The sequence below is a fragment of the Enterococcus durans NBRC 100479 = LMG 10746 genome, assembly GCF_001544215.1.
Lineage (GTDB): Bacteria > Bacillota > Bacilli > Lactobacillales > Enterococcaceae > Enterococcus_B > Enterococcus_B durans.
The window spans coordinates 1-56605 of sequence record NZ_BCQB01000017.1 but is presented as its reverse complement, the minus strand read 5'-3'; the positions used below and the strand labels follow the sequence as shown (position 1 = coordinate 56605).

The 56605-nt window shown below is 39.7% G+C and carries 68 protein-coding genes; 60 read left to right on the top strand and 8 right to left on the bottom strand.

The window, feature by feature from the left end; all coding sequences use genetic code 11:
- Positions 1 to 117 precede the first annotated feature (117 nt).
- On the bottom strand, positions 118 to 1683 hold the full coding sequence (guaA, locus tag ED2_RS06745; RefSeq protein ID WP_005880856.1) for a glutamine-hydrolyzing GMP synthase: 1566 nt from the start codon (positions 1681 to 1683) through the stop codon (positions 118 to 120).
- A 59-nt stretch (positions 1684 to 1742) separates the two neighbouring features.
- The gene (gene coaA / locus ED2_RS06740) at positions 1743 to 2666 is read right to left on the bottom strand and encodes a type I pantothenate kinase (protein ID WP_016177173.1); all 924 of its coding nucleotides are present in this window, start codon (positions 2664 to 2666) and stop codon (positions 1743 to 1745) included.
- A gap of 216 nt (positions 2667 to 2882) precedes the next feature.
- Here coaA and ED2_RS06735 point away from each other — a divergent pair, with 216 nt between their 5' ends.
- The 12 genes from ED2_RS06735 (at position 2883) to deoD (ending at position 15658) form a co-directional block, all read left to right on the top strand.
- A complete protein-coding gene (locus ED2_RS06735) occupies positions 2883 to 3488 on the top strand; it encodes a class I SAM-dependent methyltransferase (RefSeq protein ID WP_016177174.1) in 606 nt (201 codons plus the stop codon).
- Positions 3489 to 3766: 278 nt separating this feature from the next.
- Complete coding sequence (locus ED2_RS06730) at positions 3767 to 4783, top strand: LacI family DNA-binding transcriptional regulator (protein WP_005880851.1); 1017 nt, start codon at positions 3767 to 3769, stop codon at positions 4781 to 4783.
- A gap of 140 nt (positions 4784 to 4923) precedes the next feature.
- Entirely contained in the window at positions 4924 to 6225 is a 1302-nt protein-coding gene (locus tag ED2_RS06725; RefSeq protein WP_016177175.1) for a pyrimidine-nucleoside phosphorylase, read from the top strand.
- Between the two features lie 15 nt (positions 6226 to 6240).
- Positions 6241 to 6903: a deoxyribose-phosphate aldolase gene (gene deoC / locus ED2_RS06720; protein WP_016177176.1), complete on the top strand. Its 663-nt coding sequence runs from the start codon at positions 6241 to 6243 to the stop codon at positions 6901 to 6903.
- A gap of 16 nt (positions 6904 to 6919) precedes the next feature.
- On the top strand, positions 6920 to 7318 hold the full coding sequence (locus tag ED2_RS06715; protein ID WP_005880844.1) for a cytidine deaminase: 399 nt from the start codon (positions 6920 to 6922) through the stop codon (positions 7316 to 7318).
- Positions 7319 to 7383: 65 nt separating this feature from the next.
- On the top strand, positions 7384 to 8472 hold the full coding sequence (locus tag ED2_RS06710) for a BMP family lipoprotein (protein WP_005880842.1): 1089 nt from the start codon (positions 7384 to 7386) through the stop codon (positions 8470 to 8472).
- Between the two features lie 522 nt (positions 8473 to 8994).
- Positions 8995 to 10557: an ABC transporter ATP-binding protein gene (locus ED2_RS06705; RefSeq protein WP_005880840.1), complete on the top strand. Its 1563-nt coding sequence runs from the start codon at positions 8995 to 8997 to the stop codon at positions 10555 to 10557.
- Positions 10550 to 11683, top strand: coding sequence for an ABC transporter permease (locus ED2_RS06700; protein WP_005880838.1), 1134 nt, complete (start codon positions 10550 to 10552; stop codon positions 11681 to 11683). Before ED2_RS06705 ends, ED2_RS06700 begins: the two co-directional genes overlap by 8 nt.
- Positions 11683 to 12639 (top strand): ABC transporter permease, encoded by a 957-nt coding sequence (locus ED2_RS06695; protein WP_005880836.1) that lies wholly within the window; start codon positions 11683 to 11685, stop codon positions 12637 to 12639. The genes ED2_RS06700 and ED2_RS06695 overlap by 1 nt, the downstream gene beginning before the upstream one ends.
- A gap of 98 nt (positions 12640 to 12737) precedes the next feature.
- The gene (gene deoB / locus ED2_RS06690) at positions 12738 to 13904 is read left to right on the top strand and encodes a phosphopentomutase (RefSeq protein WP_016177177.1); all 1167 of its coding nucleotides are present in this window, start codon (positions 12738 to 12740) and stop codon (positions 13902 to 13904) included.
- A gap of 208 nt (positions 13905 to 14112) precedes the next feature.
- On the top strand, positions 14113 to 14931 hold the full coding sequence (locus tag ED2_RS06685; RefSeq protein ID WP_016177178.1) for a purine-nucleoside phosphorylase: 819 nt from the start codon (positions 14113 to 14115) through the stop codon (positions 14929 to 14931).
- 19 nt (positions 14932 to 14950) lie between these two features.
- Positions 14951 to 15658, top strand: a complete 708-nt coding sequence (deoD, locus tag ED2_RS06680) for a purine-nucleoside phosphorylase (protein WP_016177179.1) — start codon at positions 14951 to 14953, stop codon at positions 15656 to 15658.
- Positions 15659 to 15726: 68 nt separating this feature from the next.
- On the opposite strand, the gene gpmA is transcribed toward deoD, so the two are convergent.
- From gpmA to rpiA, 3 genes are all read right to left on the bottom strand, one after another.
- On the bottom strand, positions 15727 to 16413 hold the full coding sequence (gene gpmA, locus ED2_RS06675) for a 2,3-diphosphoglycerate-dependent phosphoglycerate mutase (protein WP_016177180.1): 687 nt from the start codon (positions 16411 to 16413) through the stop codon (positions 15727 to 15729).
- 504 nt (positions 16414 to 16917) lie between these two features.
- Positions 16918 to 17499: a recombinase family protein gene (locus ED2_RS06670; RefSeq protein ID WP_005880827.1), complete on the bottom strand. Its 582-nt coding sequence runs from the start codon at positions 17497 to 17499 to the stop codon at positions 16918 to 16920.
- Between the two features lie 131 nt (positions 17500 to 17630).
- Entirely contained in the window at positions 17631 to 18314 is a 684-nt protein-coding gene (gene rpiA, locus ED2_RS06665; protein WP_016177181.1) for a ribose-5-phosphate isomerase RpiA, read from the bottom strand.
- A gap of 312 nt (positions 18315 to 18626) precedes the next feature.
- Here rpiA and rpsL point away from each other — a divergent pair, with 312 nt between their 5' ends.
- The 43 genes from rpsL to truA all read left to right on the top strand — a co-directional run bounded on the left by rpsL (position 18627) and on the right by truA (position 46636).
- A complete protein-coding gene (gene rpsL / locus ED2_RS06660; protein WP_002294318.1) occupies positions 18627 to 19040 on the top strand; it encodes a 30S ribosomal protein S12 in 414 nt (137 codons plus the stop codon).
- Positions 19041 to 19129: 89 nt separating this feature from the next.
- On the top strand, positions 19130 to 19600 hold the full coding sequence (rpsG, locus tag ED2_RS06655) for a 30S ribosomal protein S7 (RefSeq protein WP_005880823.1): 471 nt from the start codon (positions 19130 to 19132) through the stop codon (positions 19598 to 19600).
- A gap of 91 nt (positions 19601 to 19691) precedes the next feature.
- Positions 19692 to 21779 carry an elongation factor G gene (fusA, locus tag ED2_RS06650; protein ID WP_005880821.1) on the top strand — a complete coding sequence of 696 codons (2088 nt, stop codon included), beginning with the start codon at positions 19692 to 19694 and terminating at the stop codon, positions 21777 to 21779.
- A gap of 174 nt (positions 21780 to 21953) precedes the next feature.
- A complete protein-coding gene (gene tuf, locus ED2_RS06645; protein ID WP_005880819.1) occupies positions 21954 to 23141 on the top strand; it encodes an elongation factor Tu in 1188 nt (395 codons plus the stop codon).
- 190 nt (positions 23142 to 23331) lie between these two features.
- Positions 23332 to 24819 (top strand): BglG family transcription antiterminator, encoded by a 1488-nt coding sequence (locus ED2_RS06640; protein ID WP_060789729.1) that lies wholly within the window; start codon positions 23332 to 23334, stop codon positions 24817 to 24819.
- Positions 24803 to 25288, top strand: coding sequence for a PTS sugar transporter subunit IIA (locus tag ED2_RS06635; RefSeq protein WP_016177183.1), 486 nt, complete (start codon positions 24803 to 24805; stop codon positions 25286 to 25288). Before ED2_RS06640 ends, ED2_RS06635 begins: the two co-directional genes overlap by 17 nt.
- A 21-nt stretch (positions 25289 to 25309) precedes the next feature.
- Complete coding sequence (locus ED2_RS06630; RefSeq protein WP_005880814.1) at positions 25310 to 25624, top strand: PTS fructose transporter subunit IIB; 315 nt, start codon at positions 25310 to 25312, stop codon at positions 25622 to 25624.
- A 14-nt stretch (positions 25625 to 25638) separates the two neighbouring features.
- Positions 25639 to 26718 carry a PTS fructose transporter subunit IIC gene (locus ED2_RS06625; protein ID WP_016177184.1) on the top strand — a complete coding sequence of 360 codons (1080 nt, stop codon included), beginning with the start codon at positions 25639 to 25641 and terminating at the stop codon, positions 26716 to 26718.
- A gap of 18 nt (positions 26719 to 26736) precedes the next feature.
- The gene (locus ED2_RS06620; RefSeq protein ID WP_016177185.1) at positions 26737 to 27588 is read left to right on the top strand and encodes a class II fructose-bisphosphate aldolase; all 852 of its coding nucleotides are present in this window, start codon (positions 26737 to 26739) and stop codon (positions 27586 to 27588) included.
- A 16-nt stretch (positions 27589 to 27604) separates the two neighbouring features.
- Positions 27605 to 28504, top strand: a complete 900-nt coding sequence (locus ED2_RS06615) for a ketose-bisphosphate aldolase (protein ID WP_005880810.1) — start codon at positions 27605 to 27607, stop codon at positions 28502 to 28504.
- Between the two features lie 499 nt (positions 28505 to 29003).
- Positions 29004 to 29312, top strand: coding sequence for a 30S ribosomal protein S10 (gene rpsJ, locus ED2_RS06610; RefSeq protein ID WP_005880808.1), 309 nt, complete (start codon positions 29004 to 29006; stop codon positions 29310 to 29312).
- 30 nt (positions 29313 to 29342) lie between these two features.
- Positions 29343 to 29972, top strand: a complete 630-nt coding sequence (rplC, locus tag ED2_RS06605; protein ID WP_005880805.1) for a 50S ribosomal protein L3 — start codon at positions 29343 to 29345, stop codon at positions 29970 to 29972.
- 27 nt (positions 29973 to 29999) lie between these two features.
- The gene (gene rplD, locus ED2_RS06600; protein ID WP_005880803.1) at positions 30000 to 30623 is read left to right on the top strand and encodes a 50S ribosomal protein L4; all 624 of its coding nucleotides are present in this window, start codon (positions 30000 to 30002) and stop codon (positions 30621 to 30623) included.
- A complete protein-coding gene (gene rplW / locus ED2_RS06595; protein WP_002290449.1) occupies positions 30623 to 30913 on the top strand; it encodes a 50S ribosomal protein L23 in 291 nt (96 codons plus the stop codon). The genes rplD and rplW overlap by 1 nt, the downstream gene beginning before the upstream one ends.
- Before the next feature lie 39 nt (positions 30914 to 30952).
- Entirely contained in the window at positions 30953 to 31786 is an 834-nt protein-coding gene (rplB, locus tag ED2_RS06590) for a 50S ribosomal protein L2 (RefSeq protein WP_005880801.1), read from the top strand.
- A gap of 42 nt (positions 31787 to 31828) precedes the next feature.
- On the top strand, positions 31829 to 32107 hold the full coding sequence (gene rpsS / locus ED2_RS06585) for a 30S ribosomal protein S19 (RefSeq protein WP_002288655.1): 279 nt from the start codon (positions 31829 to 31831) through the stop codon (positions 32105 to 32107).
- Between the two features lie 22 nt (positions 32108 to 32129).
- The gene (gene rplV / locus ED2_RS06580) at positions 32130 to 32477 is read left to right on the top strand and encodes a 50S ribosomal protein L22 (RefSeq protein WP_002288657.1); all 348 of its coding nucleotides are present in this window, start codon (positions 32130 to 32132) and stop codon (positions 32475 to 32477) included.
- Positions 32478 to 32490: 13 nt separating this feature from the next.
- Positions 32491 to 33147: a 30S ribosomal protein S3 gene (gene rpsC / locus ED2_RS06575; RefSeq protein WP_005880799.1), complete on the top strand. Its 657-nt coding sequence runs from the start codon at positions 32491 to 32493 to the stop codon at positions 33145 to 33147.
- A 2-nt stretch (positions 33148 to 33149) separates the two neighbouring features.
- Positions 33150 to 33584 (top strand): 50S ribosomal protein L16, encoded by a 435-nt coding sequence (gene rplP / locus ED2_RS06570; protein WP_002288661.1) that lies wholly within the window; start codon positions 33150 to 33152, stop codon positions 33582 to 33584.
- Positions 33574 to 33762 (top strand): 50S ribosomal protein L29, encoded by a 189-nt coding sequence (gene rpmC, locus ED2_RS06565; RefSeq protein ID WP_002288664.1) that lies wholly within the window; start codon positions 33574 to 33576, stop codon positions 33760 to 33762. The genes rplP and rpmC overlap by 11 nt, the downstream gene beginning before the upstream one ends.
- A 24-nt stretch (positions 33763 to 33786) precedes the next feature.
- Positions 33787 to 34053: a 30S ribosomal protein S17 gene (rpsQ, locus tag ED2_RS06560; protein ID WP_005880796.1), complete on the top strand. Its 267-nt coding sequence runs from the start codon at positions 33787 to 33789 to the stop codon at positions 34051 to 34053.
- Positions 34054 to 34110: 57 nt separating this feature from the next.
- Positions 34111 to 34479 carry a 50S ribosomal protein L14 gene (gene rplN, locus ED2_RS06555; RefSeq protein ID WP_005880793.1) on the top strand — a complete coding sequence of 123 codons (369 nt, stop codon included), beginning with the start codon at positions 34111 to 34113 and terminating at the stop codon, positions 34477 to 34479.
- A gap of 36 nt (positions 34480 to 34515) precedes the next feature.
- The gene (gene rplX, locus ED2_RS06550; RefSeq protein ID WP_060789728.1) at positions 34516 to 34824 is read left to right on the top strand and encodes a 50S ribosomal protein L24; all 309 of its coding nucleotides are present in this window, start codon (positions 34516 to 34518) and stop codon (positions 34822 to 34824) included.
- 28 nt (positions 34825 to 34852) lie between these two features.
- A complete protein-coding gene (gene rplE / locus ED2_RS06545) occupies positions 34853 to 35392 on the top strand; it encodes a 50S ribosomal protein L5 (protein WP_005880790.1) in 540 nt (179 codons plus the stop codon).
- A gap of 18 nt (positions 35393 to 35410) precedes the next feature.
- Positions 35411 to 35596: a type Z 30S ribosomal protein S14 gene (locus ED2_RS06540; RefSeq protein WP_002356214.1), complete on the top strand. Its 186-nt coding sequence runs from the start codon at positions 35411 to 35413 to the stop codon at positions 35594 to 35596.
- A 35-nt stretch (positions 35597 to 35631) separates the two neighbouring features.
- Complete coding sequence (rpsH, locus tag ED2_RS06535) at positions 35632 to 36030, top strand: 30S ribosomal protein S8 (protein WP_002288675.1); 399 nt, start codon at positions 35632 to 35634, stop codon at positions 36028 to 36030.
- A 31-nt stretch (positions 36031 to 36061) separates the two neighbouring features.
- Entirely contained in the window at positions 36062 to 36598 is a 537-nt protein-coding gene (gene rplF / locus ED2_RS06530; RefSeq protein ID WP_005880749.1) for a 50S ribosomal protein L6, read from the top strand.
- A 162-nt stretch (positions 36599 to 36760) separates the two neighbouring features.
- Positions 36761 to 37117 (top strand): 50S ribosomal protein L18, encoded by a 357-nt coding sequence (rplR, locus tag ED2_RS06525; protein ID WP_005880747.1) that lies wholly within the window; start codon positions 36761 to 36763, stop codon positions 37115 to 37117.
- Positions 37118 to 37137: 20 nt separating this feature from the next.
- Entirely contained in the window at positions 37138 to 37638 is a 501-nt protein-coding gene (rpsE, locus tag ED2_RS06520; protein ID WP_002288681.1) for a 30S ribosomal protein S5, read from the top strand.
- Positions 37639 to 37652: 14 nt separating this feature from the next.
- Positions 37653 to 37832, top strand: a complete 180-nt coding sequence (rpmD, locus tag ED2_RS06515) for a 50S ribosomal protein L30 (protein WP_005880745.1) — start codon at positions 37653 to 37655, stop codon at positions 37830 to 37832.
- 57 nt (positions 37833 to 37889) lie between these two features.
- Positions 37890 to 38330, top strand: a complete 441-nt coding sequence (gene rplO / locus ED2_RS06510; RefSeq protein ID WP_005880742.1) for a 50S ribosomal protein L15 — start codon at positions 37890 to 37892, stop codon at positions 38328 to 38330.
- Entirely contained in the window at positions 38330 to 39625 is a 1296-nt protein-coding gene (secY, locus tag ED2_RS06505; protein ID WP_016177187.1) for a preprotein translocase subunit SecY, read from the top strand. The genes rplO and secY overlap by 1 nt, the downstream gene beginning before the upstream one ends.
- A gap of 65 nt (positions 39626 to 39690) precedes the next feature.
- Positions 39691 to 40338: an adenylate kinase gene (locus ED2_RS06500; RefSeq protein WP_005880738.1), complete on the top strand. Its 648-nt coding sequence runs from the start codon at positions 39691 to 39693 to the stop codon at positions 40336 to 40338.
- Positions 40339 to 40529: 191 nt separating this feature from the next.
- Positions 40530 to 40748, top strand: coding sequence for a translation initiation factor IF-1 (infA, locus tag ED2_RS06495; RefSeq protein WP_002288695.1), 219 nt, complete (start codon positions 40530 to 40532; stop codon positions 40746 to 40748).
- Between the two features lie 32 nt (positions 40749 to 40780).
- Complete coding sequence (rpmJ, locus tag ED2_RS06490; protein WP_002288710.1) at positions 40781 to 40897, top strand: 50S ribosomal protein L36; 117 nt, start codon at positions 40781 to 40783, stop codon at positions 40895 to 40897.
- A 17-nt stretch (positions 40898 to 40914) separates the two neighbouring features.
- On the top strand, positions 40915 to 41280 hold the full coding sequence (gene rpsM, locus ED2_RS06485) for a 30S ribosomal protein S13 (RefSeq protein ID WP_002288713.1): 366 nt from the start codon (positions 40915 to 40917) through the stop codon (positions 41278 to 41280).
- 27 nt (positions 41281 to 41307) lie between these two features.
- Positions 41308 to 41697, top strand: coding sequence for a 30S ribosomal protein S11 (rpsK, locus tag ED2_RS06480; protein WP_002288714.1), 390 nt, complete (start codon positions 41308 to 41310; stop codon positions 41695 to 41697).
- A gap of 79 nt (positions 41698 to 41776) precedes the next feature.
- Positions 41777 to 42715, top strand: coding sequence for a DNA-directed RNA polymerase subunit alpha (locus ED2_RS06475; RefSeq protein WP_005880735.1), 939 nt, complete (start codon positions 41777 to 41779; stop codon positions 42713 to 42715).
- Between the two features lie 27 nt (positions 42716 to 42742).
- Positions 42743 to 43123: a 50S ribosomal protein L17 gene (rplQ, locus tag ED2_RS06470; RefSeq protein WP_005880733.1), complete on the top strand. Its 381-nt coding sequence runs from the start codon at positions 42743 to 42745 to the stop codon at positions 43121 to 43123.
- Positions 43124 to 43396: 273 nt separating this feature from the next.
- Entirely contained in the window at positions 43397 to 44236 is an 840-nt protein-coding gene (locus tag ED2_RS06465) for an energy-coupling factor ABC transporter ATP-binding protein (RefSeq protein ID WP_016177188.1), read from the top strand.
- A complete protein-coding gene (locus tag ED2_RS06460) occupies positions 44212 to 45081 on the top strand; it encodes an energy-coupling factor ABC transporter ATP-binding protein (RefSeq protein ID WP_016177189.1) in 870 nt (289 codons plus the stop codon). The genes ED2_RS06465 and ED2_RS06460 overlap by 25 nt, the downstream gene beginning before the upstream one ends.
- Positions 45071 to 45868, top strand: a complete 798-nt coding sequence (locus ED2_RS06455) for an energy-coupling factor transporter transmembrane component T family protein (protein WP_005880731.1) — start codon at positions 45071 to 45073, stop codon at positions 45866 to 45868. The genes ED2_RS06460 and ED2_RS06455 overlap by 11 nt, the downstream gene beginning before the upstream one ends.
- A 21-nt stretch (positions 45869 to 45889) precedes the next feature.
- Positions 45890 to 46636: a tRNA pseudouridine(38-40) synthase TruA gene (gene truA, locus ED2_RS06450; RefSeq protein ID WP_016177191.1), complete on the top strand. Its 747-nt coding sequence runs from the start codon at positions 45890 to 45892 to the stop codon at positions 46634 to 46636.
- A 49-nt stretch (positions 46637 to 46685) separates the two neighbouring features.
- Here the strand turns inward: truA and ED2_RS06445 are convergent, their stop codons facing one another.
- Both ED2_RS06445 and rpmB read right to left on the bottom strand, forming a co-directional pair.
- A complete protein-coding gene (locus ED2_RS06445) occupies positions 46686 to 49349 on the bottom strand; it encodes a YfhO family protein (protein WP_016177192.1) in 2664 nt (887 codons plus the stop codon).
- Positions 49350 to 49732: 383 nt separating this feature from the next.
- On the bottom strand, positions 49733 to 49921 hold the full coding sequence (gene rpmB / locus ED2_RS06440; RefSeq protein WP_005880725.1) for a 50S ribosomal protein L28: 189 nt from the start codon (positions 49919 to 49921) through the stop codon (positions 49733 to 49735).
- Between the two features lie 270 nt (positions 49922 to 50191).
- Here rpmB and ED2_RS06435 point away from each other — a divergent pair, with 270 nt between their 5' ends.
- From ED2_RS06435 to acpP, 5 genes are all read left to right on the top strand, one after another.
- Positions 50192 to 50554, top strand: coding sequence for an Asp23/Gls24 family envelope stress response protein (locus tag ED2_RS06435; RefSeq protein WP_005880723.1), 363 nt, complete (start codon positions 50192 to 50194; stop codon positions 50552 to 50554).
- Between the two features lie 52 nt (positions 50555 to 50606).
- Complete coding sequence (locus ED2_RS06430) at positions 50607 to 52289, top strand: DAK2 domain-containing protein (protein WP_060789727.1); 1683 nt, start codon at positions 50607 to 50609, stop codon at positions 52287 to 52289.
- Positions 52290 to 52416: 127 nt separating this feature from the next.
- Entirely contained in the window at positions 52417 to 54453 is a 2037-nt protein-coding gene (gene recG / locus ED2_RS06425; protein ID WP_016177194.1) for an ATP-dependent DNA helicase RecG, read from the top strand.
- A 47-nt stretch (positions 54454 to 54500) separates the two neighbouring features.
- A complete protein-coding gene (plsX, locus tag ED2_RS06420; RefSeq protein ID WP_016177195.1) occupies positions 54501 to 55502 on the top strand; it encodes a phosphate acyltransferase PlsX in 1002 nt (333 codons plus the stop codon).
- Positions 55503 to 55625: 123 nt separating this feature from the next.
- A complete protein-coding gene (acpP, locus tag ED2_RS06415; RefSeq protein ID WP_005880715.1) occupies positions 55626 to 55868 on the top strand; it encodes an acyl carrier protein in 243 nt (80 codons plus the stop codon).
- Positions 55869 to 56007: 139 nt separating this feature from the next.
- Here acpP and ED2_RS06410 read toward each other — a convergent pair.
- Positions 56008 to 56605: transposase (locus ED2_RS06410; RefSeq protein ID WP_082705220.1), on the bottom strand; the 598-nt coding region annotated here is incomplete at its 5' end.

Sequence of the window (56605 nt, the reverse complement as noted above, 5' to 3'; positions counted from 1 at the left end):
CCGATTTTTGGTAGGGAGAATGGTAGGGAACCATATCATTTTTAATGAAAATCAAGCTCTTTAGCAACTGAAGAATGTTGATTTATAGGCGTTCCCCATCCATATTATGTTGGCTCTTTATTCCCACTCCACAGTTGCAGGTGGTTTAGACGTGATATCGTACACGATACGGTTGACGTGTGCCACTTCGTTGACGATACGAACAGAGATTTTTTGCAAGACGTCCCAAGGGATGCGAGCAAAGTCAGCTGTCATGCCATCGATGGAAGTAACAGCGCGGATACCGACAGTGTAATCATACGTACGGCCATCGCCCATAACACCAACAGAACGGATACCTGGTAAGACTGTAAAGTATTGCCAGATGTCACGATCTAATCCAGCCGCAGCGATTTCTTCACGCAAGATTGCATCAGATTCGCGGACGATTTCTAATTTTTCTTCACTGATTTCACCTAGTACACGGATACCTAGACCTGGTCCAGGGAAAGGTTGACGCCATACGATTGAATCGGGCATACCTAATTGTGTTCCTAATTCACGGACTTCATCTTTGAAGAGTGTGTTCAAAGGTTCGATTAATTCAAATTGCATATCTTCTGGAAGACCACCAACGTTGTGGTGAGACTTGATTGTTTGAGCTGTCTCAGTACCACTTTCGATCACGTCAGTATAAAGTGTGCCTTGTGCCAAGAAAGCAACGCCTTCTTCACCAGCTAATTTCGTTGCTTCATCATCAAAAACATACACAAATTCATTTCCGATGATTTTGCGTTTTTGTTCAGGATCAGAAACACCAGCTAGTTTATCTAGGAAACGTTTTTTGGCATCGACTTTGATGATGTTCAAGCCAAATTTACCGCCTAGGCTTTCCATTACTTGGTCAGCTTCGCCTTTACGTAATAGGCCATGGTCAACGAAGATCGATGTTAATTGATCACCGATTGCTTTTTGTAAAAGAACGCCGACAACACTAGAGTCTACGCCGCCTGAAAGACCAAGTAAAACTTTTTTGTCGCCTACTTGTTGACGGATTTTTTCGATTTGCATATCGATGAAGTTATCCATTGTCCAGTTGCCTTCGCAATGGCAGACATCAAATGCAAAGTGACGTAATAATTCGATTCCGTATTCGGAATGACGCACTTCTGCATGGAATTGGATACCATAGAAGTTGCGTGTTGTATCTTGGATTGATGCAATTGGGCAATCTTTGCTTGTTCCGACGATTTCAAAACCTTCAGGAACTTTTGTTACTAAGTCACCATGACTCATCCAAACAGTTTGTTGTTTTGGTGTCTCATTGAACAACACAGCATCGTCAGCAGTTACTTCTAAGAGTGCTTTTCCGTATTCGCGGTTTTTGGCTGGTTCAACTGATCCACCTAATTTATAAGTGATCAATTGCATACCATAACAAATCCCTAATACTGGAATTCCTAAGTTAAAGATCTCTGGATCGATTCCAAAAGCATTTTCATCATACACACTGTTTGGTCCACCAGAAAGAATGATCCCTTTCGGATTCATTGCTTTTACTTCTTCTGCAGTAATGCGGTGGCTCAATAGTTCGGAAAAGACTCCCAAATCACGGATTCGTCGTGTAATCAATTGGTTATACTGGCTACCATAATCTAATACGATAATCTTTTCAACGTTTGTCATATCGGCAACGTTTGTCACATTTATTACCCCTATCCCTTTAAATTTTATCTCAAAATAGATGAAACTATTTTAAAATGCTAATATTTTCGCATGAAAATCGAATCGATGATATGATTTTCAGTTTTATGGAGAATTATATCTGCTCTGCTGCGAGTAGGCAAGATATATTCGTTTAAATTCTTTAAATTCACATTTTTCCATACTTCTTTTGCCATTTTGAACGCATCTTCGCGATCGCCGATAGCAAATCGATAGTAATAGTTTTGTGGATTTTGAAAAGCTGTATCGAGCAAGGCACCGAAACGATCAAGGTACCATTTTTCGATCAGTGATGAATCTGCGTCAACGTAAACGGAAAAGTCAAAAAAGTCGCTGACGTAAATTTGTTGGTTGGCTGGTAGTTGAAGTGTGTTGATTCCTTCAACGATCAAAATATCTGGTTGTTGGATCAACTCATATTCATCAGGAATGATATCATAGACGTCATGTGAGTAGACTGGGACTTTGATTTCTTCCTGACCGGATTTGACTTTATTTAGGAAGTCAATGAGCATTTCCATATTGTAACTTTCTGGGAATCCTTTACGATCCATGATCCCTCGTTCTTTTAAGACCTTGTTAGGATAGAGAAAACCGTCAGTTGTAATCAACTGAACATTTCTCCGCTTAAAGGTACGAGATAAGATTGTTTGCAGTAGGCGAGCAGTGGTGCTTTTACCAACGGCGACACTTCCGGCGATCCCAATGATGAATGGCGATACCTCCACGTATTTATGAAGAAAAAGACCTTTACTCAAAGTAAGAGACTCAAATTCTTTCATATAAAGATAGATCAGATGAGCAAGAGGAACATAAATGTCTCGAACATCTTGCATCGAAATACGGTCATTCAAACTCTTGATTTTATCTAATTCATCTTGGGTCAATGGTGCTTGCCCGTTACGATAAAATTCACGCCATTCTTCTCTTGCGACACGGTAGTAATTCATTGGATCGTTCATAATAGCCTCATAGCCTCCTGCATTCTCCCATCAATGGATTTATTTTAACACAAAACATTCCTAAACCCCACCACTTGGGAGGAAAGCTTTGTCTTTTTTGGGTATTTTTCCATAGTCGGAAGAAAAAATAACTCTCAAGGGTTCTAGTCTGACTTGCACCTCTGTACATAAAACGATAGACTATGGACAACTAACAAAGTAAGAAGGGTGGACATTATGACAAACCACTATTATTCAGAAAACCCCGATACAGCCCATGATTTTGAGGAATGGCCCTTTGAATTAAAAGGAAAAATATTCCGATTTGTGACTGATTCTGGCGTATTTTCACGTGAAACAGTCGATTACGGTTCACGTGTATTGATTGATGCATTTGACTGGGAAGAATTACCAAGTGAAGGGAAGATATTAGATGTTGGTTGTGGCTATGGACCAATCGGATTAGCCATTGCTTTTGAGAGTCAGCGAATGGTGGAGATGGTCGATATCAACTCACGGGCAGTTGAGTTGGCGCAGGGGAATGCCAAACGGAACCAAATTAAAAATGTGGAGATCCACCAATCAAATATCTATGAAGATGTCCAAGAAGAAGGCTATGCTGCTATTGTCAGTAATCCGCCTATCCGTGCAGGGAAAAAAGTGGTCCATGAAATATTGACGGAGGCGTATCCACGATTAAAAACAGGTGGAACATTGACGATCGTGATCCAAAAGAAACAGGGAGCACCGAGCGCACAAAAAAAAATGCTAGAAACTTTTGGGAATGCGGAGATCATTACTAAAGACAAAGGCTACTACATTATCAAAAGTGTGAAAGAATAAATGAAATAATGGGATATCGTGACTATTCATCGTTTTTTGCTCTTTTTAGAAAAGCAGCGATGTGAATGGTTATAAATTTTTTTGCTATGAGTAGAATATTTTGAGAGATGATTTATATAGATCTAGGAGGCTGAGGCATAGAAATGTCTCGGCTTTTTTTTGTTTCGTTGAAGCTTAGATAAAAAAGGGGAAGTAGAGCATTCTGTCTATTTTCTAGCTATTCTTTTTGAAAGGGTTTTGGTAAACTAAAAAAGAATTTATACAAAGGGGGAGAAGAAGTGAAATTAACGATCAGAGATATCGCAGAGATGGCTGGCGTTTCTGTGACGACGGTCTCACAGATATTGAACAATAAAGGAAGTCGCTTTAGTGATAAAACCAGAAAAAAAGTATTGGAGATCGTGAATGAGCATCACTACAAACCTGATTATTTTGCCTCCAATGTGATCAATCGTCATTCTAAGACGATCGGGATGATCGTGCCTGATGTGACCGACTTTTTCTTCTCTAAATTGATTGAAGGGGTCGAAAGTTATTTAAATCCGTTGGGGTATGTGATCATGCTGTGTAATTCTCGGCATAGTCAGGAGAATGAAATCAAATATTTACAAGAACTCTCTCATCGTTCGGTAGATGGCATCTTATTGGCTACCCCGAATGTCTTGCCTGATTCGTATTCTTTAGATAGTGGGTTTTATACGAACATGCCGATCATCTTGATCGATCGGGGACTAAACCGTAGAGATCATGGACGATTGCTTGTGAAAGAATATGAAGGGGCTTACCAAGCGGTATCGTTGTTCATTGAAAATGGACATACTAAGATCGGTATGCTGAAGGAAACAACTGGTTACTATCAATTGGAAGAGCGGTTCAATGGATATCGCCATGCGCTAAAAGATCATGGTATTCCTTTTAACGGCAAACTTGTTGAACAGGGTGAATTGACGGTACAAGGTGGTTATGAATCTTCCAAGAGATTGCTACGCCACAAAGATATTACTGCAATTTTTTGTGGGAATGATGCGATGGCGATTGGTTGTTACCAAGCAATCGATGAGTTAGGGAAAAAAATTCCGGAAGATATTTCAGTCATTGGGTTTGATGGGCTAAAACTTTCTGAATATATGATCCCCAAATTGACAACGGTTAAACAACCAAGTTTTGATATTGGTTTTTATGCTGCTCGCTTTTTGATCGACACGATTGAATTTCCTCAACGCAAAGTTCCGAACAAAGTCTTTGAAACAAAATTAATTATTCGTGAGAGCATAAAAACATTGACAACGGGCTAACTGGGCGGTATATTGCTTATGTAAGTGTTTATAAAGGCTAAGTATAGCCCTTTGCGTTTTTAGTAAACTGGTTTACTAAAGTGGTTTACCTTTTATAAAAATCCTGTATAATACCGAATGAAGACAAGGAGGATCAGGCAATGCGAATGGTGGATCTGATTGAAAAAAAGAGGGACGGAAACGAATTATCAACGAAAGAAATCGACTATATTATTACGAATTATACGAGTGGTAACATTCCTGATTATCAAATCAGCGCATTACTAATGGCGATCTTCTATCAAGATATGACGGATCGAGAAATTACTGACTTGACACTGGCAATTGCACATTCAGGGGATGTGATCGATTTGAGTCCATTAGATGGGATCAAAGTCGACAAACATTCGACTGGTGGTGTGGGAGATACGACAACGTTGATCTTAGCGCCGTTAGTAGCTAGTGTGGGTGTGACAGTGGCAAAAATGTCTGGCAGAGGACTTGGTTATACGGGCGGAACGCTAGATAAATTAGAAGCGATCCCAGGGTTTAAGATCGAACTTCCTGATGAAGAATTTATCCGGATCGTCAATGACAGCAAGGTTGCGGTTATTGGTCAATCGGGAAATCTTGCACCAGCAGATAAAAAGTTATATGCCTTACGGGATGTGACGGCGACAGTTGACTCGATTCCTTTGATCGCAAGTTCGATCATGAGTAAAAAAATCGCCGCGGGAGCGGATGCAATCGTATTAGACGTCACTACTGGTGATGGGGCATTTATGAAGAACATCGAGGATGCCCGACGATTAGCAAAAACAATGACAAGTATTGGTAAACTAGCGAATCGACAAACAGTTGCAGTGATTTCTGATATGTCTGAACCATTGGGTGAGGCAATTGGCAACAGTCTGGAAGTCGTCGAAGCTATTGATACATTAAAAGGCAACGGGCCGGAAGATTTGGTGGAAATGTGTTACGCATTGGGAAGCCAAATGATGGTATTAGCAAAACAAGCGGCTACGATCGATGAAGCAAGAGTTCAACTTAAAGAAGCGTTGGAATCTGGCAAAGCTTTGTTGAAATTCAAAGAAATGATCCAAAATCAAGGGGGCGACCCAAGCGTGGTGGATCAGCCTGAACGATTGTTGACAGCGAAGTATGTAAGCGAGCTTCCTGCGAAGGAAAGTGGCATTGTGTCGAAACTTGTTGCGAATGAGTTGGGGATTGCCGCAATGATGTTGGGAGCTGGCCGTAAAACGAAAGATGATGCTATTGATCATGCGGTAGGGCTTAAATTAAATAAAAAAATCGGCGATCCTGTCCAAGAGGGCGAATCTTTATTAACGATTTATAGTAATGAAGAAGATATCTCTTCTGTGAAAGAATTGCTTTATCAAAATATTGAAATCAGTGATTCGGCAGAGAAGCCTACATTAATACACGACATTATCACAGAATAAAAAGGAGAGAAAAAAATGGAATTGAATCGAATGATCGACCATACAATTTTAAAAGCAGATGCTTCAGAAACGGATGTCATGCGCATCATTGAAGAAGCAAAGAAATATCATTTCTATTCTGTCTGTATCAATCCAACATGGGTTTCTTTAGCAAAAGAAAATCTAAAAGGTGAACCGGTAGCGGTATGCACGGTGATTGGGTTTCCTCTAGGAGCTAACACATCAGAAACAAAGGCTTTTGAAACAACAAATGCCATTGAAAACGGCGCAGATGAAGTAGATATGGTCATCAATATTGGTGCATTGAAATCACAACAATATGGAAAAGTACAACAAGATATCGAAGCAGTAGTTGAAGCAGCCAAAGATCGTGCATTAGTGAAAGTGATCATTGAAACAGCGCTACTAAACCATGAAGAAATCATCAAAGCTTGCGAACTTGCGAAAGCAGCTGGAGCAGATTTCGTCAAAACATCTACTGGTTTTTCAACTGGTGGTGCCAAAGTAGAAGATGTTCGATTGATGCGTCAAACTGTAGGCCCAGAAATGGGTGTGAAAGCATCAGGTGGCATCCATAATGAAGCGGAAGCTTTAGCAATGGTTGAAGCTGGAGCAACACGGATCGGTACTAGCGCAGGCGTTTCGATCATGTCTGGCTCAACAGGTGAAGGATACTAATTTTAAGGAGAAGCTTATGTCAGAAGTGAAACAAGAGTGGATCGATACTGCAATAGAGGCCTTGGATAAAGCCTACGTTCCATATTCTCATTTTCCTGTAGGCGCATGTTTAGTGACTGAATCAGGGCGAACGTATCAAGGAATCAACATCGAAAATGCATCATTTGGCTTAACAAATTGTGCCGAGCGTACAGCATTCTTCAAAGCAATTTCTGAAGGAGAAAGGTCATTTACACACTTGGTTGTGTCTGGGCATACACCAGATCCGATTTCTCCTTGCGGTGCTTGTCGGCAAGTCATGGCTGAATTTTGTTCACCGGATATGCCAGTAACTTTGATTGGCGATGACGGTGTCATGAAATCCACAACTGTGGAGGGATTGTTACCTTACGCATTTACAGAAAAAGATTTATAACTCACGTTCATTCAGTCAGCTGACTGTTGAAAAATAAAACAATTATTTTAGGGGGCTTTACAGAAATGAAAAAAGCAAAATTATTTGGTTTAGGTGCTGTAGCGTTATCTGCTGGATTATTATTGGGCGCATGTGGCAACGGCGGCGATTCAGACTCTACTGATTCCACTGGTGGAGGCAGCTCTTCAAAAACAACAACTGCAGCATTGATCACAGACACAGGTGGTGTCGATGACCGTTCATTCAACCAGTCAGCTTGGGAAGGACTAGAAGCTTGGGGGAAAGACCATGATCTTTCACGCGGAAATGATGGATTCCAATACTTCCAATCATCAAATGAATCAGATTATATTCCAAACATCGACCAAGCCTTGAATGCCGGATTTAAAACAATTTTTGGGATTGGTTATAAATTGAAACCTGCAATCGAAGAACAAGCTGGTTCTAATCCTGAAACAAACTTTGCGATTATCGATGACGTAATCGAAGGAAAAGACAATGTCGTGTCAGCAACATTTAAAGATAACGAAGCTTCTTATCTTGCAGGGATTGCAGCAGCATACACAACTGAAACAAATACTGTTGGATTTATCGGCGGGGTAAAAGGTGAAGTAATCGACCGTTTTGATGCTGGATTTAAAGCCGGTGTTGATGCAGGAGCGAAAGCTTTGAATAAAGATGTAAAAGTCTTGAACCAATATGCAGGTGACTTCTCAGCACCAGATAAAGGTCGTTCAATTGCACAAGGTATGTACGCTCAAAATGCGGATATCATTTTCCATGCTTCAGGTGGTACTGGTAACGGTGTATTCCAAGAAGCTAAATCATTGAATGAATCTGGCGACAAAAAAGTTTGGGTAATCGGTGTTGACCGTGACCAATCTGACGAAGGCGACTACACTTTAAATGGCGAAAAGAAAAACTTCACATTGACATCTACACTTAAAGGTGTGGGAACTGTTGTAGAAGACTTAGCACAAAAATCAGCTGACGGTAAATTCCCTGGTGGCAAACACACAGTTTATGGATTGAAAGAAGACGGTGTGGGTATCACTGAAGGTCAACTTTCAGATGAAGCGAAAAAAGCAATTGATGAAGCAAAAGAAAAAATCATTTCAGGAGATATCAAAGTACCAGAAACTCCTAAAAGCTAATTAAGTTTTATTCGATAGAGGTCGGGACAGAAGTGTTTCACTCCGAAAAATAAGAAGGGATTCACGGGAATTGTTTTTCACATCTTTGTGGATTTTCAGATTATTTTTAGAAGGTGGTGCTTTTGTTCCCGCCATTTATTCATAGAGTGTGAGGCAAAAGTATTACTTACTTTTGTCCCATATTCTATGAATAAATATATTTTGATCTATTGTTTCTTTATCAAGGTGTTGTAAGAAGTGGGTTGTTTTTGACGACTTGTCATTGGAGCAAAGCGGCCTTTTCACAACCTCTATTAAACGGTGTTCAAAGGCCAACTCCTTGAAATAAGCCTGAATTTTTAAAAATATGAAAAGCTATTTTAAAAAATTCTTTCTTATTATCATCGGAGTAAAGCGGCCTTTTCACAACCTCTTGATAAGGGAACAATCCCCTGAAGTATTTTGCTTCATTTTAAGATTTATATAGAAATAGAAATCTTTGTTAATCGTTGCCTAGACAGAAATCGTTAGGATGTGAAAAATGTGGTTCAAGAAAATATTGTCATAGAAATGCGGAATATCACCAAACAATTTGGTACATTCAAAGCAAATGACAACATCAATTTACAAGTGAGAGCTGGTGAGATCCACGCTTTGCTTGGAGAAAATGGTGCCGGGAAATCAACATTGATGAATGTACTATCGGGTCTTTTAGAACCGACTTCAGGTGAGATCCTGATGCATGGGAAAGAAGTGAAGATTACAAGCCCAACAAAAGCTAATCAGCTAGGTATCGGAATGGTCCATCAGCATTTTATGTTAGTGGATGCTTTTACGGTTACAGAAAATATTGTTTTGGGTAGCGAGCCCAGCCGAGCAGGGGTGCTTAATCGCCGCAAAGCTCGTGAAGAAATCAAAAAACTTTCAGAGCAATATGGGTTGTCGGTTAATCCAGATGCCTATGTTCGTGATATCTCTGTAGGGATGGAACAACGGGTCGAAATTTTAAAAACACTTTATCGTGGAGCAGATGTATTGATCTTTGATGAACCAACCGCTGTATTGACTCCTCAAGAAATTGATGAATTGATTCTTATCATGAAAGAGTTAGTGAAGGAAGGCAAATCCATCATTTTGATTACGCACAAATTAGACGAAATCAAAGCTGTAGCTGACCGTTGTACTGTTATCAGACGTGGACAAGGGATCGGTACAGTCAATGTGAAAGATGTCTCTTCTCAACAATTAGCAGATATGATGGTGGGACGTACTGTTTCATTTAAAACAATGAAGAAAGAAGCACGTCCGCAAGAAGTAGTATTGTCCATTGAAAATCTAGTAGTCAAAGAAAATCGAGGACTAGACGCAGTCAAAGATCTTAGCTTAGAAGTACGGGCTGGTGAAGTGCTAGGGATTGCGGGAATCGACGGGAATGGTCAATCTGAGTTGATCCAAGCATTGACAGGCTTGCGAAAAGCAGAAAGTGGCACAATCCGCTTGAAGGGTGACGATATCACCAATAAGAAACCGCGTAAAATCACAGAGTCTGGCGTAGGTCATGTGCCTGAAGATAGACATAAATATGGACTGGTACTAGATATGACTTTAGCTGAAAATATCACTTTACAAACGTATTATCAAAAACCATATAGTAAGAATGGGTTACTGAATTACTCGGTCATCAACGAGCATGCACGCGACTTGATCGAAGAGTACGATGTACGGACAACAAATGAAATCGTACCGGCAAAAGCACTCTCAGGTGGAAATCAGCAAAAAGCGATCATTGCACGTGAAGTAGATCGTGATCCAGATTTGCTGATTGTTGCGAATCCTACTCGAGGGCTAGATGTAGGAGCCATTGAATTTATTCATAAACGTTTGATTGAACAAAGAGATAAATTCAAAGCTGTTTTATTGATTAGTTTTGAGTTGGAAGAAATCTTGAATGTGTCGGATCGAATCGCCGTGATCCATGAAGGGAAAATCGTCGGTATCGTCGATCCAAAAGAAACATCTGAAAATGAACTAGGATTACTTATGGCGGGCTATTCTTTGGAAGAAGCAAGAAGAGAGTTAGAAAAGGTTGGTGGCGCACATGAATGATCGCAGTGAGAAGTTTCGTAATCTGCTAGTACCGGTATTTTCAGTAATTTTAGGATTGATCTTAGGCGCTATTTTGATGGCTGCTTTTGGATTTAAACCAATTCAAGGTTATTCTTCGATGTTGAATGCTTCACTTGGTTCACAACGAAGTATCGGAGAGACATTAAGACAAGCAACGCCATTGATTTTTACAGCGTTAGGTTTCTCGGTAGCTAACTCTGCGGGCTTCTTTAATATCGGGCTTTCAGGACAAGCGCTTTGCGGTTGGATCGTTAGTGTCTGGGTAGCATTGGCATTTCCTGATCTGCCAAAAGTGGTTTTATTGCCGCTTTGTGTGATCTTAGGAGCCTTAGCAGGAGCAATGGCAGCAGCTATTCCTGGTTTGCTACGTGCCTTTTTCGGAACAAGTGAAGTAATTGTAACGATCATGATGAACTATATTTTACTTTATCTTAGTACATTCGCCTTACATGACGTGATGCCGGAAAGCTACCGTTCTAGTTTGGATTCATCAAACTTAGTTGGACAAAATGCCTCATTGAGAGTGCCTTGGCTTACTCAAATGTTCGGTGGTTCCCGTGTAAATGCAGGATTGTTTTTAGCACTTATTGCTTTGTTCCTCGTTTGGTTGCTTATGAAGAAGACAACGCTAGGATTTGAAGTGCGTTCGGTCGGATTAAATCCTTTTGCTTCGGAGTATGCAGGGATGAGCAGCAAGCGTACGATTGTTTTATCTATGGTGATTTCAGGCGCTTTAGCAGGGCTAGGCGGAGTAGTTGAAGGACTAGGAACATACCAAAACTTCTTCGTTCAAACCACTTCACTATCCATCGGGTTTGATGGGATGGCGGTTTCGCTATTAGGTTCTGGATCAGCAATTGGAATCCTTCTTTCAGCGATCTTGTTCAGTATCTTGAAGATCGGTGGACTGGGAATGCAGACAGGTGCAGGAGTGCCATTTGAGATCGTGAATGTTTCGATCGCCTTGATTATTTTCTTCGTCGGAATCAATTTCTTGATTCGCTTTATCATGGCGAAACTATTCCAAGGAAAGAAACAAGCAGCAATCGTTGCAACGGTCGAGTCGAACCCAACAAGTCAGAATAAAGAAGGAGGAGAGCTCTAATGTCAACAGTCGAATTGATTGCTTTGATTCTTACATCTACACTCGTTTATTCAACGCCTTTGATCTTGACCTCTTTAGGTGGAACTTTTTCTGAGCGCAGTGGGATCGTTAACGTAGGTTTAGAAGGTATCATGGTCATGGGTGCATTTAGTGCGGTTGTTTTCAACTTGACGATGAGCCCTGAATTAGGTGCAATGACGCCTTGGATCGCTATCCTAGTTGGTGGGGTCGTCGGTGTCTTATTCTCCTTGCTGCATGCAGTAGCAACGGTTAGTTTACGTGCAGACCACATTATCAGTGGTACGGTCATCAACTTGATGGCTCCCGCATTAGGTGTATTTTTAATCAAAGCATGGTATGGTAAAGGTCAAACGGATAACATCTCCGTAAACTTAGGGTATTTCTCCTTCCCAGGTCTATCAGATATTCCTGTGATCGGGCCGATATTCTTTAAAAATACCTTTTTACCAGCTTATTGTGCGATCTTGATTGCTGTTCTTGCGTGGTTTATCATCTTTAAAACCAAGTTTGGACTACGTCTACGTTCGGTTGGTGAGAATCCTCAAGCCGCAGATACACTAGGAATCAATGTATATGCGATGCGTTATTCAGGTGTATTGATCTCAGGTCTTCTAGGAGGAATGGGCGGTGCTGTTTTTGCCCAGTCTATCTCAGGTAATTTTTCTGCCGGAACGATTGTTGGACAAGGGTTCATTTCAATGGCAGCAATGATTTTTGGTAAGTGGAATCCGCTAGGCGCAATGGCCGCTTCTTTATTCTTCGGTTTTGCGCAAAGCTTAAGTATCATCGGCGCACAATTGCCAGTGATTTCTTCAATACCGCCAGTTTTATTACAGATCGCGCCTTATCTATTAACGATCATCGTTTTGGTCATTTTCTTAGGAAAAGCATCTGGGCCTAAAGCAAACGGTAAAAATTATATCAAATCAAAATAAACTTTTAGTGCATAAAAAGGGCGGGTTACGGGAACTATTTTTTGGCTCGTCCTTTTTGATTTATATAGTTAAAAAATAAAAGGAAAGAAGGAATATTCATGTTTAAACGCGTACATTTGATTGTCATGGATTCAGTTGGAATCGGAGAAGCACCCGATTCAGAAAAATTTGGTGATAAAGGTTCAGATACACTAGGCCACATCGCAAAAGAAGCAGGTTTGACCATTCCTCATTTAGAACAATTGGGACTAGGAACGATTCGTCCATTAGAAGGAGTAGAAGCTGTAGCTGATCATCAGGGGTATGCGACAAAATTAGAAGAAGTGTCTGTTGGTAAAGATACGATGACAGGACATTGGGAGATCATGGGTCTAAATATCAAAACGCCATTTCGTGTGTTCCCTAATGGATTTCCAGAGGAGCTTCTAAAACAAATCGAAGAATTCTCCGGTCGTAAAATTGTTTGTAACAAACCATATAGTGGAACCGCTGTTATTGATGATTACGGCGAACATCAAATGAAGACAGGCGATTTGATCGTGTATACCTCAGCAGATCCAGTTTTGCAAATTGCGGCACATGAAGAAATCATTCCTTTAGAAGAATTATATCGGATCTGCCAGTTTGTCCGTGACATCACGAAAGATGATCCATATATGATCGGTCGGATCATTGCTCGTCCTTATGTCGGCGAACCAGGCAACTTCACACGGACAAGTAACCGCCATGATTACGCACTAGATCCATTTGGCCATACGGTATTAGATTCATTGAAGGATGCAGGCAAAGATGTAATTGCTGTTGGAAAAATCAACGATATCTTCAATGGTCAAGGGATAACAGAATTTGTTCGCACGAAGAGCAACATGGATGGTGTCGATCAATTGCTAAATGTCATGAAAAAAGATTTTACAGGGATCAGTTTTACAAACTTAGTTGATTTTGATGCCTTGTATGGTCATCGTCGTGATGTAGTAGGGTACGCACATGCGATCGAAGATTTTGATTTACGAATACCTGAATTATTGGATGCAATGACAGAAGATGACTTGCTGATGATCACGGCTGACCACGGAAACGATCCAACATTCCCTGGAACAGACCATACACGGGAATATGTTCCATTACTTGTCTACAGCAAAAAAATGAAGGAACAAGGCAGCTTGCCTCAAGGATACTACTCTGACATTTCTGCAACGATCGCAGAGAACTTCGATGTTCCAGCAACTGAAAATGGCGAAAGTTTCTTGAAACTGTTGAAATAATCAAAAAACGAGCGTGGGACAAAAGTAAGAAACACTTCTGTCCCAGCCTCGATTCAAGAAGAGTTCATGTAAAGGATTTTGTAAAAGAGCCATCTTGCTTTAAATGATAAAAATCAGCTGTTGAGAATGTGGAGACCATTTGTTTGAACAAAAGGAAGAATTCTACAAATGATCAATAGAGAAAAATTTTTAAAATAGGAGAAAGTAAATGACCCAATTAAGCGAAATGTTACAAGAAACGACGCAATTTATTCAGTCAAAAGGAGTAAAAGAAATCGATTTTGGCTTGATCCTAGGTTCAGGATTAGGTGAATTAGCAGAGGAAATCGAAGAAGCTATCACGATTCCTTACAATCAGATTCCCTTCTTTCCAACATCAACAGTTGTTGGGCACGCAGGTCAACTTGTTTACGGCACGTTATCAGGAAAAAAAGTATTAGCGATGCAAGGACGTTTCCATTTTTATGAAGGCCATTCGATGCAGACAGTGACATATCCCGTTCGTGTCATGGCAGCATTAAAGGCACACTCAGTGATAGTCACAAATGCTTGTGGTGGGGTGAATGAATCTTTTGCTCCTGGCGATCTAATGGTGATTACCGATCATATCAATTTCACGAGCCAAAATCCATTGGTTGGACCAAATGATGATGAAATCGGTCCGCGCTTCCCGGATATGAGCGATGCGTACACAGCTAGCTATCGTGAAATCGCACAAAAAGCAGCGGAAAACTTAGCATTGAATCTAAAAGAAGGCGTATATATGGGATATTCTGGTCCAACTTATGAAACACCCGCAGAAATCCGGATGTCACGAACAATGGGGGCAGATGCTGTCGGTATGTCTACGGTTCCGGAAGTGATTGTAGCGGCACACAGTGGTTTGAAAGTATTAGGGATTTCATGTATTACGAATCTTGCAGCAGGAATGCAAGCAAATCTGAATCATGAAGAAGTAGTAGAAACTACACAACGTGTCAAACAATCTTTTAAAGCATTGATCAAAGAAGTATTAGTGTTACTATAAAACCAAAGGAGCAAGGAATATGAGTGTGCATATCGAAGCAAAACCGGGAGAAATCGCAGATAAGATCCTACTACCAGGAGATCCATTACGGGCAAAGTATATCGCTGAAACATTTTTAGAAAACCCTGTATGTTATAACGAGGTTCGTGGAATGCTTGGCTTTACAGGTACGTATAAAGGAGAACGAGTTTCTGTGCAAGGAACAGGAATGGGGATGCCTTCTGCAACGATCTATGCCCATGAACTGATCCATTCATATGATGTGAAGAAATTGATCCGAGTAGGGACTTGTGGCGCATTATCAAAAGATGTCCATGTTCGCGATTTAGTTTTGGCACAAGGAGCAGCTACTAGTTCTTCCATGATCGAAAAGAATTTCCAAGCATTTCATTTCCCACCAATCAGTGATTTCGATCTACTATTAAAGGCGTATGGACTAGCGAAGGATAAAGGGTATAGAACACATGTTGGCAACGTACTTTCAGAAGATACGTTTTATAAAGATGATCTGACTGAAACATTCAAATTAGCTGAACTAGGTGTTTTAGGTGTTGAGATGGAAGCAGCTGCCTTATATTATTTAGGTGCAAAATATCATGTTCAAACACTGGCGATCGTGACAGTCAGTGACCATTTGATTACTGGAGAAGAAACATCCGCAGAGGAACGCCAGACAACATTCAATGAAATGATCGAAGTTGGTTTGGAAACAGCGATTGCAAAATAAAAAGAAAAAAACCTTAGGGATCAACGGGTAAGTTGATTTCCTAAGGTTTTTTGACCTATAATTTTTGATTATAAGTAGTATTTTTTAGCAACTGTTAAATCATCGTTTAATTCATAAACAAGTGGTTGACCAGTTGGGATTTCAAGATCCATGATGTCTTCATCAGAGATTCCTTCAATGTGTTTTGCTAAAGCACGTAGAGAGTTACCGTGTGCAGCTACTAAAACAGTTTTGTTGTCTAGTAAAGCTGGAGCGATTTTGTCTTGCCAGAATGGTAAAGCACGTTCCAAAGTAACTTTTAAGTTTTCGCCACCAGGAATATCGCGTTTGTCTAACATTGCATAACGACGATCGTTTGTAGCAGAACCTTCGTCACTTTCGTCCATTAATGGAGGAAGAGTGTCGTATGAACGACGCCAGATGTGTACTTGGTCATCTCCGTATTTTTCAGCTGTTTCTTTTTTGTTCAAACCTTGTAACTTACCATAATGACGTTCGTTTAAGCGCCATGATTTGATTTGAGGAACCCATAATTGATCTGAGTATTCTAAAATCAAGTTACATGTTTTGATTGCACGAGTTAAAACAGAAGTATAAGCAACGTCAAATTCGATTCCAGCTTCTTTGATTTTGCGTCCGCCTTCTTTTGCTTCTTCGATTCCTTCTGGTGCTAAGTTTACGTCAGCCCAACCAGTAAATTGGTTTAATGCATTCCATTCACTAAGACCATGACGAGAAAAAACTAATTTTGGCATGTTTAGCTCTCCTTTAAGATAGGTTTTATTTCTGAAAATTTCAGTTCTGCTTTATTGTACAATTTTTTTGCCTAGATTTCCATTGAAAAATGAAGTTAGTTCCTTGAGAAAAGGATCAATAGAAGATAAAAGAACAAAAAACAGCGTAATACGCACTTTTTACATTTCGAATCACCTGATGAGAGATCCATTCGTAAACGAGGGTACCTTAAAAGAAAAACAACGAAATTTTATAGAAGTAAACAGGAAATAATAAGTACACCACATCATTGTTAGAACGAATTTTCTCTATGTTTACGAGTCTTTCCGAAAAAAAGGTCGCTACATAAAAAAGAAGTATCAGAACATCTTTTCATGTTCTTGATACTTCTTTTTTAGAGCAGAGTCTCTTGCCTCGGATAACTAGTGCTCATGATCACGGAACTAAGTCCGAGAATCCTTCAACCTCACTAAGTGGAGAGATTCATTTTTTCTATTTCAGTCAAAATGAGTTGGCACAATCAGTTAAGATAACTGCTGGATCTCTTTTTCTGGGAGGTTGATATATTTATAACACGTTCCGACTGATACGCCACATTTTGAAGAAATCAATTGAATCGTTTCTTTTTTCTCGTAGTAAAGTCTGCGGATTTTTTTGATTGTTTTTGGATCGATTTTTGGTCGTCCGCCAATTTTTCCTTTTTTACGTGCTTCGTCGAGGCCTACCAAAGTGCGTTCTTTGATCAATGAGCACTCCATAGTAGCTAAGCCTTCCATTAACTGAAAATAAATTTTTCCCATTGGTTCACGAGTATCGATTTCTTCGTGAAGACTGACAAGGTGTAACCCACGGTCTTTGAATAATTGCGTTAGTTCTGTTAATTGTCGGGTCGACTTTCCTAAACGATGCAGCTGGCAGATCACTAAAGTATCACCTTGGCGCATTTCTTTGATGACTTTTTCTAAACAAATGTTATCAGACATGGCATCCTTCGACTCATATGTCTCGTGAAAAATTTCTTGACAACCAAAATTAGAGAGTTGTTCAACCTGTGATGTTAGATCAACATCATTTATGGTTGTGCGTGCATAACCAATAATCTTCATGGTGATTCCTTTCTAGCAATGATTTTCTGACTATCTATGACAGTAAGAATGTAGCATAAAGTCTTTTAAAAAGATAGTTTTTTATGTTTGTTTAAACGCGTCGTTTTTTTACAGAAATCGTAAAAAAATTTCTATTTTTGAAAAGGGGTATCGGTCACTGTGACGCCTCCATCGGCACCGACGATGACTTTTGTCACCATACTCAAAAATAGTCCATGTTCGACTACACCAACGAGTTGGTCAAGATATGTTGCTAAGCTTTCAGGATCTTCAATGACATCAAGATGAAGGTCAATGATGTAATGGCCGCCGTCAGTGACTAAAGTTTCGCCAGTTTCAGTTGATCGGAGCACAGGATTGTAGCCTTTTTTTGTGAAGATACGCATCAATTGTTGTGAACCGTAGGGAATGACTTCTACAGGAAGAGGGAACTTGCCCAGTTTAGCCACCAGTTTCGATTCATCAACGATCCAAATGGTTTGTTTTGAATAAGTTGCTACGATTTTTTCGAAAAGAAGTGCTGCGCCGCCACCCTTGATTCCTTGGAAATCTTGGCTGATTTCATCCGCGCCGTCAATTGTCAAATCGACCTCTGTAACTTCATCAATACTCTTTAAAGGGATGCCGAGTGTTTCAGCTTGTTCTTTTGTTGCATTTGAAGTAGTTACACCAGTGATCTTCAATCCTTCTTCACGCATTCGACGGCCGATTTCTTCTACCATATAGTAGGCAGTTGAGCCTGTACCTAATCCGACGATCATTCCGTCTTTTACAAATTTTGCAGCTTCGATACCAGCTAATTGTTTTAGATTCATTTTTTGCTTCCACCTTTTTTTGAGTCTGATCTTTCATAGCTATTTTATATGGAAACCGTATAAAAAGATACCAAACATTTGGAGTATTTTGTTGGTTTGAAAAAAAAGTACAACACTAGTTGACATCCTTTTTTATTCATGATATTCTAACCAAGGTGCTTTATCTACAGGTCTCTATTTAAGAGGCGTGCTGACTGTTTATCAAAGCATATTTGATAAAGATGCATAGATTGCATTTATTTTTTATCGCAAAAAAAGAACCACCTGGATGTGTGGAACTAGACGCGAATAGTGGGAAGGAGGAAACAAGGAATGCCTACAATTAACCAATTAGTACGTAAACCTCGTAAATCAAAGGTGGAAAAATCAAATTCACCTGCTTTGAACAAAGGATATAACAGCTTTAAGAAAACTCAAACAAACGTGAACTCTCCTCAAAAACGTGGGGTAGCAACTCGTGTGGGTACTATGACACCTAAAAAACCGAACTCAGCTTTACGTAAATATGCTCGTGTTCGTTTGTCAAACTTAATTGAAGTTACTGCTTATATCCCAGGGATTGGTCACAACTTACAAGAACACAGCGTGGTACTATTACGCGGTGGACGTGTAAAAGACTTACCAGGGGTACGTTACCACATCGTTCGTGGCGCACTAGATACTGCTGGTGTAAACGATCGTAAACAAAGCCGTTCTAAATACGGTACTAAAAAACCTAAAGCTTAATTTTAATTATTAAACAAATGAAACTTGCTTCTACTTAATAAGTAGCGGAGCAATTACTATGAATATTATTTCGGAAGGAGGAGTTACGGATGCCACGTAAAGGTCCTGTTGCAAAACGTGATGTTTTACCAGATCCTATTTATAACTCAAAATTAGTAACTCGCTTGATCAACCGTGTAATGGTTGACGGAAAACGCGGTGTTGCAGCTAATATCATTTATAACGCCTTTAAGATTGTTGAAGAATCTACAGGTAACGACCCACTAGAAGTATTTGAACAAGCAATGAAAAATATCATGCCTGTTCTTGAAGTTAAAGCTCGTCGTGTTGGGGGTTCAAACTATCAAGTACCAGTTGAAGTTCGCCCTGAACGTCGTGTGACTTTAGCGCTTCGTTGGATTGTTAACTACGCTCGCTTGCGCGGTGAACATACAATGGAAGAACGCTTAGCAAAAGAAATCATGGATGCTGCAAACAACACTGGTGCTTCTGTTAAAAAACGTGAAGACACTCATAAAATGGCTGATGCCAACCGTGCGTTTGCTCACTATCGCTGGTAAGATCCTCTCTGCGTGGTCGGTTTTATACCGACCATCAGAAAGTATCCTTATTTTTAGCAACTAGATAGTAAAGAGAGGAGAAACAAGGAGAATGACCAGAGAATTTTCTTTACACAACACTCGTAATATTGGTATCATGGCCCACATCGATGCTGGTAAAACGACTGCTACTGAACGTATCTTGTACTATACTGGTAAAATCCATAAAATTGGTGAAACTCATGAAGGAGCTTCACAAATGGACTGGATGGAACAAGAACAAGAACGTGGGATTACGATCACTTCTGCTGCTACAACAGCACAATGGAAGGGTCACCGCATCAACATCATCGACACACCAGGACACGTAGACTTCACAGTTGAAGTTGAACGTTCATTACGTGTACTTGATGGTGCTGTAACAGTTCTTGATGCACAATCAGGTGTTGAACCTCAAACTGAAACAGTTTGGCGTCAAGCAACAACTTACGGTGTACCTCGTATCGTATTCGCAAACAAAATGGATAAAATCGGTGCTGATTTCTTATATTCAGTATCAACATTACATGATCGTTTACAAGCAAATGCTCATCCAATCCAATTACCAATCGGTGCGGAAGATGACTTTACAGGTATTATCGACCTTGTAACAATGAAAGCCGAAATCTATACAAATGACTTAGGGACTGAAATCGAAGAAAGAGAAATCCCTGAAGAATACCGTGAATTAGCGGAAGAATGGCGCGAAAAATTAGTGGAAGCTGTAGCTGAAACTGATGAAGATCTTACTTTGAAATACTTAGAAGGTGAAGAAATCACTGAAGCTGAGTTAAAAGAAGGAATCCGTCGTGCAACTCTTAACGTTGATTTCTACCCAGTATTATGTGGTTCAGCATTTAAGAACAAAGGGGTTCAATTATTATTGGACGCAGTTCTTGCTTACTTGCCATCACCGTTAGATATCCCTGCTATCAAAGGGATTGACCCTAAAACTGATGAAGAAGTTGAACGTCCAGCAGACGACAGCGCTCCTTTCTCAGCTTTAGCATTTAAAGTTATGACTGACCCATTCGTAGGTCGCTTAACTTTCTTCCGTGTGTACTCTGGTGTCTTGAAATCAGGTTCATACGTACAAAACGCTACAAAAGGCAAACGCGAACGCGTAGGTCGTATCTTACAGATGCATGCTAACTCACGTTCTGAAATCTCTGAAGTTTACGCTGGAGATATCGCAGCTGCAGTTGGTTTGAAAGATACAACTACTGGGGACACACTATGTGATGAAAAGAACCTAGTTATTCTTGAATCAATGGAATTCCCAGAACCAGTTATCCAAGTCGCTATTGAACCAAAATCAAAAGCTGACCAAGATAAAATGGGTGTCGCTTTGCAAAAACTATCTGAAGAAGATCCTACTTTCCGCGCTGAAACAAACGTTGAAACAGGCGAAACAATCATCGCTGGTATGGGTGAACTTCACTTAGACATCATCGTTGACCGTATGCGTCGTGAATTCAAAGTTGAAGCTAACGTAGGTGCTCCTCAAGTATCTTACCGTGAAACTTTCCGTTCTGGCACTCAAGCCGAAGGTAAGTTTGTACGTCAGTCTGGTGGTAAAGGTCAATACGGTCACGTATGGATTGAATTTACACCAAACGAAGAAGGCGCAGGCTTTGAATTTGAAAATGCGATCGTCGGTGGGGTTGTTCCACGTGAATACATTCCAGCTGTTGAAACTGGATTGAAAGATGCTATGGAAAATGGTGTCTTAGCTGGATATCCATTAGTTGATATCAAAGCTAAACTTTACGATGGTTCATACCATGATGTCGATTCAAATGAAACTGCCTTCCGTGTTGCTGCTTCTATGGCATTACGTGCAGCAGCTAAGAAAGCTAATCCAGTTATCCTTGAACCAATCATGGCTGTTGAAGTCGTTATCCCTGAAGATTACTTAGGTGATGTTATGGGACACGTTACTGCACGTCGTGGTCGCGTTGAAGGTATGGAAGCACGCGCTGGCGGACAACAAGTTGTTCGTGCGATGGTTCCACTTGCTGAAATGTTTGGTTATGCTACAACTCTTCGTTCAGCTACTCAAGGTCGTGGTACTTTCACTATGACATTTGACCACTACGAAGATGTACCAAAATCAGTTCAAGAAGAAATCATTAAGAAAAACGGCGGAAAAGCTGAATAATTTCTTAAAACCGGATCGTCCGTTTAACGGATTATCCAAAGAGACTATATTTTTAATATAGTTTCGTGTAAAATAATTATCGATGATATGGGCATGTGGGTGACCGTCTGGTTACCACATACCTATCAGACAAATAAAAAAAATTATATTGTATTTTTAGGAGGACATTTTAAAATGGCAAAAGAAAAATTTGACCGTTCTAAACCACACGTTAACATTGGTACTATCGGACACGTTGACCATGGTAAAACAACTTTAACAGCAGCAATCACAACAGTACTATCTAAGAAAAACGGCGGCCAAGCTATGGCTTACGATCAAATCGATGGTGCTCCAGAAGAACGCGAACGCGGAATCACAATCTCAACAGCTCACGTTGAATACGAAACTGACGCTCGTCACTACGCTCACGTTGACTGCCCAGGACACGCGGACTACGTTAAAAACATGATCACTGGTGCTGCACAAATGGACGGAGCTATCTTAGTAGTTTCTGCTGCTGATGGCCCTATGCCTCAAACTCGTGAACATATCCTATTATCTCGTCAAGTTGGTGTTCCTTACATCGTTGTATTCTTGAACAAAGTAGATATGGTCGATGACGAAGAATTACTAGAATTAGTTGAAATGGAAGTTCGTGACTTATTAACAGAATACGAATTCCCTGGTGACGATGTTCCTGTAATCGCTGGTTCAGCTTTGAAAGCTTTAGAAGGCGACGCTTCATACGAAGAAAAAATCCTTGAATTAATGGCTGCAGTTGACGAATATATCCCAACTCCAGAACGTGACAACGACAAACCATTCATGATGCCAGTTGAAGATGTATTCTCAATCACTGGTCGTGGTACTGTTGCTACAGGTCGTGTTGAACGTGGACAAGTTCGCGTTGGTGACGTTGTAGATATCGTTGGTATCGCAGAAGAAACAGCTCAAACAACAGTTACTGGTGTTGAAATGTTCCGTAAATTATTAGACTACGCTGAAGCTGGAGACAACATTGGTGCTTTACTACGTGGTGTTGCACGTGAAGACATCCAACGTGGACAAGTTTTAGCTAAACCAGGTACAATCACACCTCATACAAAATTCTCTGCAGAAGTATACGTGTTGACTAAAGAAGAAGGTGGACGTCATACTCCATTCTTCACTAACTACCGTCCACAATTCTACTTCCGTACAACTGACGTAACAGGTGTTGTTGAATTACCAGAAGGAACTGAAATGGTTATGCCTGGCGACAACGTAACAATGGAAGTTGAATTAATCCACCCAATCGCTATCGAAAATGGTACTAAATTCTCAATCCGTGAAGGCGGACGTACAGTTGGTGCCGGTGTCGTTACAGAAATCAAAGCTTAATTAGATTAAGCCTAAAAAGTTACATCTACTCGGACGTTGAAGTCTGGAATGAAAGATCTCTTGATCTTCATTCCAGGCTTTTTTTATTTTCTCGAAGAAGCTAAATGTTTCAACTGTCCAAATTAATGGACAGAACAAAAAATCAGATAAGAGGAATTTCGATTATAGTTATGGACAAGGGGGGAGTCAAATGCAGCTAAGTAGAAGAGAAAAAGAAATGATCGAGTGTTTTATCAAACATGGATTGACCCTTACAGCCCAAGAACTAGCTGGATTTGCGAATGTTTCCACTAAGACGATCTATCGGGCAATCAGAAAAATCAATGAGGCATCTAAACATGGAGATATCATTTTGGCAGAAGTCGGTAAAGGGTTCCGTTTAGATTATGCTAACTATTTAAAAGAAAATGTGAAGAATACTGAAAGCAGAAGTAGACAGGGACCTTTGGAAAGAAGAAATGAAATATTGTTAACTTTATTGTTCAAATCACCGAAAAAGTTATTGATCCATGAGTTGTTCCATCCTTATTACATCAGTGATCCAGTAATCAGTAATGATCTGAATAAAATCAGCTTGTTCTTGAAAGACAATGACCTGAAACTCAAGCGTCACGGACAGAGAGTAGGGATAGAAGGGACAGAACGAAATATTCGCAAAGTCGTCCACATGTTGTTGAGCTTCAATTTATTAGAGGATAAACAATCTTTCACAAATAACTACTCGACCAATTCATTTGATATCAACTTTATTACAACGATGCTGGAATATATTGAGCAACAATTGGTCAGCGGAATTGCGTATCCTTATGGGATGAATATCTTTTCACATATTTATATTTTATTGAAACGTTGTCGGGAAGGAAACATTCAATTAGAAGATGAATCTTGGTGCCTAGAAGAGGAAGACCAGAGAATCATTCAATACAATCAAGAACTATATGAGTTAGCACGTGTAGTGATGGATAAAATGGGGAATTATCTAAATATCTCTTTACCAGAAAGTGAGACATTTTATCTCTTTCAATACTTGGTGTCTTCTAGAGTAGAAAATGGCGCAATCAGCTATCAGAATCTATTCAGTGAGGCGAAAGAGATCACGCAATTTTTCTCTATGAATATGAGTCAACTAATGGGGATTGCTATTGATCAAGAATTGTATCAGCAAGATCTATATAACCATATCCAACCCCTATTGTACCGATTGAAACACCATATCATCATCAAAAACGATTTGTTGAATGATATCGAATCAGAATATACCCAAACATTCAAACAAGTAGCCTATGTCAGTCAAATGGTTCAACAAGTATTTCATACGAACCCTATCTCAAAAGATGAAATTGGCTTCTTGACCCTTTATTTTGTGAAATACAAAGAACTGATCCCTATAAAAAAAAGAGTGTTGATTATTTGCAGTAGCGGTGTCGGGACTTCTGAATTATTAAAAGTGAAAGTCAAAAAGGCATTTCCTGAATTAGAGATCATTGCTGTTGTATCTGCACGCCAGTATCAAAAAAATCAGACACAGTTTTCTAATATCGACTTGATTCTAACGACTGTCCATCTCACTATTTCTTCTGAAACACCGATGATTTTAGTGAATTCAGTATTTACGAAACAAGACGAAAATCGTGTGAAAGAGAAGTTAGGAGAGATAGAAAATGGGAGTGAAAAATGAAACAGAATTTAGTATTGCTGATGTGATCACCGAGGAGTTGATCTATCTAGAAATGAAAGCGAAAACAAAAGAAGAAGTAATTCGTGAATTGAGTGAATTACTAGAAAAAAACGGTAGTATCACGAATGTTGACGAGTTTTTAAAAGATGTCTTTCAACGTGAAAAAGAGGGGATGACAGGTATTGGAAATGGGTTAGCTATTCCCCATGGCAAATCCAAAAGTGTACTTAAAACATGCTTGGCAGTCGGTAAAGTTTCAACACCGATCAAGTGGGAAACATTAGATGATCAGCCAGTCCAAGTGATCATATTGTTTGCAGTTAAAGACACAGATGCAAACACCGTCCACATCAAATTATTGCAAAAGGTAGCCATGTTGTTAGCAGAAGAAACGTTTATTGACAACTTGATACATGCAACAACTAAAACAGAATTCATGGCTCTACTAGCAAAAGAGCCATCTGAATAATAAAAAAGGAGGAAAGTAAATATGAAGATTGTTGGAGTAGCCGCATGTACCTCAGGAATTGCCCATACGTATATCGCTAAGCAGAAACTAGAAAAAGCCGCTAAAAGTTTAGGGCATGAGGTCCACATTGAAACACAAGGAACGATTGGAACTGAAGATGAACTAACAGCAGAAGAAATCGCACAGGCAGACGTGGTGATCCTTGCTACAGATATAAAAATCGGGGGCAAAGAACGCTTCAGTGGAAAAAAGGTCATTGAAATACCAACGAGTATGGTGATCAAAGCACCTAAAGGATTGATAGCAAAAATCGAGACGGAAATCAATAAAACGTAAAGGGGAGAAGTGGAATGTTTCAGCGCTTACAATTAAAAAAGCATGCATTAACAGCTATTTCGTATATGTTGCCCATCGTGGTCACCGCTGGACTATTGATAGCAATCGGTAATTTGACTGGTGGAAAGGTCATAACAGATTATCAAGCAACCTATACTGTACCAGACGCTTTGGTTTCTTTAGGTGTATTAGGGATGGGGTTATTGGCGCCTGTTATCTCAGCGGCAATTGCTTATTCCATTGCTGATCGACCAGGAATTGGCCCAGGATTATTTATGGGATTGATTGCTAATGCCATTGGGGCAGGCTTTTTAGGTGGAATGTTAGGCGGGTATTTAGTCGGCTTTTTCGTTTTGTTTTTAGTGAAGCATGTAAAGGTACCGGCGTGGGCACAAGGATTGATGCCGATGATGATCGTTCCACTCGTTTCTACGCTGATCGTAGGACTGCTTTTGTTCTTTGTGGTGGGTATTCCGATTGTTTGGGCAACAGAAGCACTTACTGAATTTTTACGTGAGTTACAAGGTTCTGGAAAATTTTTATTTGGAGCAATCGTGGGTGGAATGGCAGCTTTTGACTTTGGTGGTCCAGTAAATAAAGTTGCTTCATTATTTGCGGATGGTTTATTGCTGGAAGGTGTGCAGGAACCGGAAGCGGTCAAAGTCCTTGCTTCGATGGTCCCACCATTTGGCGTCACCATCTCGTGGGTACTATCAAAAATAGCACGTCAGACAAAATATTCTAAGGAGGAAGAGGACAATATCAAATTAGCTTTTCCGATGGGGTTATGCATGATCACAGAGGGAGTGATCCCTATTGCAGCAGTTGATCCGATACGTGTGATGATTTCTTGTACGGTAGGAGCGGCGGTCGGTGGTGGTCTAAGTATGTCTTGGGGAGTTGGTTCTCCTGTTCCTTCGGGAGGCGTATTTATTATTCCAGCAATGAGTGATCCGTTGAAATTCACTCTAGCGTTGCTCATAGGCTCGGTTGTTTCAGGAATTTTGTTATTTGTACTGAAAAAAGCACCCGCTGCTAGCACATTAGCAGAAGAGGAAGAAGAAATCGATTTTTCTTCGATTAAAATATCCTAACGAGTAAAGGAGAATATCATGTATGTTTCAATGAAAGAAATGCTAAAAAAAGCAAATCGAGAAAACTATGCAGTTCTGGCGATCAATTGCTTTAATTTAGAAACTGCTCAAGCAACTATTCAGGCAGCTGAAGAGATGCATGCACCGATTATCATTGATTTACTACAAGATCATTTGAAAGAACATCTCAGCTATCTTTATCTAACAAAGCCGATCATCCGCATGGCAACAGCGGCAAAAGTGCCTGTGGCATTAAACTTGGATCATGGGCAAGATGTGGCTTTTGTAAAACAGTGCCTACATGAAGGGTTCTCTAGCGTCATGATGGATGCTTCGAGGTATGCGTTGCATAAGAATATCGAGATTACTAAAATGATTGTTCAGTTTGCGCAAACATATAATGCAAGCGTAGAAGCAGAAGTTAGCAATATGGGTGCTGTGAACGGCGATCAGTTTACCGATACTAAAATGTATACAGATCCTAAAGAAGCGATTCATTTTATTAATGAGACTGGTGTGGATTGTTTAGCCATTTCTTATGGGTCGAGCCATGGAGAGTATCCCAAAGACTATCAACCTAAGTTTCAGTTTGATATCATCAGCAAAATCAAAGAAGCAACCCATTTACCGCTTGTTTTACATGGGGGTTCAGGAGCAGGTGAGGCGGTGATCCTGCGTTCTGTCAAATTAGGTATCAATAAGATCAATGTTGGATCAGATTTTATGAAGGCTCAAAAAAACTCTCTTTTTCAACTATTAAAAGAAAATCAGACGATCGAGTATCCTGACTTGCTCCGTCAAGCATCCTTAGCAGGAAAAGAAGTAGTAAAAGTGTATATCGAACTTTCGGGTTCTAAAAATAAAGCATAAGAATGGAGATAAATAAATGTTAATCAATATGAATCAACTATTAGAAATTGCCAAAGAAAACCACTTTGCAGTAGGGGCATTCAATGTAGCAGACAGCAATTTCTTACGAGTAGTCATTGAAGCTGCTGAAGAAAACGATGCACCAGCGATTATCGCAGTCCATCCGACAGAATTAGATTTTACCAAAGATGAGTTTTTCCAGTATGCAGTTAGACGAGTGAAAAATAGTCCAGTTCCATTTGTTATCCATATGGATCATGGCGATAATCTAGCCAGTATTATGCGGGCGATCCATTGTGGGTTCAGCTCAGTCATGATCGATGGTTCCTTGTTGCCGTTTGAAGAAAATATTGCTGTGACGAAAGAGGTCGTGGATATTTGCCATAAAATAGGTGTTTCGGTTGAAGGGGAGCTAGGAACGATTGGGAATACAGGAACTTCAGTCGAAGGGGGTGTCTCAAAGGTCACCTATACAAAACCGGAAGATGCAGAAGAGTTTATTGCGCGTACAGGCATTGATACTCTGGCAGTGGCGATTGGCACAGCGCATGGTATCTATCCTAAAGATGTCAAGCCAGAATTGAAGATGGATATCCTTGAACAAATCAAAGAAAAAGTAGCAATCCCGTTAGTCTTGCATGGTGGATCAGCAAATCCAGATGAAGAGATCGAAAAAGCGGTGCAGATCGGTATCCAAAAAGTAAATATCTCCTCTGATTATAAATATGCGTTTTATAAAAAATGCCGTGAGATACTTGCTTCAACAGAGCTATGGGATCCAAATGCCATCTATCCAGAATGTATTGAAGAGGCGAAGAAAGTGGTTAAACAAAAAATGACGCTTTTCCACTCCATTGGGCAAGCGCAACTCTATCGCCAAGCGAATATCAAACCTTGGCGCCAAGAACTGAATTAGCAGACGACCGAGTTGATCCTAGTACTGGCTTTCCTACTAATTAACGAAGAGGTTGGGACAGAAGTGTTTAACTCCGAGAAATAAGAAGAAATTCACGAAAATTGCTTTTCAAATTTTTGTGAATTTTGGCTTATTTCCGAAGGAGTTGCTTCTGCTCCCACCGTTTATTCGTTTTTAAAGAATGAGACAAAAGTGTTTCTTACTTTTGTCCCACTCTCTTTTTAGATAATACTATATTTTAGTAGAAACGTGCCTAAATGAAAACTTATGAAAACAAATTAGTATTTACAGGAAAAAAGCCTTGCTTTGTGGATTTAGATATATTATAATTACAAAGGTGCGTTTACCAAACGTAAACGACACGGACGTAATCAAGTTGATTTCGTCGGCTAAGAAACGAGAGGTTGCGACACGCCTGGACGCTTTGCCACGAACGAGCGTGACGGAAATTTTCGTGGAGCTATGTCTACTTTTCAAAATAGACGAAGGAGGGAACAAGATGGCAAAACAAAAAATTCGTATCCGTTTAAAAGCGTATGAACACCGTATTTTGGATCAATCTGCGGATAAAATCGTGGAAACTGCAAAAAGAACTGGAGCTAGCGTGTCTGGTCCAATTCCATTACCAACTGAACGCAGTCTTTACACAGTTATTCGTGCGACTCATAAATACAAAGATTCACGCGAACAATTCGAAATGCGTACACACAAACGTCTTATCGACATTGTGAACCCAACACCAAAAACTGTTGATGCTTTGATGAAGCTAGACTTACCATCTGGTGTTAACATCGAAATCAAACTATAAAACTAAAATAAAATTAATGGAGGTGTACTCATGACCAAAGGAATCTTAGGGAAAAAAGTGGGAATGACACAAATCTTCACTGAATCTGGCGAACTAATTCCAGTAACTGTTGTAGAAGCTACTCCAAACGTAGTACTACAAGTTAAAACAATGGAAACTGATGGCTACGAAGCTATTCAAGTTGGTTACCAAGATATGCGTGAAGTTTTATCAAACAAACCTGCGAAAGGTCATGTTGCAAAAGCAAACACGACTCCTAAGCGCTTCATTCGTGAATTCAAAAATGTTGAGCTAGGAGAATATGAAGTAGGAAAAGAAATTACAGTAGATGTTTTCCAAGCAGGAGACATTATTGATGTAACAGGTACTACGAAAGGTAAAGGATTCCAAGGGGTTATCAAACGTCACGGCCAAAGCCGCGGACCAATGGCTCACGGTTCTCGTTACCATCGTCGTCCTGGGTCAATGGGCCCAGTTGCACCTAACCGTGTATTCAAAAACAAACGTCTTGCTGGCCGTATGGGTGGCAACCGCGTAACAATCCAAAACTTGGAAGTTGTTCGCGTTGATGCAGAAAGAAACGTAATCTTGATCAAAGGAAACGTTCCTGGAGCTAAAAAATCATTAATCACTATCAAATCAGCTGTGAAAGCTAAATAATAGTAGGAAGAAAGGAGGAACTAAGGAATGCCGAATGTAGCATTATTCAAACAAGATGGAAGCCAAAACGGTGAAATCACACTTAACGAAGAAATCTTCGGAATTGAACCAAATGAAAGTGTTGTTTACGATGCAATCGTTATGCAACGTGCGTCATTAAGACAAGGAACACATGCGGTTAAAAACCGTAGCGCTGTTCGAGGCGGTGGACGCAAACCATGGCGTCAAAAAGGAACTGGTCGTGCTCGTCAAGGATCAATCCGCTCACCACAATGGCGTGGAGGTGGAGTAGTCTTCGGACCAACACCACGTTCTTACAGCTACAAACTTCCTAAAAAAGTTCGTCGTTTAGCAATGAAATCTGTTTTATCAGAAAAAGTTGCTGAAAATAACTTGGTAGCAATCGAAGGTTTAAGCTTCGACGCACCAAAAACAAAAGAATTCAAACAAGTTCTTGCTAACTTATCTATTGACTCTAAAGTATTGGTTGTTCTTGAAACAGGTAACGACTTTGCTGCTTTATCAGCACGTAACTTATCAAACGTTTCTGTAGTAACTTCTGATAACGTTAGTGTTCTAGATGTTGTTTCAAGTACAAAAGTGTTAGCAACACAAACTGCTCTTACTCAAATTGAGGAGGTGCTTGCATAATGAACTTACTAGACGTAATCAAACGCCCAGTGATCACTGAAAAATCAATGCTTGCCATGGATGACAAGAAATATACTTTTGAAGTGGACACTCGCGCAAACAAAACTTTAGTAAAACAAGCGGTTGAAGCTGCTTTTGACGTTAAAGTCAAAAACGTGAACATCGTGAACGTACGTGCGAAATTCAAACGTATGGGCAAATATGCAGGTTATACAAAAAAACGTCGCAAAGCGATCGTTACATTAACCGAAGATTCAAAAGAAATCCAATTATTCGAAGCTGCTGAATAAGCACTTACTAGATAACTCATTAAATTAGGAGGGAAAAACGTGGCGATTAAAAAGTACAAACCTACCTCAAATGGTCGTCGTAACATGACAGGTTCTGATTTTGCTGAAATAACAACATCAACACCTGAAAAATCATTGTTACAACCATTGAAAAACCATGCTGGACGTAATAACAACGGCCGCATCACTGTACGTCACCAAGGTGGCGGACATAAACGCCAATATCGCGTGATCGACTTCAAACGTAACAAAGATAACGTTGTTGCAACTGTTCAAACGATCGAATATGATCCAAACCGTTCAGCTAACATCGCGTTAGTACACTATGAAGATGGAGTGAAAGCTTACATCTTAGCACCAAAAGGACTACAAGTTGGAATGAAACTTGTTTCAGGTCCAGAAGCAGATATCAAAATCGGAAATACTCTTCCTTTAGAAAATATTCCAGTTGGTACTGTTATCCACAATATTGAAATGAAACCTGGTAAAGGTGGACAATTGATCCGTTCTGCTGGTACAAGTGCTCAAGTACTTGGTAAAGAAGGCAAATACGTATTGATCCGCTTGAACTCTGGTGAAGTTCGTATGATCTTAGCTGCTTGCCGCGCTACAATCGGTTCAGTAGGTAACGAACAACATGAACTTATCAATATCGGTAAAGCAGGACGCTCTCGTTGGATGCGCAAACGCCCAACTGTACGTGGTAGCGTAATGAACCCTAATGATCACCCACACGGTGGTGGTGAAGGTAAAGCTCCTATCGGACGTAAAGCACCAGTTTCTCCTTGGGGTCAACCAGCTCTTGGTTACAAAACTCGTAACAAAAAAGCACAATCAGACAAACTTATCGTTCGTCGTCGTAAAACTAAATAATTACTTTGACCATGTGTCGCACATTTTGAGAGGAGGTTCACCATGGGTCGTAGTTTAAAGAAAGGACCTTTCGTTGATGAGCATTTAATGAAAAAAGTTGAAGCTCAAGCAGGGGTTGAAAAGAAAAAAGTTATCAAAACTTGGTCTCGTCGTTCGACAGTATTCCCAAGTTTTGTTGGATATACCATCGCAGTATACGATGGACGTAAACACGTACCAGTTTACATCCAAGAAGATATGGTAGGACACAAATTAGGTGAATTTGCACCAACAAGAACTTATCGTGGCCATGCCGCAGACGATAAGAAAACTAAACGCTAATTTGAGGGGAGGATAAAACCAAATGGCAGAACAAATCACATCAGCTAAAGCAACTGCAAAAACAGTTCGCACTTCACCTCGAAAAGCCCGTTTAGTAATTGACCTTATCAGAGGTAAAAGTGTTGCGGATGCAATTTCAATCTTGAAATTCACACCAAACAAATCTGCTGGAATCATTGAAAAAGTATTGATGTCAGCAGTTGCGAATGCAGAAAATAATTTTGACTTAGATGTTGAAAACTTGGTAGTATCTGAAGCATTTGTTAACGAAGGACCAACAATGAAACGTTTCCGTCCACGTGCAAAAGGATCAGCTTCTCCAATCAACAAACGTACAAGTCATATCACGGTAGTCGTATCAGAAAAATAAGGAGGGATAATCAGTGGGTCAAAAAGTACATCCAATTGGAATGCGTGTAGGCATCATCCGCGACTGGGATGCAAAATGGTATGCTGAAAAAGAGTATGCAGAGTTCTTACACGAAGATCTAAGAATCCGTAAATTTATTTCAACTAAACTTGCTGATGCTGCTGTATCAACAATTGAAATCGAACGTGCTACAGGCCGTGTTAACATTTCAATTCACACAGCAAAACCAGGTATGGTTATTGGTAAAGGCGGATCTGAAGTCGAAAACCTAAGAAAAGAATTAAACAAACTAACTGGTAAAAGAATCCATATCAACATCGTGGAAATCAAAAAACCAGATCTAGATGCAAAATTAGTAGGTGAAGGAATCGCACGTCAATTAGAAAACCGTGTTGCTTTCCGTCGCGCTCAAAAACAAGCCATCCAACGTTCAATGCGTTCTGGCGCTAAAGGAATCAAAACTCAAGTATCTGGACGTCTAAACGGAGCAGATATCGCTCGTTCAGAAGGATACTCAGAAGGAACTGTTCCTCTTCATACTTTACGTGCGGACATTGATTACGCATGGGAAGAAGCAGATACAACATACGGAAAACTAGGAGTTAAAGTGTGGATCTATCGTGGAGAAATTCTTCCAACTAAAAAAAACACTGAGAAAGGAGGGAAATAATCATGTTAGTACCTAAACGTGTAAAACACCGTCGTGAATTCCGCGGAAAAATGCGCGGGGAAGCTAAAGGTGGTAAAGAAGTAGCATTCGGTGAATACGGTTTGCAAGCTGTTGATTCACATTGGATCACTAACCGCCAAATCGAAGCTGCTCGTATCGCAATGACTCGTTACATGAAACGTGGTGGGAAAGTATGGATTAAAATTTTCCCTCACAAATCTTATACTGCCAAAGCAATTGGGGTACGTATGGGTTCTGGTAAAGGGGCACCTGAAGGATGGGTTGCACCAGTAAAACGTGGTAAAATCATGTTTGAAATCGCAGGCGTTCCTGAAGAAGTGGCTCGTGAAGCGTTACGTCTAGCTTCTCACAAATTACCAATGAAAACTAAGATTGTAAAACGTGAGGAAATGGGTGGTGAATCGAATGAAGGTTAAAGAAATCAGAGAATTAACCACTGCCGAAATGCTTGATCAAGAAAAACAATTAAAAGAAGAATTGTTTAATCTTAGATTCCAATTAGCAACAGGTCAATTAGAAAACACTGCACGTATTAAAGAAGTACGTAAATCGATTGCACGCATCAAAACTGTGTTGCGTGAACAAGCTAAGTAATTATGGAAGGAGGCCATTAAGCGTATGACTGAAGAAAGAAATCAACGCAAAGTTTATCAAGGTCGTGTGGTTTCAGACAAAATGGATAAAACAATTACCGTTGCTGTCGAAACAAAGAAAAACCACCCTATCTATGGCAAACGCATGAACTATTCTAAGAAATACAAAGTACATGATGAAAACAACACAGCAAAAGTTGGCGACATCGTGAAAATTATGGAAACTCGTCCATTATCAGCTACAAAACGTTTCCGTTTGTTGGAAGTAGTCGAAGAAGCAGTTATTATCTAATAACACGAGATTTTCCTATATAGATTGAATGCAAAATCTGAAAGGAGGATACACAACGTGATCCAAGCAGAAAGTCGTTTAAAAGTCGCTGATAACTCAGGCGCACGTGAAATATTGACGATCAAAGTCCTTGGTGGTTCTGGTCGTAAAACTGCTAGTATCGGTGACGTGATCGTAGCTACGGTTAAACAAGCAACGCCAGGTGGGGTTGTCAAAAAAGGTGACGTCGTAAAAGCCGTTATCGTTCGAACAAAATCAGGAGCTCGTCGTACAGACGGTTCATATATTAAATTTGATGAAAATGCTGCAGTGATTATTCGTGATGATAAAAGCCCTCGTGGAACACGTATCTTTGGGCCAGTTGCACGTGAACTACGTGAAAACAACTTCATGAAGATCGTTTCACTAGCACCAGAAGTTTTATAATTTTGAGACACTTATCAAAGGAGGTGCGAAACAGTTATGTTTGTTAAAAAAGGCGATAAAGTTAAAGTTATCACTGGAAAAGACAAAAATAAAGAAGGCGTTGTATTATCAGCGTTTCCTAAAAAAGATAAAGTCATTGTCGAAGGTGTAAATGTTGTTAGAAAACACCAAAAACCTTCTCAAGCTGCTCCTCAAGGTGGAATCGTTGAGATGGAAGCTCCAATTCATGTTTCTAACGTGCTGGTGATCGACTCTACTGGCGTAGCTGGCCGAGTTGGCTATAAAGAAGTAGATGGCAAAAAAGTCCGAGTTTCTAAAAAAACCGGTGAAGTTTTAGATAAATAATAAGTTTAAGGAAGGAGGGTCTTACTGAATGAACCGCCTAAAAGAAAAATATCTTAAAGAAGTAACTCCATCATTGATGGAAAAATTTGACTATAGCTCTGTTATGCAAACACCTAAAGTTGAAAAAATCGTCATCAACATGGGTGTTGGTGATGCGGTATCAAACGCTAAAAACTTAGATAAAGCAGTTGAAGAATTAACTTTGATCACTGGACAAAAACCAATGATTACAAAAGCTAAAAAATCAATCGCTGGATTCCGTTTACGTGAAGGAATGCCAATTGGTGCAAAAGTTACATTGCGCGGAGAAAGAATGTACGAATTCTTAGACAAATTGGTTTCAGTTTCTCTACCACGTGTACGTGACTTCCATGGTGTAAGTAAAAAAGCCTTTGACGGTCGTGGAAACTATACTTTAGGTATTAAAGAACAATTGATCTTCCCAGAAGTAGATTATGATTTAGTAGATAAAGTACGTGGTATGGACATCGTTATTGTAACGACAGCTAACTCAGATGAAGAATCTCGTGAGTTGTTGACACAATTAGGCATGCCATTCCAAAAATAATTAAAGGAGGCGAACTACGTGGCTAAAAAATCAATGATTGCTAAAAACAAACGTCCTGCAAAACATTCAACACAAGCTTATACTCGTTGCGAACGTTGCGGACGTCCACATTCAGTTTATCGTAAGTTCCATCTTTGCCGTATTTGCTTCCGCGAACTTGCCTATAAAGGTCAAATTCCCGGCGTGAAGAAAGCTAGCTGGTAAAAAGTAAATTCGCATAAGAAGGAGGTAAAAGATCAATGGTCATGACAGATCCAATTGCAGATTTTCTAACTCGTATCCGTAACGCAAACATGGTTAAACATGAGTCTTTAGAAGTTCCTGCATCAAAAATTAAACGTGACATCGCTGAAATCTTGAAACGTGAAGGTTTCGTTCGTGATGTTGAATATATCGAAGATGACAAACAAGGCGTGATCCGTGTTTTCCTAAAATTTGGTAAAAACGGCGAACGTGTTATCACAAACTTAAAACGTATCTCTAAACCAGGTTTGCGTGCTTATGTCAAAGCTGACGAAGTACCAAAAGTATTGAACGGTTTAGGTATCGCAATCATTTCGACTTCTGAAGGTGTTGTCACTGATAAAGAAGCTCGTGAAAAAAATATTGGCGGCGAAGTTATCGCTTACGTATGGTAATCAAGTAGAATCTACAAGGAGGTGTCTTTAAGTGAGCCGTATTGGAAATAAAGTCGTTGTAATCCCTGAAGGAGTAACTGTTACTCAAGATGGAAACAACGTTACAGTTAAAGGACCAAAAGGTGAATTAACACGTACTTTCTCTTCAGATATCACAATGAATATCGAAGGAAACGAAGTGACATTCACTCGTCCGAACGACAGTAAAGAAATGAAAACAATTCATGGAACAACTCGTGCCAACTTCAACAACATGGTTGTAGGTGTCAGCGAAGGATTCCAAAAAGCGTTAGAATTGATCGGGGTTGGGTACCGTGCACAATTACAAGGATCAAAACTTGTATTGAACGTTGGTTACTCACATCCAGTCGAAATCACACCACCAGCTGGAGTAACTGTTGAAGTACCAGCAAATACACAAGTAATTGTTAAAGGTGCGAACAAAGAAGAAGTTGGCGAATTAGCTGCGAACATCCGTGGAACTCGTCCTCCAGAACCTTATAAAGGTAAAGGTATTCGTTATGTTGGCGAATATGTACGCCGTAAAGAAGGTAAAACTGGTAAATAATAGTTTTGAAAATTGCATAGAAGCCAGCAGCAGGAAAAAAATATTTTGCAGAAGTTTTTCTTCGATCAAAAGAAATTTTGCTTGTGCCGCAGCTTCTATTTTTCGGGACTTTCAGTTTATTGCTTGATCAAGCAATACAATAAAATTAAAGAGGTGACAATTGTGATTACAAAACCAGATAAGAACAAAACACGTCAAAAGAGACATCGTCGTGTACGTAACAATATCTCTGGTACTGCTGAGCGCCCACGCTTGAACGTTTTTCGTTCTAACAAAAACATCTACGCTCAAATTATTGATGACGTAGCGGGTGTAACGCTAGCAAGTGCCTCTACCTTGGATAAAGAAATTTCAGGTGGAACAAAAACAGAAGCAGCACAAGCTGTCGGTAAATTGGTTGCTGAACGCGCAACTGAAAAAGGCATTAAAGTAGTAGTCTTTGACCGTGGTGGATACCTTTACCATGGCCGTGTGCAAGCTTTAGCTGAAGCTGCTCGCGAAAATGGACTAGAATTTTAGAAGAAGGAGGAATACCATTCATGGTTTATATCGATCCAAAACATTTGGAATTAGAAGACCGCGTTGTTGCAATTAACCGTGTAACAAAAGTTGTTAAAGGTGGACGTCGTCTACGTTTTGCTGCTTTAGTTGTTGTCGGTGACAAAAACGGACACGTAGGATTTGGTACAGGTAAAGCACAAGAAGTACCTGAAGCAATCCGTAAAGCAATTGAAGATGCGAAGAAAAACTTAGTTGAAGTACCTATGGTTGGTTCAACAATCCCACACGAAGTAATCGGTGCTTTTAGTGGTGGTAGAATCCTAATGAAACCTGCTGTTGAAGGTTCTGGGGTTGCTGCTGGTGGACCAGTTCGTGCCGTATTAGAATTAGCTGGGGTAGCAGATATCACTTCTAAATCTTTAGGCTCAAATACACCAATCAACGTTGTTCGTGCAACTGTTGAAGGTTTGAAACAATTGAAACGTGCTGAAGAAGTTGCAGAACTTCGTGGCAAATCTGTTGAAGAATTAATCGGATAAGGAGGACAAACATAATGGCTGAATTAAAAGTTACTTTAAAACGCAGTATTATCGGACGTCCTCAAAACCAACGCGATACAGTCAAAGCGTTAGGTCTTACTAAGATTAACAGTTCAGTGGTTAAGCCTGCTAACGATGCTATCAAAGGCATGATCAATACTGTTTCTCATTTAGTGGACGTTGAAGAAGTCTAATTAAACTTAAATAATCTAAGAAATTAAGAACTAGAATATTAAGGAGGTGCCAAACCTATGAAACTTCATGAATTGAAACCTGCAGAAGGTTCACGCCAAGTACGCAATCGTGTTGGACGTGGTACTTCTTCTGGTAACGGAAAAACTGCTGGACGCGGTCAAAAAGGACAAAAAGCTCGTTCAGGCGGTGGTGTACGTCTAGGATTTGAAGGTGGACAAACGCCATTATTCCGTCGTTTACCAAAACGTGGATTCACAAACGTGAACCGTAAAGACTACGCAGTTGTTAACCTTGATGTCTTGAATCGCTTTGAAGACGGTGCTGAAGTAACACCAGTTGCTTTAGTAGAAGCTGGAATCGTGAAAAACGAAAAAGCTGGAATCAAAGTATTAGCTAACGGTGAATTAACTAAAAAATTAACTGTGAAGGCCGCAAAATTCTCTAAAGCAGCTGAAGAAGCAATTGTTGCTGCTGGTGGATCAATCGAGGTGATCTAATGCTTAAACTATTAAAAGATGCTTTTAAAGTAAAAGATATTAGATCAAAAATCCTATTCACAGTGTTTGTTCTATTTGTATTTCGTCTAGGCGCACATATTACTGTGCCTGGCGTAGATGCTAGTTCATTGCAAAATCTTTCTTCTTTGCCATTTTTCAATATGTTGAACTTAGTCAGTGGTAGTGCGATGCAAAACTTCTCTATCTTCTCAATGGGGGTTTCACCTTACATTACAGCGTCTATCGTCATCCAATTGCTACAAATGGATATCGTTCCACATTTCGTGGAATGGTCAAAACAAGGGGAAGTTGGTCGTAAAAAGTTAAATCAAGCAACACGATACCTGACATTAGTATTGGCATTTATCCAATCAGTCGGTATCACTGCTGGGTTTAACCAATATGCCCAATTAGGTTTTGTCAATAACCCTAATGTGTCAACATATGTAACGATCGGTCTGATCTTGACTGCCGGTACAATGTTTGTCACTTGGTTAGGAGAACAAATCACCGAAAAAGGTATTGGTAATGGTGTGTCAATGATCATCTTTGCAGGGATCATTTCTAGACTACCTGAAAGTGTCAAAGAAATTTATGAAGATTACTTTATAAACATTGATCCTTCAGATATCTGGAAATCTGCAATTTTCGTTGCCATCTTACTTGTTGCGATTTTATTGATCGTAACGTTTGTCACATTTTTCCAACAAGCTGAACGCAAGATCCCGATCCAATATACGAAACGCTTAGCAGGCGCTCCAACAAGTAGTTATCTACCGTTGAAAGTGAATGCGGCTGGGGTTATCCCGGTTATCTTCGCCAGCTCGTTTATTGCTACTCCTAATGCGGTATTACAAGCATTGAGTGGTCGGTTTGGATCTGAAAATTGGTATAAGATAATGATGGAGATCTTTAACTATAACACGGCGCCAGGTGCGACGATTTATACGATACTGATCGTTGCATTTACGTTCTTCTATGCTTTTGTTCAAGTGAACCCTGAGAAATTAGCGGAAAACTTACAAAAACAAGGAAGTTATATACCAAGCGTACGCCCTGGTAAGGGGACTGAAGAGTATGTCTCAAGCTTATTGATGCGTTTAAGTACAGTCGGTGCAATTTTCCTTGGTTTGGTGGCTTTATTACCGATCATTGCTCAAATGGTCTGGAATTTGCCTCAATCTATCGGGTTAGGTGGTACCAGCTTACTGATTGTTATCGGTGTTGCTTTAGAAACTGCGAAACAGTTAGAAGGCTTAATGCTGAAACGTAAATATGTTGGATTTATTGAGTAAGAGTAAGAAAGCGTGTTGAGGTTTTTCCTCAACACACGTTCTCACATTTATTAGGAGGGTAAACAATGAACCTCATTTTAATGGGGCTACCAGGCGCGGGTAAAGGAACACAAGCAGAAAAAATCATTGATGCTTATCATATTCCGCATATCTCAACAGGAGACATGTTTCGTGCAGCAATGAAAAATGAAACAGCTCTTGGCTTGGAAGCAAAGTCTTATATTGATAAAGGTGCATTAGTTCCTGATGAAGTAACAAATGGAATCGTGAAAGAGCGTTTAGCTGAACCAGATACGGAGAAAGGCTTCTTATTAGATGGCTTTCCACGTACGATTGAGCAAGCAGAAGCTCTGGACGCAATGCTGAAAGATTTAAATAAAAAAATTGATGCTGTCATCGATATCCATGTTGGTGAAGAAGTATTGGTTGAGCGTTTAGCTGGCCGATTCATCTGCCGTAACTGTGGAGCAACTTACCATAAAATTTTCAACCCTACAAAAGTTGAAGACACATGTGATCGTTGTGGTGGGCATGAATTCTATCAAAGAGAAGATGATAAACCTGAGACGGTTAAAAATCGTCTGGCTATCAACATCAAAAATAGTGAACCAATCTTGGCTTATTATAAAGAACAAGGTTTGCTACACACTATCGATGGTGATCGTGAAATCGATGCTGTATTTACTGATGTACAAAAAATCATTGAAAAATAGCACGATTGCCCGTAGCCGACTTGCATTAAGCAGTTACTCTTGTCAAGTTCAATAAATTATGATAGAATATGTCAGTCCGACTTCTAGAGAAATCCTCTAGATGATCCATTTTGAGAATTTTGAGGTGGGAACTGCAGTTTCCGCCATTTTATCGTGTGAAAATGCGAAACAAGTACAAGGAGGTACTGTGCGTGGCAAAAGAAGATATGATTGAAGTCGAAGGTACAGTCGTCGAAACTTTGCCGAATGCAATGTTTAAAGTTGAACTAGAAAACGGACACCAAGTTCTTGCTACTGTTTCAGGTAAAATTCGTATGCATTACATCCGTATCTTACCTGGTGACAAAGTGACGGTTGAATTGTCTCCGTACGATTTAAACCGTGGCCGTATTACTTATCGCTTTAAATAATTGTACTCCGTAAAACTACAGGAGGTATTATCATGAAAGTAAGACCATCAGTAAAACCAATGTGCGAACATTGTAAAGTAATTCGTCGTAAAGGACGCGTTATGGTGATTTGCCCAGCAAATCCAAAACATAAACAACGTCAAGGATAATTGGAGGTGCAATAAATATGGCTCGTATTGCAGGAGTAGATATTCCTCGTGATAAACGTGTAGTAGTTTCACTTACTTATATCTATGGTATTGGTAACACTACTGCTAAAAAAATCTTAGCTGATGCTGGTGTATCTGAAGATGTTCGCGTTCGTGAATTAACGAATGAACAAACAGATGCTATCCGTGCGGAAGTAGATAAATTAAAAGTTGAAGGTGATCTTCGTCGTGAAGTGAACTTAAACATCAAACGCTTGATGGAAATCGGTTCATACCGAGGCATCCGTCATCGCCGTGGTTTGCCTGTTCGTGGACAAAACACGAAAAACAATGCACGTACTCGTAAAGGCCCAGCTCGCGCTATCGCTGGCAAGAAAAAATAATTCTTAAGTGAAGGAGGTTAAAACTTCATGGCAGCAAAAAAAGTGAATCGTAAACGCCGTGTGAAAAAGAATATAGAAGCAGGTATTGCACATATCCATTCTACATTCAACAACACTATCATCATGATCACTGATACTCACGGAAATGCATTAGCGTGGTCGTCAGCTGGTTCATTAGGCTTCAAAGGAAGCAAAAAATCAACTCCTTTTGCCGCTCAAATGGCAGCAGAAACAGCTACAAAAGCAGCAATGGAACACGGATTAAAGACTGTTGAAGTAACAGTTAAAGGACCTGGTTCTGGACGTGAAGCAGCAATTCGTTCATTACAAGCTACAGGTTTAGAAGTGACTGCAATTCGTGACGTGACTCCAGTTCCTCATAATGGTGCCCGCCCTCCAAAACGCCGTCGTGTTTAATGAGTGCCGCTCATTTTGAGTTCTATTAGTAACGTCATTGAACAAGACACTTTTCGTTTTGAAAGGGGTAAAGATAAGAATGATTGAGTTCGAAAAACCAAGAATCGCAAAAATTGATGAAGAAAAAGATTATGGCAAGTTCATCGTTGAACCTCTTGAAAGAGGCTATGGGACTACTTTAGGGAATTCCCTACGTCGTATTTTATTATCTTCTTTGCCAGGTGCTGCCATCACTAATATTCAAATCGATGGTGTACTGCATGAATTCTCTACCATTAAAGGTGTACGAGAAGACGTCACTCAAATCATCTTGAACATTAAAGGTTTAGCACTGAAAATGTATGGCCAAGAAGAAAAAACCCTTGAAATCGATATTACCGGACCTGCTACAGTAACTGCTGGCGATATTATCGTTGATAGTGAGGTAGAAATTCTTAACAAAGATATGTACATCTGTAGTGTCTCAGAAGGTGCTACGTTCCATGCTCGCTTAACAGTGAAACCAGGACGTGGTTATGTTCAAGCAGATGAAAACAAAAAAGAAGATATGCCGATCGGTGTACTTCCAGTCGATTCAATCTACACACCAGTTCGTCGTGTAAACTACCAAGTAGAAAACACTCGTGTTGGACACCGTGAAGATTTTGATAAATTGACGATGGAGATTTGGACAGATGGTTCAATCGAACCATTGGAAGCAATGAGTTTATCTGCAAAAATCATGACTGAACATTTAGATATTTTTGTTAACCTGACTGATGAAGCAAAAAATGCTGAAATCATGGTCGAAAAGGAAGAAACACAAAAAGAAAAAATGTTGGAAATGACAATTGAAGAATTAGACTTATCTGTTCGCTCTTACAATTGTTTAAAACGTGCAGGAATCAATACTGTACAAGAACTTACGAATAAATCTGAGCCAGAAATGATCAAAGTCCGTAACTTAGGACGTAAATCATTAGAAGAAGTGAAAGCAAAATTACACGACTTAGGTTTAGGTTTACGTAAAGAAGATTAAAACCTTTTACGAAGGAGGGAAACCAACGTGAGTTATCGTAAACTAGGACGCACATCTAGCCAACGTAAAGCGATGTTGCGTGATTTAACAACTGACTTATTAATTAACGAACGTATTGTGACTACTGAAGCTCGTGCGAAAGAAGTTCGCTCAACTACAGAAAAAATGATCACTTTAGGCAAACGTGGAGACTTGCATGCACGTCGTCAAGCTGCGGCTTTTGTACGTAATGAAGTTGCTAGCGTACGTGAAGAAAATGAGGATATCGTCATTGAATCAGCTTTGCAAAAACTATTCAACGATATTGCACCTCGTTATGCTGAACGTCAAGGTGGCTACACTCGTATCTTGAAGACAGAACCAAGACGCGGTGATGGTGCACCAATGGTTGTCTTAGAACTTGTCTAAAATCACACTAATAACATCACTTTATAGATGATTCTTTTAGAGTGTTATGATGTTGGAAGTTAACTCTTCCGAGTCTAGCTCAGCGCTACTCCTCAAGTCGAATCGATTTGAGGAGTATGCACTCATCATAAAGTGTTTTTTGTACCTTCAATTAACTGTCTTGACATCTATTTGAAGGCACAAAAAAACACTTTAATTAAAACGGAAACAATTGAAAAATCAGGTATTTTTTGATAGTGTTAGTAGGAACTTTAGGATGGAGAAGGAGTAATTATGGAGCCAATTATTGAATTAGGAAAGATTAATTACAAATACCAACCAGATGACCCCCGTTTTGCGTTAAAAGATATTTCATTTACGATCAACCAAGGTGAATGGATCGCAATTATCGGGCACAATGGTTCAGGTAAATCAACACTCGCAAAAACGATCAACGGTCTGCTTTTGCCAGAATCAGGCACGGTAAAGGTAGGAAAGCAGTTACTAAATGAAGAAAACATCTGGTCTATACGTCGAATGGTCGGCATGGTTTTCCAAAACCCTGACAACCAGTTTGTCGGATCAACAGTGGAAGATGATGTTGCTTTTGGTCTTGAGAATCAGGGTATCCCACGTGAAGAAATGGTGGTTCGTGTAAAGGATGCACTTGAAAAAGTCCGTATGAGCGACTTTGCAAAAAGAGAACCTGCACGATTGTCTGGTGGACAAAAACAAAGAGTTGCTATTGCAGGAGTTGTTGCGTTACGGCCAGATATCATCATTTTAGATGAAGCGACTAGCATGTTAGACCCCGAAGGACGAGAAGAAGTTATTTCGACGATCAAAAAGATCAAAGAAGAAAGCAACTTGACGGTCATATCTATCACACATGATATCGATGAAGCAGCGAATGCCAATCGGATATTTGTCATGAAACAAGGTGAACTAGTTAATGAAGGAACACCAGAAGAAATTTTTTCTGCTGGTCCTGAACTGATCAATCTTGGGTTGGATCTTCCTTTTCCTGAAAAATTAAAGAGTGCATTAAAACAACGAGGTTTTGTCGTTCCAGAAGAGTACATGACTGAAGAAGGGATGGTGGACTGGTTATGGACATCCGTTTTGAAAAAGTAGATTTTACGTATCAGCCCAATACGCCATTTGAACAAAGAGCGCTATTTGATATTGATATGACGATTGAAGAAAATAGTTATACAGCTCTAGTCGGCCATACAGGTAGTGGTAAATCGACCCTACTTCAACATCTAAATGCATTGGTCAAGCCTACGAGTGGAATCGTACATATTGGCGATCGACAAATCAAACCTGATACGAACAATAAAAATTTAAAACCGATCCGTAAAAAAGTCGGGATCGTTTTTCAATTTCCGGAAGCACAATTATTTGAAGAAACAGTCGCTCGAGATATTGCGTTTGGTCCTAAAAATTTTGGAGTCAGCGACGAAGATGCGCTTCAGTTAGCAAAAGAGATGCTTGGGCATGTTGGTTTAGATGAGAATTACTTAGAACGTTCACCATTTGAATTGTCTGGTGGACAAATGCGGCGAGTGGCTATTGCTGGCGTCTTAGCAATGAAACCAGAGGTACTCGTTTTAGATGAGCCAACAGCAGGACTTGACCCGCAGGGAAGAAAAGAAATGATGGATATGTTCTGGCGTCTGCATAAAGAGCAGAATATTACGATCGTACTAGTCACCCACTTGATGGACGATGTGGCGAACTACGCCGACTATGTTTATGTACTTGAAAAAGGGAAAATTGTCGAAAGTGGACGACCCCATCAAGTTTTTCAAAATCTTACCTGGTTGAAAGACAAGCAATTAGGTGTTCCTACTGCTACCGAATTTGCAGAAAAATTAAACAATCCCGAGAAGCTATTTTCCGAGTTGCCGATCACTGCTGAAGAATTGGCAGATAAGATTGTTGAATTAGCAGGAGGAAATGCACATGATGAATAAATTGATTTTTGGTCGGTATATGCCAGGGAATTCCTTGATTCACCGATTAGATCCTCGTGCAAAATTATTAGCCAGCTTCTATTTTATCGGTATCATTTTTTTAGCAAATAATTGGCAGACTTATGCACTATTAGCAGTTTTCACTTTGCTTGCTGTTTTTCTTTCGAAAGTCGATATCAAATTCTTCATTCGTGGTATTCGACCGTTGATCTGGTTGATCTTATTCACCGTAGCTTTACAAGTCTTATTTACAAGCGGTGGCGCGACTTATTGGAGTTGGGGGATCTTTAACATCACTGAATTTGGTGTGATGAACGGACTCTTCATTTTTTGCCGTTTCGTATTGATCATCTTTATGTCGACATTATTGACGTTGACCACGCCTCCTTTAGAATTGTCTGATGCAATTGAATATCTGTTAAGACCCTTAAAGGCTGTGCGTTTTCCAGTACACGAAATCTCCTTGATGTTGTCGATCGCATTACGTTTTGTTCCTACTTTGATGGATGAAACAGAAAAAATCATGAATGCGCAACGCGCACGTGGCGTCGATTTTGGAGAAGGTAGCTTAGTTCAAAAAATGAAAGCTGTCATTCCCTTGTTGATCCCGTTATTTGTCAGCAGTTTTAATCGTGCAGAAGATTTGGCGACAGCTATGGAAGCAAGAGGCTATCAAGGTGGTGAAGGACGAACGAAATATCGTATCCTTCATTGGCACAACCGTGACACGTACGTCATTCTTGCATTTGTATTATTGACGATGGCGTTGATTTTTTTAAGAAGCTGATTTAGTAGAAAAGGTGAATGTATGACACGCTACAAAGCAATTATTGCATATGATGGAACGAACTTTAATGGATTTCAAAAACAGCCAAATGGTCGTACCGTACAAGAAGAAATAGAAAAAACATTAACAAAGATGGCGAATGGTAAAGAAATCACTGTTTTTGGGTCTGGTCGTACAGATGCAGGAGTACATGCAATGGGTCAAGTTATCCATTTTGATTACCCCGAAGAGCGTCCGTTAGAACGCATGCGTTTTGCTTTAGATACGCAGTCACCAGAAGATATTGCAGTGAAAGAAGTAGCAATTGTTTCAGAAGATTTCCATGCTCGTTATCTTGTAAAAGAAAAAACGTATCAATTTCGAGTGGATATAGGCAAACCGCGTAGTCCATTTCGACGCCATTATGCCAGTTATTTTCCTTATCCAATAGATGTGGAAAAGATCCAACGAGCGCTTCCTGATTTATTAGGAACACATGATTTCACTTCTTTTTGTGCTTCTGGTAGTTCTATCGAAGACAAAGTTCGAACGATCTATGAGGCGAAAATGGAAGTGAATGAAACCGGCGATGAGCTTTTGTTTACTTTCCGCGGAAATGGTTTTCTTTACAAAATGATCCGTATCTTAGTTGGAACATTGCTTAAAATTGGGAATGGACGTTTGGCAGAGGATAGTATTCCTGAAATCATAGCGAAAAAAGATCGTAATGCTGCTGGACCGACTGCTCATCCAGAAGGGCTATATCTTTACGAAGTCAAATATGAATGAAAAAACTCCTTTAGTATCTGATGATGATCAGACGACTAAAGGAGTTTTTTTATTTTCTTCTACGATGTGAGGTCCTTTGCGGAGCTGGTTGTTCGATTTCAGTAACTCGTTTAAATGAACTATTACGCTTTAGATACCAGACGTAGAGAATGAACAGGGCAAGACAGAGAACGAATAAGATGGCACCGATCATAAATCCCTGAGGTAAATAACTAAACGTGACAGTATGCTTACCTGCTGGAACTTTGATCATCAAGAAGGCATCTTTAAAGTTTTCTACCTCTACTGACTTGCCATCAACTTTGGCTTTCCAACCTGCATCATAAGGAATCGTTGTGACAAGCATCTTATCTTCAGGAGTATTGACTGTTCCTGTAGCGGTACGTCCTGTAGTGTCCATCTCAACGCCGTTGTCCTTGATCTGGTTCATGGCAGCTTGATAAGCTACAACATCTAATCCGATGACTTTGGGTGCCATAAAACTAACTTCTTTTGTGCCATAAAAACTAGCAGTAAAGGTGACTGTCGTTTCTTGCGGATAATAACCAAGATCATAATATTGCCCAGAGATATTGATTTGGGTCTTGCGTGACATCCCATTGACTGTAATGGTAGCAGTTGAACTTTCTAATTGTGCATAATTCGTTGGGAAAAGGCTCAAGTAAGCTTGTGTATTTGCTGGTACTTTCACTTCCCAAGTTAAGACTTTTGGCTGATTTTCAGCTGTTTCGCCATAAGTCACACCTGTTGATGTATTGCTGACTGTGACATTTTGCTGGCTTTTTAATGTTGGTGTATAGAATGTATAATACTGTTCGTTCAAACCAGACAGTTGGTTGATCAAATTTGTTTGACTAGTCAAATTGTCTGTCAGTGGCTGTTCCACATCATTGATCGACAAAGGAGCAGTAAAGGCTAAAGGTAAAGCATTGATATTTTTATAGAGCGTGTAATCACCGCTTTGATCTTCTCGAATAAAGCCGTATTTACTAAAGCTGCTGTCGTTTTTCGCGATATTGTATTTGATTCCTGTAAAACCATCCATCAACAAAGTATTATTCGCATAGCGAATGTTCAAATTCGTTCCGCGAGAACGAAACCCTAATGTATCCAGATAAGAAGAAGAGTTTCGGTTTCTGATAGAAGAAAACAAACTGATCCCACTATAACCATAATTGATCGAATCATTCGGTGAGATGGGGTCAAGGTTTTCTAAACGATAAAATGTATCTGATTCTTTTTTTGTTTTGTCAACTAATGTTTTCAATGAGGGCGCAGGGTCAGTATACAAACTTCGCGATGCGTAATTCCAATCATCTAAAATACCATGGATCATGCTGTTCGTATTGACACTTGCTTCTGCAGTCATGAGCAACAATAACAATAGACTGAGATATTTAACTGACTGTTTGTGATGGTGGAAAAAACCGATCGTCAAAGCATAGAGCCCTAAGAAAACAACAGTCAAAACAAAGGAAGTCGTTGTGACATAAGAATAACTACCTGCTGGTTTCAGTCCCCAAGCAGTAGTGAAGACTGCTGCAAGAAGAATGATGATCCCGACTAGTAATCCCTGATCTTCTTTCGTCAATACTTCCCAAGCTTTGGCAGCTAGTAAAATAACTAAGAAAGAAAATAGGTACGCATAACGGAATAAGAACATATTCGGTGCGTGCATCCCATGCCAGAATAGATTCAAAGGAACGATATAAAAACTAGCAATCAACAGTGCAAACAAACTACCAAATAAAAGTTTGTTTTTGACAGTGATTTTTCGGCTGATAAAATAAAACAGGCACAGTACTAATGGAAACAATCCGGCGTAAATAAAAGGAGTCGAACCATATTTGGTTGTATCATAAACGCCCACCATATTTTTCATGATTAGATCCAAGTAGGAAGTGGCCTCTGTTTTGAACGTCGTGATCTGAGTTAGTGCTTCTCCATTAGAGCGCAGATCAAGGATAGCCGGCAAAATAATGATCATTGAAGCACCACCAGCTAGTAAAGAGGTAATGCCGTAAGGAAGAATCGTTTTTTTATATACCGACCAATTACTTAGAAGTCTAATAACAAAGTAAAGGAAGGAAAAGACACCGATCATGAATCCCATATAAAAACTCGATAGAAAGAGTAAGAGATAGCTGACAAATAGGACGATCGGTTTTTTTAAATCCATTACTCGATGAATCCCTAGAATGATCAAGGGAAGGTAAATAAAGGCATCTAACCACATGATGATTTCTGAGTGTGCAGTGATGAAAGAAATCGATGCATAGCTAACACTTAGCGCAACATGGCCCCAACGAGGTATCTTGTATGTTCTTGCAAGAAACCAAAAAGATAATCCTGCACAGCCGACTTTTAAGATCGTAAGAAAATAAAGGACATCAGGCATCATCTGATTAGGGAATAACACCACAAGCGGCGTGAAGATCCCGCCTAGATAGTACGAGATCAAAGAAAGGTAATTCAAGCCAAGAGAGGCATTCCATGTATAGAAAATACTTTGCTTTCCAAGTAACATATTCCGAAAGCTTGCATGAAAGTTAGAAAATTGTGAAAAGGCATCACTCGCAAGAATGCTGCGGTCGCTTCCAGGATAGATACCGATACTTAGATAAACAAGTGTGAGTATCAGTAAAGGAATCAGGAAGCTAGCTAATGCGTAGCGACCATTCTCTTTAAGAAAAAGTTTTAATTTTGTTTTCATATTCAAACCACCAATTTCTATGATAATGAAGCTACTTCTAGTTTATCACATTCATCTTTTTCTCCACCTTAAAAGACTTTACATTTCATAAAAAAATAAAAAAACAAAATAAATAATATAAAATCGTCAAATATTATTAGGAAACATAACGAAAGAATTGAATTTATCTAGACGAAATACTAGCTAAATGAACTATCAATAGAAGAATATACCTATGTTTCGTAAACAGTTGAGCAATCATAAAAAGACAAATACCCGATACTTTTAAGTGGTATGAAAAAATACCTAAAGCAAGAACTCAATGAAGAGTCTACTTTAGGTATTTTTACTTGTTATATGTAAATAAAAACCGTTCAACAATGAACGGCTCAAACTTTATTCAATTAAACGCGTTCAACTTTTCCTGATTTCAAAGCACGAGTTGACACCCAAACTTTTTTAGGTGTTCCGTCGATCATTACGCGAACTTTTTGTAAGTTAGGTTTAACAGTACGTTTTGTTGAGTTCATAGCGTGTGAACGGTTGTTTCCACTTTTTGTCTTGCGACCTGTAAAGTAACAAACTTTTGCCATGTAAATTTCCTCCTTTGCCTTGATTTGGAGCAATAGAATAATTCAGCTCATACAAGACTAACATATCATATAGAATAGTAATTTGCAAGCACATTTTCACTGATAGAATTGACATTTGTCAAGAATAATTGTAAATTATACAAGGTTATTTCTAAAAAATTCGTGGGTTTTTGAGTACTTTAGGGTAACTACCTTTTATTTCAGGTTGCGCTATGATAAAATATGATAGAAGAAAAATGGGAGTATTTTACCCGTTAAGGAGGCTCATTCATGGCTGTAAAAATTCAAACGTCAGCTGGAACCATTGAAATTACCAATGATGTGATTGCAACAGTTGTTGGTGGCGCCGCGACAGATGTGTTCGGTGTTGTAGGAATGGCCAGCAAAAATCAAATCAAAGATAATATCACTGAGATTTTACGTAAAGAAAATTATGCTAGAGGTGTAGTCGTTCGTCAAGAAGATAACGGTATCGCGGTGGACGTTTATACGATTATTAGCTATGGTACAAAAATTTCGGAAGTTTCACGTAATGTTCAAGAAAAAGTAAAATACAACTTGGAGGCATTATTAGGTGTAACAGCCAATTCTGTTAATGTCTTTGTCCAAGGTGTTCGTGTACTGCCAGACTAGGCAGGAGGCTTGCTGATTCATTCAGCAGTCGATCTGAAGGAGGATTATCTAGGTGAGTTTAACAGAAATCAGTGCAAGCCAATTCCAGGAAATGGTTCAGGCGGGCGCGAATCGTCTGCAAATAAATGCAGAATATGTCAATTCGTTAAATGTATTTCCAGTTCCTGATGGAGATACTGGTACAAATATGAATTTATCCATGACTAGCGGAGCAAAAGCAGTAGTTGACTCTACTTCTGAAAAAGTAGGAGATCTAGCAACGATGCTATCTAAAGGATTATTGATGGGAGCTCGAGGAAATTCAGGCGTTATCTTGTCTCAATTATTCCGCGGTTTTTCCAAACAAATTCCAGATGTAACAGTATTAAATGCTACCGATCTAGCGGCGGCTTTTACACATGGTGTTGAAACAGCTTATAAAGCGGTCATGAAACCAGTGGAAGGAACGATCCTGACAGTAGCGAGAGAAGCTGCCAAAGCTGGCGAAAAGAAAGCAAAATCAACCGATGATGTAATAGAAGTGATGACTGCCGTTGTCAAAGGCGGAAAACGTGCTTTAGCTAAAACACCTGACTTATTGCCAGTATTAAAAGAAGTAGGTGTAGTCGATAGTGGTGGACAAGGATTACTGTTTGTCTATGAAGGTTTTTTGAGCGCTTTGAACGGTGAATTCCAAGCAGATGAAGTCTATGAACCATCTCCAGCAGAAATGGATGACATGGTCAATGCGGAACATCATCGTAGTGTCCAAGGACAATTAGCTACAGAAGATATCCACTATGGCTACTGTACAGAAATTATGGTGAAAATCGGCGAAGGACCAACCGTTGATAGCCAATTTGATTATGAAGAGTTCCGCAATTACTTAGACGGATTAGGCGATTCATTATTAGTAGTCAATGATGAAGAAATCATCAAAGTACATGTTCACACAGAAAATCCAGGTGAAGTATTGAACTATGGACAAAAATTTGGTTCATTAGTGAAAATAAAAGTGGATAATATGCGTTTGCAACATGAAACGATTCTAGAGCATGACGAAGATGTCAATGCGTTTGCACAACAAAAACCGACACGTACACCTTATGGTATCGTAGCAATCGCTGCTGGCGAAGGGATCCAAGAGTTATTTAAAAGCTTAGGTGCAAATTACGTGATCAGTGGTGGTCAAACAATGAATCCAAGTACAGAGGACATTGTCAAAGCCATTCAAGAGGTCAATGCAGACAAAGTTATCGTGTTGCCAAACAACAAAAATATTTTCATGGCTGCTGACCAAGCAGCTGAAGTTGCTGAAATCCCAGTAGCAGTCGTGCCATCAAAGACGATCTCTCAAGGATTGACAGCGATGCTATCATTCAATGATCAAGTATCATTAGATGAAAATAAACAAACAATGACAGAAATGCTTTCAAGTGTAGTGAGCGGTCAAGTGACACATGCTATTCGTGACACAACGATTGATGGCGTAAAAATCACTGAAGGTGACTTTTTAGGAATGATCGATGGAAAAATCGTGATCTCTAATCCAGATATCGTGGAAACTTCATTAGATACTCTAGAAAAAATGATCACTGAAGACACAGAAATCGTAACGATCTTAGCTGGTGAAGGCGGCTCAGTTAAGCAAGCAGAAGCTTTGACAGCTAAGTTAGTCGAACGTTATCCAGATTTGGAATTCGAGATCCATCAAGGAGACCAACCTGTTTATCCATATCTATTCTCAGCAGAATAAGAACGTAGCAAAGAATGATCGAATTAGTAAGGGCTGTGCCAGAGAAATGGTACAGCCCTCTTTCTAAGGAATGGCTGAAACAGAATAAGACAGCCAGTTGGGAAATGACGAAGAGGAGGAAATGACCATGCGATCTTTGAATGATCCAGTTACGGTGTTGGCTGGTGTGGGAGAGAAAAGAGCCGTGAGTCTTGCCAGTTTAGGCATACATACGATTGAAGATTTACTGACCTATTATCCTTTTCGCTATGAAGATATCCAAGAAAGAAATTTAAATGAGATCCAAGACCAAGAGAAAGTAACCTTAAAAGGACTTGTGGTTTCTCCACCTGTCATGAGCCGATTTGGATACAAAAAAAGTCGATTACAGTTTCGAATGATGCAAGATCATGCAGTGTTCAATGTTTCTTTTTTCAATCAACCTTATTTAAAAGATAAAATCATTTTATCAGAAGAAATCGCCGTCTATGGAAAATGGGATGCAAAACGAAAAGCTTTAAATGGAATGAAAATCTTGGGTTCTCAAACATTAGATGATTTTTCTCCTATCTATCATGTCAATAAATCGATACGCCAAACGACCTTAGTTGATCTGATAAAAAAAGGATTTGAAGAATACGGACAATTACTTGAAGAAAATCTGCCGATCTACTTAGTCGAGAAGTATCGTTTATTGGATCGACCAACAGCTGTTCGAAGTATGCATTTTCCCAAAAATCATGAAGAAAATCATCAGGCGAAGCGACGAATCGTTTTTGAGGAATTCTTTTTGTTCCAAATGCGACTTCAAGGACTAAAAAAAGCCGAAAAAGCAGAAAAAAATGGACTGGAGATCTTATACGATATCCAACGATTAAAAGAGTTTACCAAGAAATTGCCCTTTGAATTAACGAATGCACAAAAACGCGTAACGAATGAAATTTGTCGTGACCTGAGAAGCCCGCAGCATATGCAACGTCTTTTACAAGGGGATGTAGGAAGTGGGAAAACGATTGTAGCTGCCATTGCTTTGTATGCTACGATCACAGCGGGATTCCAAGGCGCATTGATGGTACCCACTGAAATTTTGGCACAACAGCATATGGAAAGTTTACAGCAATTGTTTGATCCAACAGAAGTAAAGCTTGCTCTTTTAACTGGTTCAACGAAAGCCAAAGAACGAAAGGAACTAATGGAACAGCTAGAAACCGGAGAAATAGACATTATAATAGGTACACATGCGTTGATCCAAGAAGGCGTGGAGTTTCAAAATCTGGGGTTAGTGATCACAGACGAGCAGCATCGCTTTGGAGTCAATCAACGAAAAGTTCTTCGGGAGAAAGGTTGGCGGCCAGATGTGTTGTTCATGACTGCAACGCCGATTCCTCGTACGTTAGCAATTACCGCGTATGGAGAGATGGATGTTTCGATCATCGATGAGCTGCCAACCGGGCGGATTCCCATCGAAACACGTTGGGTGAGAACGCCGCAATTAGACAGTGTATTGGATTGGACACATAAAGAATTAGCTAAGGGACATCAGATGTACGTGATTTGTCCATTGATCGAAGAATCCGAAGCACTGGATGTGAAAAATGCGGTAGAAATCTATGAGAAATTAAGTGAGCTGTTTGCACCTCAGTATGAAGTGGGATTATTACATGGTAAAATGAAGAATCAAGAAAAAGATGTGATCATGGAAACCTTTAAAGAAAATAAGATGCAAATCTTAGTTTCGACGACCGTTATCGAAGTCGGAGTAAATGTTCCAAATGCCACAGTCATGCTGATCATGGATGCGGATCGTTTTGGACTAGCACAGTTGCATCAATTGCGTGGCCGAGTTGGTCGTGGTAGTGATGCTTCCTATTGTGTGTTAGTCGCTAATCCTAAGAATGAATTGGGCGTTGAACGGATGAAAATCATGACAGAAACAAATAATGGCTTTGTATTAAGTGAAAAAGACTTAGAATTACGCGGTCCTGGAGAAGTCTTTGGCTTTCGCCAATCAGGGCTGCCTCAATTTGCGATTGCCGATCTTGTGGCTGATGGCAATGTGTTGGAAGTCGCCCGTGAAGAAGCGCAGAATGTTTGGCAAATTAAAAATTGGCAGGTACTACCAGAATATCGGCCTTTGGTAAATAGTCTAGAGGTAGAAAATCAAGATAGTCATTATTTTGATTAGCAGACTATGCTATACTTTATAGTGATGATAAAAAAGGAGTGGAAATAATGAGAATCGCCGTAGATGCAATGGGTGGCGACCACGCACCACAAGCAATTGTGGAAGGTGTGGCTTTAGCACAACAAGATTTCCCAGATGTGGAATTTATCCTTTATGGTAAGGAAGCAGAAATCAAAAAATATTTGACAAATGAAAAAAATATCACGATCGTGCATACAGACGAAAAAATAAGCAGTGATGATGAACCAGTTAAAGCGATTCGTCGTAAAAAGACCGCTTCGATGGTTTTAGCGGCGCAAGCAGTGAAAAATGGAGAGGCAGACGCTATTTTCTCAGCCGGAAATACAGGAGCATTATTAGCTGCAGGATTATTTATCGTTGGCAGGATCAAAAACATCGAACGTCCTGGATTAATGTCCACATTGCCTATTATTGGCAAACCTGATGCTGGTTTTGATATGTTGGATTTAGGTGCAAATGCTGAAAACAAAGCGGAGCATCTTCTACAATATGGTATACTTGGTTCGTTTTATGCACGAAAAGTTCGTGGTATTGGTCGCCCTCGGGTTGCACTATTGAACAACGGAACAGAAGAAACCAAAGGAAGCGAACTTACGAAAAAGGCTTTTGAATTACTACACAATGAAACGAGTTTGAATTTCATTGGTAATGTAGAAGCAAGAGAATTGCTAAATGGTGTTGCTGACGTGGTCGTCACTGATGGATTCACTGGGAACGCTGTGTTGAAATCAATCGAAGGTACTGCAATGAATATGATGGATCTTTTGAAATCAGCCATTTTAAATGAAGGTTTTAAAGGGAAAATGGGGGCTGTACTACTAAAAAACGGCCTGCGTTCATTAAAATCTGAAATGGATTACTCTAAACATGGCGGAGCTGTGCTCTTTGGACTGAAAGCGCCAGTGATCAAAACTCATGGTGCAACGGGTCCAGATGCGGTAAGATATACGATCCGCCAAATCCATACGATGCTTGAAACAAATGTAGTCGGCCAATTGGTTGAACAATTTGAAAAAAGCGCAGAGTGACTTTTTTTATCCGAATGAGAAAAAGTCGGTGGAAAAAAAGGTGGACATTCTTAAAAAATGCCAGTAGAATTAGCGTTGGCGAAAGAAAGTCGACAATTTCGATAATTGTTGGAGGTGAAAACATTGGCACGTGAAGAAATATTTAACAAAGTAGCGAAAATTATTTCAAATCATTTTGAAATTGATACAGATAAAGTAACTGATGAATTAAATATCAAAGATGACCTAAAAGCTGACTCAATCAGCATCATGGAATTTGTTTTGGAGCTTGAAGACGAGTTTGGAACAGAGATCTCTGATGAAGACGCAGAACAAATTGAAACAGTTGGCGGCGCGGTAGATTATATCAGCAGTCATCTTAACTAATTTTCGATAGAGAGAAGTGAGTAAAGACTATTTTTGGTCTTTACTCACTTTTTTGGCTCTTTGTCAAATGATGTTGGTAAAGAGAAATCTTAGAATAATTTGGACAGAACAGAAAGAAGAAACTCTCTTTCTGTTCTGTTTATTTGGTTAAAAATGTTTTGCCATGACGAATCATGATCCGTAGTTTGAAATTGTAAAAGCTGCGAAAGCCGTACGCATTGCGTTTTAATACTTTGATGTGGTTGTTTAAACATTCCAATGGTCCATTTGAATAGCTGTAGTAAAGCGCATTTTGGATCTGTGGCAGAAACTTTTTAAACGTTCGTAAAGTGGTTGTATAGGTTTCAGGAAGACCGCTGACTTCTCTGTTTAAACAGTCCTCAAATAATGACTGATCTCTTTTCTTTACCGCATAAAGAATGTCTTGGTATAACTGATAGCCTTGGCGCAGGTTGGGACAAGCAGATAACAGTCGATCGACAATCTCACTTTCAGTCAAATAATCTTTAAAACTGGCACGCCTAACCCTTTTTTCGTAGTTTAACTTTGCTTCTTCTTTTTGTAGGAGTTTCCAATAGCGTTTCAATTTTTTCCCTAACCCTCGTTGAGAGTGGGAAGTTCCTTTAAGCCGTGCCGTGGTTTCTTTCACTCGATGATTCAAGAAGGTTCTGCCAATATGTTGGACGATGTGGAAACGGTCGATGATCAACTGAGCATTCGGGAAAAGCTTTTTAACT

Bases quoted from the DNA above. Each gene is read 5' to 3' on its own strand.
- ED2_RS06700 (WP_005880838.1), top strand. From the start codon at position 10,550: ATGAATGATCGCAGTGAGAAGTTTCGTAATCTGCTAGTACCGGTATTT.
- ED2_RS06715 (WP_005880844.1), top strand. From the start codon at position 6,920: ATGTCAGAAGTGAAACAAGAGTGGATCGATACTGCAATAGAGGCCTTG.
- deoC (WP_016177176.1), top strand. From the start codon at position 6,241: ATGGAATTGAATCGAATGATCGACCATACAATTTTAAAAGCAGATGCT.
- rplO (WP_005880742.1), top strand. From the start codon at position 37,890: ATGAAACTTCATGAATTGAAACCTGCAGAAGGTTCACGCCAAGTACGC.
- ED2_RS06640 (WP_060789729.1), top strand. From the start codon at position 23,332: ATGCAGCTAAGTAGAAGAGAAAAAGAAATGATCGAGTGTTTTATCAAA.
- rplW (WP_002290449.1), top strand. From the start codon at position 30,623: ATGAACTTACTAGACGTAATCAAACGCCCAGTGATCACTGAAAAATCA.
- rplP (WP_002288661.1), top strand. From the start codon at position 33,150: ATGTTAGTACCTAAACGTGTAAAACACCGTCGTGAATTCCGCGGAAAA.
- rplV (WP_002288657.1), top strand. From the start codon at position 32,130: ATGGCAGAACAAATCACATCAGCTAAAGCAACTGCAAAAACAGTTCGC.
- deoB (WP_016177177.1), top strand. From the start codon at position 12,738: ATGTTTAAACGCGTACATTTGATTGTCATGGATTCAGTTGGAATCGGA.
- rpmC (WP_002288664.1), top strand. From the start codon at position 33,574: ATGAAGGTTAAAGAAATCAGAGAATTAACCACTGCCGAAATGCTTGAT.
- ED2_RS06630 (WP_005880814.1), top strand. From the start codon at position 25,310: ATGAAGATTGTTGGAGTAGCCGCATGTACCTCAGGAATTGCCCATACG.
- rpsG (WP_005880823.1), top strand. From the start codon at position 19,130: ATGCCACGTAAAGGTCCTGTTGCAAAACGTGATGTTTTACCAGATCCT.
- ED2_RS06635 (WP_016177183.1), top strand. From the start codon at position 24,803: ATGGGAGTGAAAAATGAAACAGAATTTAGTATTGCTGATGTGATCACC.
- ED2_RS06500 (WP_005880738.1), top strand. From the start codon at position 39,691: ATGAACCTCATTTTAATGGGGCTACCAGGCGCGGGTAAAGGAACACAA.
- ED2_RS06460 (WP_016177189.1), top strand. From the start codon at position 44,212: ATGGACATCCGTTTTGAAAAAGTAGATTTTACGTATCAGCCCAATACG.
- ED2_RS06625 (WP_016177184.1), top strand. From the start codon at position 25,639: ATGTTTCAGCGCTTACAATTAAAAAAGCATGCATTAACAGCTATTTCG.
- truA (WP_016177191.1), top strand. From the start codon at position 45,890: ATGACACGCTACAAAGCAATTATTGCATATGATGGAACGAACTTTAAT.
- ED2_RS06435 (WP_005880723.1), top strand. From the start codon at position 50,192: ATGGCTGTAAAAATTCAAACGTCAGCTGGAACCATTGAAATTACCAAT.
- ED2_RS06670 (WP_005880827.1), bottom strand. From the start codon at position 17,499: ATGAAGATTATTGGTTATGCACGCACAACCATAAATGATGTTGATCTA.
- rpmB (WP_005880725.1), bottom strand. From the start codon at position 49,921: ATGGCAAAAGTTTGTTACTTTACAGGTCGCAAGACAAAAAGTGGAAAC.
- gpmA (WP_016177180.1), bottom strand. From the start codon at position 16,413: ATGCCAAAATTAGTTTTTTCTCGTCATGGTCTTAGTGAATGGAATGCA.
- rpiA (WP_016177181.1), bottom strand. From the start codon at position 18,314: ATGAATCTAAAACAATTAGCTGGTATCGAAGCTGCAAAATTTGTAAAA.
- ED2_RS06695 (WP_005880836.1), top strand. From the start codon at position 11,683: ATGTCAACAGTCGAATTGATTGCTTTGATTCTTACATCTACACTCGTT.
- rpsK (WP_002288714.1), top strand. From the start codon at position 41,308: ATGGCAGCAAAAAAAGTGAATCGTAAACGCCGTGTGAAAAAGAATATA.
- rplE (WP_005880790.1), top strand. From the start codon at position 34,853: ATGAACCGCCTAAAAGAAAAATATCTTAAAGAAGTAACTCCATCATTG.
- rpsJ (WP_005880808.1), top strand. From the start codon at position 29,004: ATGGCAAAACAAAAAATTCGTATCCGTTTAAAAGCGTATGAACACCGT.
- plsX (WP_016177195.1), top strand. From the start codon at position 54,501: ATGAGAATCGCCGTAGATGCAATGGGTGGCGACCACGCACCACAAGCA.
- rpsM (WP_002288713.1), top strand. From the start codon at position 40,915: ATGGCTCGTATTGCAGGAGTAGATATTCCTCGTGATAAACGTGTAGTA.
- ED2_RS06445 (WP_016177192.1), bottom strand. From the start codon at position 49,349: ATGAAAACAAAATTAAAACTTTTTCTTAAAGAGAATGGTCGCTACGCA.
- ED2_RS06735 (WP_016177174.1), top strand. From the start codon at position 2,883: ATGACAAACCACTATTATTCAGAAAACCCCGATACAGCCCATGATTTT.
- ED2_RS06620 (WP_016177185.1), top strand. From the start codon at position 26,737: ATGTATGTTTCAATGAAAGAAATGCTAAAAAAAGCAAATCGAGAAAAC.
- ED2_RS06475 (WP_005880735.1), top strand. From the start codon at position 41,777: ATGATTGAGTTCGAAAAACCAAGAATCGCAAAAATTGATGAAGAAAAA.
- rpsS (WP_002288655.1), top strand. From the start codon at position 31,829: ATGGGTCGTAGTTTAAAGAAAGGACCTTTCGTTGATGAGCATTTAATG.
- rpmJ (WP_002288710.1), top strand. From the start codon at position 40,781: ATGAAAGTAAGACCATCAGTAAAACCAATGTGCGAACATTGTAAAGTA.
- recG (WP_016177194.1), top strand. From the start codon at position 52,417: ATGCGATCTTTGAATGATCCAGTTACGGTGTTGGCTGGTGTGGGAGAG.
- rplX (WP_060789728.1), top strand. From the start codon at position 34,516: ATGTTTGTTAAAAAAGGCGATAAAGTTAAAGTTATCACTGGAAAAGAC.
- rpmD (WP_005880745.1), top strand. From the start codon at position 37,653: ATGGCTGAATTAAAAGTTACTTTAAAACGCAGTATTATCGGACGTCCT.
- secY (WP_016177187.1), top strand. From the start codon at position 38,330: ATGCTTAAACTATTAAAAGATGCTTTTAAAGTAAAAGATATTAGATCA.
- ED2_RS06615 (WP_005880810.1), top strand. From the start codon at position 27,605: ATGTTAATCAATATGAATCAACTATTAGAAATTGCCAAAGAAAACCAC.
- fusA (WP_005880821.1), top strand. From the start codon at position 19,692: ATGACCAGAGAATTTTCTTTACACAACACTCGTAATATTGGTATCATG.
- rpsQ (WP_005880796.1), top strand. From the start codon at position 33,787: ATGACTGAAGAAAGAAATCAACGCAAAGTTTATCAAGGTCGTGTGGTT.
- rpsL (WP_002294318.1), top strand. From the start codon at position 18,627: ATGCCTACAATTAACCAATTAGTACGTAAACCTCGTAAATCAAAGGTG.
- ED2_RS06725 (WP_016177175.1), top strand. From the start codon at position 4,924: ATGCGAATGGTGGATCTGATTGAAAAAAAGAGGGACGGAAACGAATTA.
- ED2_RS06710 (WP_005880842.1), top strand. From the start codon at position 7,384: ATGAAAAAAGCAAAATTATTTGGTTTAGGTGCTGTAGCGTTATCTGCT.
- ED2_RS06465 (WP_016177188.1), top strand. From the start codon at position 43,397: ATGGAGCCAATTATTGAATTAGGAAAGATTAATTACAAATACCAACCA.
- deoD (WP_016177179.1), top strand. From the start codon at position 14,951: ATGAGTGTGCATATCGAAGCAAAACCGGGAGAAATCGCAGATAAGATC.
- ED2_RS06455 (WP_005880731.1), top strand. From the start codon at position 45,071: ATGATGAATAAATTGATTTTTGGTCGGTATATGCCAGGGAATTCCTTG.
- rplC (WP_005880805.1), top strand. From the start codon at position 29,343: ATGACCAAAGGAATCTTAGGGAAAAAAGTGGGAATGACACAAATCTTC.
- ED2_RS06685 (WP_016177178.1), top strand. From the start codon at position 14,113: ATGACCCAATTAAGCGAAATGTTACAAGAAACGACGCAATTTATTCAG.
- rplD (WP_005880803.1), top strand. From the start codon at position 30,000: ATGCCGAATGTAGCATTATTCAAACAAGATGGAAGCCAAAACGGTGAA.
- coaA (WP_016177173.1), bottom strand. From the start codon at position 2,666: ATGAACGATCCAATGAATTACTACCGTGTCGCAAGAGAAGAATGGCGT.
- tuf (WP_005880819.1), top strand. From the start codon at position 21,954: ATGGCAAAAGAAAAATTTGACCGTTCTAAACCACACGTTAACATTGGT.
- rpsH (WP_002288675.1), top strand. From the start codon at position 35,632: ATGGTCATGACAGATCCAATTGCAGATTTTCTAACTCGTATCCGTAAC.
- rpsE (WP_002288681.1), top strand. From the start codon at position 37,138: ATGGTTTATATCGATCCAAAACATTTGGAATTAGAAGACCGCGTTGTT.